The organism is Streptomyces sp. NPDC001020, assembly GCF_053599115.1.
This window is the reverse complement of record NZ_JBSFLQ010000014.1, coordinates 112,762-169,365: the sequence shown is the minus strand read 5'-3', so window position 1 is coordinate 169,365 and position 56,604 is coordinate 112,762. Positions and strand designations below refer to the sequence as shown.

48 protein-coding genes and 1 pseudogene (1 of these 49 only partly in view) are annotated in these 56,604 nt (G+C 70.8%); 36 read left to right on the top strand and 13 right to left on the bottom strand.

Going from position 1 to position 56,604, the window contains the following annotated elements; all coding sequences use genetic code 11:
- Positions 1–171: 171 nt before the first annotated feature.
- Complete coding sequence (gene coaA / locus ACWDEX_RS16300) at positions 172–1,140, bottom strand: type I pantothenate kinase (RefSeq protein WP_450464052.1); 969 nt, start codon at positions 1,138–1,140, stop codon at positions 172–174.
- A gap of 228 nt (positions 1,141–1,368) precedes the next feature.
- On the opposite strand from coaA, the gene ACWDEX_RS16295 reads away from it, so the two are divergent.
- The 11 genes and pseudogenes from ACWDEX_RS16295 to ACWDEX_RS16245 all read left to right on the top strand — a co-directional run bounded on the left by ACWDEX_RS16295 (position 1,369) and on the right by ACWDEX_RS16245 (position 11,759).
- A complete protein-coding gene (locus tag ACWDEX_RS16295; RefSeq protein WP_450464051.1) occupies positions 1,369–2,154 on the top strand; it encodes a hypothetical protein in 786 nt (261 codons plus the stop codon).
- 100 nt (positions 2,155–2,254) lie between these two features.
- Positions 2,255–4,102: a glutamine--fructose-6-phosphate transaminase (isomerizing) gene (glmS, locus tag ACWDEX_RS16290; protein WP_450464049.1), complete on the top strand. Its 1,848-nt coding sequence runs from the start codon at positions 2,255–2,257 to the stop codon at positions 4,100–4,102.
- Between the two features lie 234 nt (positions 4,103–4,336).
- Positions 4,337–4,549, top strand: a complete 213-nt coding sequence (locus tag ACWDEX_RS16285) for a DUF4287 domain-containing protein (protein ID WP_450464048.1) — start codon at positions 4,337–4,339, stop codon at positions 4,547–4,549.
- Between the two features lie 222 nt (positions 4,550–4,771).
- Positions 4,772–5,725 carry a hypothetical protein gene (locus ACWDEX_RS16280; protein ID WP_450464064.1) on the top strand — a complete coding sequence of 318 codons (954 nt, stop codon included), beginning with the start codon at positions 4,772–4,774 and terminating at the stop codon, positions 5,723–5,725.
- A 54-nt stretch (positions 5,726–5,779) separates the two neighbouring features.
- Positions 5,780–6,151 carry a holo-ACP synthase gene (locus ACWDEX_RS16275; protein WP_450464047.1) on the top strand — a complete coding sequence of 124 codons (372 nt, stop codon included), beginning with the start codon at positions 5,780–5,782 and terminating at the stop codon, positions 6,149–6,151.
- 43 nt (positions 6,152–6,194) lie between these two features.
- Positions 6,195–7,628, top strand: a complete 1,434-nt coding sequence (locus ACWDEX_RS16270) for an NAD(P)H-hydrate dehydratase (protein ID WP_450464046.1) — start codon at positions 6,195–6,197, stop codon at positions 7,626–7,628.
- A 234-nt stretch (positions 7,629–7,862) separates the two neighbouring features.
- Positions 7,863–8,255 (top strand): annotated as a pseudogene (locus ACWDEX_RS16265) (L,D-transpeptidase); the annotation flags it as partial.
- A gap of 59 nt (positions 8,256–8,314) precedes the next feature.
- Positions 8,315–9,478: an alanine racemase gene (alr, locus tag ACWDEX_RS16260; RefSeq protein ID WP_450464045.1), complete on the top strand. Its 1,164-nt coding sequence runs from the start codon at positions 8,315–8,317 to the stop codon at positions 9,476–9,478.
- 67 nt (positions 9,479–9,545) lie between these two features.
- Positions 9,546–10,763 carry an alpha/beta fold hydrolase gene (locus ACWDEX_RS16255; RefSeq protein ID WP_450464043.1) on the top strand — a complete coding sequence of 406 codons (1,218 nt, stop codon included), beginning with the start codon at positions 9,546–9,548 and terminating at the stop codon, positions 10,761–10,763.
- Between the two features lie 88 nt (positions 10,764–10,851).
- Positions 10,852–11,376, top strand: coding sequence for a tRNA (adenosine(37)-N6)-threonylcarbamoyltransferase complex ATPase subunit type 1 TsaE (tsaE, locus tag ACWDEX_RS16250; RefSeq protein WP_450464042.1), 525 nt, complete (start codon positions 10,852–10,854; stop codon positions 11,374–11,376).
- A gap of 200 nt (positions 11,377–11,576) precedes the next feature.
- Entirely contained in the window at positions 11,577–11,759 is a 183-nt protein-coding gene (locus ACWDEX_RS16245) for a hypothetical protein (RefSeq protein ID WP_450464041.1), read from the top strand.
- An 8-nt stretch (positions 11,760–11,767) separates the two neighbouring features.
- Here the strand turns inward: ACWDEX_RS16245 and ACWDEX_RS16240 are convergent, their stop codons facing one another.
- Positions 11,768–12,325 (bottom strand): hypothetical protein, encoded by a 558-nt coding sequence (locus ACWDEX_RS16240; protein ID WP_450464039.1) that lies wholly within the window; start codon positions 12,323–12,325, stop codon positions 11,768–11,770.
- A gap of 190 nt (positions 12,326–12,515) precedes the next feature.
- Between ACWDEX_RS16240 and tsaB the strand changes: the two genes are divergently transcribed.
- The 4 genes from tsaB to ACWDEX_RS16220 are packed head-to-tail and all read left to right on the top strand — an operon-like array spanning position 12,516 to position 15,040.
- Positions 12,516–13,169 carry a tRNA (adenosine(37)-N6)-threonylcarbamoyltransferase complex dimerization subunit type 1 TsaB gene (gene tsaB, locus ACWDEX_RS16235; RefSeq protein ID WP_450464037.1) on the top strand — a complete coding sequence of 218 codons (654 nt, stop codon included), beginning with the start codon at positions 12,516–12,518 and terminating at the stop codon, positions 13,167–13,169.
- Positions 13,166–13,696, top strand: a complete 531-nt coding sequence (rimI, locus tag ACWDEX_RS16230; protein ID WP_450464036.1) for a ribosomal protein S18-alanine N-acetyltransferase — start codon at positions 13,166–13,168, stop codon at positions 13,694–13,696. The genes tsaB and rimI overlap by 4 nt, the downstream gene beginning before the upstream one ends.
- On the top strand, positions 13,689–14,786 hold the full coding sequence (tsaD, locus tag ACWDEX_RS16225) for a tRNA (adenosine(37)-N6)-threonylcarbamoyltransferase complex transferase subunit TsaD (protein WP_450464035.1): 1,098 nt from the start codon (positions 13,689–13,691) through the stop codon (positions 14,784–14,786). Before rimI ends, tsaD begins: the two co-directional genes overlap by 8 nt.
- Positions 14,783–15,040 carry a hypothetical protein gene (locus tag ACWDEX_RS16220; RefSeq protein ID WP_450464034.1) on the top strand — a complete coding sequence of 86 codons (258 nt, stop codon included), beginning with the start codon at positions 14,783–14,785 and terminating at the stop codon, positions 15,038–15,040. Before tsaD ends, ACWDEX_RS16220 begins: the two co-directional genes overlap by 4 nt.
- 21 nt (positions 15,041–15,061) lie before the next feature.
- Here the strand turns inward: ACWDEX_RS16220 and ACWDEX_RS16215 are convergent, their stop codons facing one another.
- The gene (locus tag ACWDEX_RS16215; RefSeq protein WP_450464033.1) at positions 15,062–16,246 is read right to left on the bottom strand and encodes a THUMP-like domain-containing protein; all 1,185 of its coding nucleotides are present in this window, start codon (positions 16,244–16,246) and stop codon (positions 15,062–15,064) included.
- A 193-nt stretch (positions 16,247–16,439) separates the two neighbouring features.
- On the opposite strand from ACWDEX_RS16215, the gene ACWDEX_RS16210 reads away from it, so the two are divergent.
- The 4 genes from ACWDEX_RS16210 (at position 16,440) to groL (ending at position 20,499) form a co-directional block, all read left to right on the top strand.
- Positions 16,440–17,303, top strand: a complete 864-nt coding sequence (locus ACWDEX_RS16210; RefSeq protein ID WP_450464031.1) for a polysaccharide deacetylase family protein — start codon at positions 16,440–16,442, stop codon at positions 17,301–17,303.
- Positions 17,300–18,136 carry a polysaccharide deacetylase family protein gene (locus ACWDEX_RS16205; protein WP_450464029.1) on the top strand — a complete coding sequence of 279 codons (837 nt, stop codon included), beginning with the start codon at positions 17,300–17,302 and terminating at the stop codon, positions 18,134–18,136. Before ACWDEX_RS16210 ends, ACWDEX_RS16205 begins: the two co-directional genes overlap by 4 nt.
- A gap of 276 nt (positions 18,137–18,412) precedes the next feature.
- The gene (gene groES, locus ACWDEX_RS16200) at positions 18,413–18,721 is read left to right on the top strand and encodes a co-chaperone GroES (protein ID WP_009190181.1); all 309 of its coding nucleotides are present in this window, start codon (positions 18,413–18,415) and stop codon (positions 18,719–18,721) included.
- Between the two features lie 152 nt (positions 18,722–18,873).
- On the top strand, positions 18,874–20,499 hold the full coding sequence (gene groL / locus ACWDEX_RS16195; RefSeq protein WP_450464027.1) for a chaperonin GroEL: 1,626 nt from the start codon (positions 18,874–18,876) through the stop codon (positions 20,497–20,499).
- A 63-nt stretch (positions 20,500–20,562) separates the two neighbouring features.
- On the opposite strand, the gene ACWDEX_RS16190 is transcribed toward groL, so the two are convergent.
- The 3 genes from ACWDEX_RS16190 to ACWDEX_RS16180 form a co-directional block, all read right to left on the bottom strand.
- Positions 20,563–21,270 (bottom strand): ester cyclase, encoded by a 708-nt coding sequence (locus ACWDEX_RS16190; RefSeq protein ID WP_450464026.1) that lies wholly within the window; start codon positions 21,268–21,270, stop codon positions 20,563–20,565.
- A gap of 116 nt (positions 21,271–21,386) precedes the next feature.
- The gene (locus ACWDEX_RS16185) at positions 21,387–22,160 is read right to left on the bottom strand and encodes an SDR family NAD(P)-dependent oxidoreductase (protein ID WP_450464024.1); all 774 of its coding nucleotides are present in this window, start codon (positions 22,158–22,160) and stop codon (positions 21,387–21,389) included.
- 89 nt (positions 22,161–22,249) lie between these two features.
- Complete coding sequence (locus tag ACWDEX_RS16180; RefSeq protein ID WP_450464023.1) at positions 22,250–22,924, bottom strand: MOSC domain-containing protein; 675 nt, start codon at positions 22,922–22,924, stop codon at positions 22,250–22,252.
- 80 nt (positions 22,925–23,004) lie between these two features.
- Between ACWDEX_RS16180 and ACWDEX_RS16175 the strand changes: the two genes are divergently transcribed.
- Positions 23,005–23,901 (top strand): LysR family transcriptional regulator, encoded by an 897-nt coding sequence (locus tag ACWDEX_RS16175; protein ID WP_450464022.1) that lies wholly within the window; start codon positions 23,005–23,007, stop codon positions 23,899–23,901.
- Positions 23,902–24,081: 180 nt separating this feature from the next.
- On the opposite strand, the gene ACWDEX_RS16170 is transcribed toward ACWDEX_RS16175, so the two are convergent.
- A complete protein-coding gene (locus ACWDEX_RS16170) occupies positions 24,082–24,414 on the bottom strand; it encodes a WhiB family transcriptional regulator (RefSeq protein WP_450464021.1) in 333 nt (110 codons plus the stop codon).
- A 381-nt stretch (positions 24,415–24,795) separates the two neighbouring features.
- Between ACWDEX_RS16170 and ACWDEX_RS16165 the strand changes: the two genes are divergently transcribed.
- The 4 genes from ACWDEX_RS16165 to ACWDEX_RS16150 all read left to right on the top strand — a co-directional run bounded on the left by ACWDEX_RS16165 (position 24,796) and on the right by ACWDEX_RS16150 (position 29,447).
- The gene (locus ACWDEX_RS16165) at positions 24,796–25,407 is read left to right on the top strand and encodes a response regulator transcription factor (protein ID WP_003948568.1); all 612 of its coding nucleotides are present in this window, start codon (positions 24,796–24,798) and stop codon (positions 25,405–25,407) included.
- Positions 25,408–25,801: 394 nt separating this feature from the next.
- On the top strand, positions 25,802–26,377 hold the full coding sequence (locus ACWDEX_RS16160) for a sigma-70 family RNA polymerase sigma factor (RefSeq protein ID WP_450464020.1): 576 nt from the start codon (positions 25,802–25,804) through the stop codon (positions 26,375–26,377).
- A 278-nt stretch (positions 26,378–26,655) separates the two neighbouring features.
- Positions 26,656–28,161 (top strand): IMP dehydrogenase, encoded by a 1,506-nt coding sequence (gene guaB, locus ACWDEX_RS16155; protein WP_450464018.1) that lies wholly within the window; start codon positions 26,656–26,658, stop codon positions 28,159–28,161.
- A gap of 161 nt (positions 28,162–28,322) precedes the next feature.
- Positions 28,323–29,447: a GuaB3 family IMP dehydrogenase-related protein gene (locus ACWDEX_RS16150; protein ID WP_450464017.1), complete on the top strand. Its 1,125-nt coding sequence runs from the start codon at positions 28,323–28,325 to the stop codon at positions 29,445–29,447.
- Between the two features lie 558 nt (positions 29,448–30,005).
- Here the strand turns inward: ACWDEX_RS16150 and ACWDEX_RS16145 are convergent.
- Positions 30,006–31,214 carry a nucleotide sugar dehydrogenase gene (locus ACWDEX_RS16145; RefSeq protein WP_450464016.1) on the bottom strand — a complete coding sequence of 403 codons (1,209 nt, stop codon included), beginning with the start codon at positions 31,212–31,214 and terminating at the stop codon, positions 30,006–30,008.
- Between the two features lie 261 nt (positions 31,215–31,475).
- Here ACWDEX_RS16145 and ACWDEX_RS16140 point away from each other — a divergent pair, with 261 nt between their 5' ends.
- The 8 genes from ACWDEX_RS16140 to ACWDEX_RS16105 all read left to right on the top strand — a co-directional run bounded on the left by ACWDEX_RS16140 (position 31,476) and on the right by ACWDEX_RS16105 (position 47,334).
- The gene (locus tag ACWDEX_RS16140) at positions 31,476–33,182 is read left to right on the top strand and encodes a glycerol-3-phosphate dehydrogenase/oxidase (protein WP_450464014.1); all 1,707 of its coding nucleotides are present in this window, start codon (positions 31,476–31,478) and stop codon (positions 33,180–33,182) included.
- A 308-nt stretch (positions 33,183–33,490) separates the two neighbouring features.
- Positions 33,491–35,515, top strand: a complete 2,025-nt coding sequence (locus ACWDEX_RS16135) for a serine/threonine-protein kinase (RefSeq protein ID WP_450464063.1) — start codon at positions 33,491–33,493, stop codon at positions 35,513–35,515.
- 170 nt (positions 35,516–35,685) lie between these two features.
- Positions 35,686–38,280, top strand: a complete 2,595-nt coding sequence (locus ACWDEX_RS16130; RefSeq protein WP_450464013.1) for a protein kinase — start codon at positions 35,686–35,688, stop codon at positions 38,278–38,280.
- Between the two features lie 185 nt (positions 38,281–38,465).
- Entirely contained in the window at positions 38,466–40,106 is a 1,641-nt protein-coding gene (locus tag ACWDEX_RS16125; protein WP_450464012.1) for a serine/threonine-protein kinase, read from the top strand.
- 150 nt (positions 40,107–40,256) lie between these two features.
- Positions 40,257–41,906: a serine/threonine-protein kinase gene (locus ACWDEX_RS16120; protein WP_450464011.1), complete on the top strand. Its 1,650-nt coding sequence runs from the start codon at positions 40,257–40,259 to the stop codon at positions 41,904–41,906.
- A 92-nt stretch (positions 41,907–41,998) separates the two neighbouring features.
- Positions 41,999–43,672 carry a serine/threonine-protein kinase gene (locus ACWDEX_RS16115; RefSeq protein ID WP_450464009.1) on the top strand — a complete coding sequence of 558 codons (1,674 nt, stop codon included), beginning with the start codon at positions 41,999–42,001 and terminating at the stop codon, positions 43,670–43,672.
- 153 nt (positions 43,673–43,825) lie between these two features.
- Positions 43,826–45,466: a succinic semialdehyde dehydrogenase gene (locus ACWDEX_RS16110; RefSeq protein ID WP_450464008.1), complete on the top strand. Its 1,641-nt coding sequence runs from the start codon at positions 43,826–43,828 to the stop codon at positions 45,464–45,466.
- A gap of 62 nt (positions 45,467–45,528) precedes the next feature.
- Positions 45,529–47,334 (top strand): GMC family oxidoreductase N-terminal domain-containing protein, encoded by a 1,806-nt coding sequence (locus ACWDEX_RS16105; protein WP_450464006.1) that lies wholly within the window; start codon positions 45,529–45,531, stop codon positions 47,332–47,334.
- A gap of 113 nt (positions 47,335–47,447) precedes the next feature.
- On the opposite strand, the gene ACWDEX_RS16100 is transcribed toward ACWDEX_RS16105, so the two are convergent.
- Complete coding sequence (locus ACWDEX_RS16100; RefSeq protein WP_450464004.1) at positions 47,448–48,581, bottom strand: LAETG motif-containing sortase-dependent surface protein; 1,134 nt, start codon at positions 48,579–48,581, stop codon at positions 47,448–47,450.
- Positions 48,582–49,043: 462 nt separating this feature from the next.
- Positions 49,044–49,403 carry a chorismate mutase gene (locus ACWDEX_RS16095; RefSeq protein ID WP_450464061.1) on the bottom strand — a complete coding sequence of 120 codons (360 nt, stop codon included), beginning with the start codon at positions 49,401–49,403 and terminating at the stop codon, positions 49,044–49,046.
- A 303-nt stretch (positions 49,404–49,706) separates the two neighbouring features.
- Here ACWDEX_RS16095 and guaA point away from each other — a divergent pair, with 303 nt between their 5' ends.
- Positions 49,707–51,299 (top strand): glutamine-hydrolyzing GMP synthase, encoded by a 1,593-nt coding sequence (gene guaA / locus ACWDEX_RS16090; protein WP_450464003.1) that lies wholly within the window; start codon positions 49,707–49,709, stop codon positions 51,297–51,299.
- A gap of 17 nt (positions 51,300–51,316) precedes the next feature.
- On the opposite strand, the gene ACWDEX_RS16085 is transcribed toward guaA, so the two are convergent.
- Complete coding sequence (locus tag ACWDEX_RS16085) at positions 51,317–51,790, bottom strand: pyridoxamine 5'-phosphate oxidase family protein (protein ID WP_450464002.1); 474 nt, start codon at positions 51,788–51,790, stop codon at positions 51,317–51,319.
- A 268-nt stretch (positions 51,791–52,058) separates the two neighbouring features.
- Between ACWDEX_RS16085 and ACWDEX_RS16080 the strand changes: the two genes are divergently transcribed.
- A complete protein-coding gene (locus ACWDEX_RS16080; protein WP_450464001.1) occupies positions 52,059–53,348 on the top strand; it encodes a hypothetical protein in 1,290 nt (429 codons plus the stop codon).
- A gap of 364 nt (positions 53,349–53,712) precedes the next feature.
- Entirely contained in the window at positions 53,713–54,240 is a 528-nt protein-coding gene (locus ACWDEX_RS16075; RefSeq protein WP_450463999.1) for a DoxX family protein, read from the top strand.
- A 24-nt stretch (positions 54,241–54,264) separates the two neighbouring features.
- On the opposite strand, the gene ACWDEX_RS16070 is transcribed toward ACWDEX_RS16075, so the two are convergent.
- Both ACWDEX_RS16070 and ACWDEX_RS16065 read right to left on the bottom strand, forming a co-directional pair.
- Positions 54,265–54,507, bottom strand: coding sequence for a hypothetical protein (locus ACWDEX_RS16070; RefSeq protein ID WP_450463998.1), 243 nt, complete (start codon positions 54,505–54,507; stop codon positions 54,265–54,267).
- Entirely contained in the window at positions 54,494–55,900 is a 1,407-nt protein-coding gene (locus ACWDEX_RS16065; RefSeq protein WP_450463997.1) for a PspC domain-containing protein, read from the bottom strand. The genes ACWDEX_RS16070 and ACWDEX_RS16065 overlap by 14 nt, the downstream gene beginning before the upstream one ends.
- 178 nt (positions 55,901–56,078) lie before the next feature.
- On the opposite strand from ACWDEX_RS16065, the gene ACWDEX_RS16060 reads away from it, so the two are divergent.
- Positions 56,079–56,604 carry the 5' portion of an ATP-binding protein gene (locus ACWDEX_RS16060; protein ID WP_450463996.1) on the top strand. 767 nt of this gene lie beyond the right edge of the window, so only the first 526 of its 1,293 coding nucleotides appear in the window; its start codon is at positions 56,079–56,081; its stop codon lies beyond the right edge, outside the window.

Genomic DNA, 56,604 nt, shown 5'->3' with positions numbered 1-56,604 from the left:
GTACGCGGGCGACCCTCCGCCTTGCGAGGCACCGCACCAGACGCCGCGGGGCCCGCCCTTCGGGCGGACGACGGGACTTTCGAAACACGCCCTAGGTCCGTTCCGTTCCACTCTTCACTCTTCGGCACGCTCACCTCGCGGGGGTGAGCGTGCCGAGTGGTTCGGGTTGCCCTACAGCTTGCGCAGTCTCAGCCGCTGGACCTTGTGGTCCGGACCCTTGCGCAGCACCAGGGTGGCGCGGCCGCGTGTCGGGGCCACGTTCTCCAGCAGATTGGGCTTGTTGATGGTCCGCCAGGTCGTACGGGCGTAGTCGAGCGCCTCCTCCTCGGAGACCTGGGTGTACTTGCGGAAGTACGACGACGGGTCCTGGAAGGCGGTCTGACGGAGCTTCCTGAACCGGTTGAGGTACCAGCGTTCGATGTCCTCGGGGCGGGCATCGACGTACACGCTGAAGTCGAAGTAGTCCGCGAGGGCGACGCGGGTGCGGCCGTCCTTGCCGGGGAGGGCGGGCTGAAGCACGTTCAGGCCCTCGACGATGAGGATGTCCGGGCGGCGGACCGTGAGCCTGTGCCCGGGGACGATGTCGTAGATCAGGTGCGAGTAGACGGGGGCCGTCACCTCGTCCTTGCCGGCCTTGATGTCGGCGACGAAGCGGGTCAGGGCGCGGCGGTCGTAGGACTCGGGGAAACCCTTGCGGGACATCAGGCCGCGGGACTGCAGTTCCTCGGTGGGCAGCAGGAAGCCGTCCGTGGTGACCAGTTCCACGTGCGGGTGTTCCGGCCAGCGGGACAGGAGGGCCTGGAGGAGGCGGGCGACGGTCGATTTACCGACCGCCACCGAGCCCGCCACGCCTATGACGAACGGCGTGCCGGACTGGGAACCCTTCTCGCCGAGGAAGGTGTTCAGGGCACCCCTGAGGCCGTCCGTGGCCTTCACGTACAGGTTGAGCAGCCGGGACAGCGGCAGATAGATGTCCCGTACCTCGTCGAGGTCGATGACATCACCCAGACCGCGCAGCTTCTCGACCTCCTCGGCGGTCAGCGGCAGCGGCGTCTTGTCGCGCAGCGCGCTCCACTCGGCACGGGTGAGGTCGACGTAGGGAGTCGCCTCCGGCCGGGACCGGTGGGCGCTCCGGGGCATCGAGGAGACCGGAGAGATCACAGTCCATTGTTAACGGAGTTCGAGCGGGACGTTGCGTGGGCTGCGTCACGCACGGCTTCGGCGGGCGGCGTCCGGAGGGAGATCACGTGGCCGTCACGGTCGGATACCGGGTGGTGAATCCATGATCGTCCGTATGTCGGGTTGTGCGTAAAGTGCGTGCAAAGCGTGCGGGGGGACCGCAGGCAAGAGTAGAGAGAGCCTCGTTTCATGAGATCCACCGCCGTTCGCCGTGCCGCTTTCGCCGCCTCCGCCGCCGCCCTCGCACTGCTCGCCACGGCCTGTGGCGGATCCTCCGATGGCAAGAGCAAGGGCGACGACGGGAAGACCGCCAAGCCGGACAAGACCGTCTCCGCCGCTCCCGCCAAGGCGCTGAGCGCCGCGGAGCTGGAGAAGGCCGCGCTCACCCAGGCGGACGTCAAGAGCGGCAAGGTGCTCAGCAAGGTCCCGGCGCAGGACGAGATCACACAGGACAAGGTGAAGGCGGACGACGCGGCCTGCGCGCCGCTCGCGTACCTCCAGGCCGGCAGCTATGTCGGCAAGCCCGCGGCCACGGTGAAGCGTGTCTGGCTGGGCGATGCCGAGAAGACCGCGGCCGGTGCCAGTGCCGAGGAGAAGCTGGTGGCGGGCATCAACCGGGCGAAGGCCGTCGAGACGCTCGCCACCTACGCGGACGGCGGCGCCGAGCAGGCGATGAAGGACCTGAAGACGGCCGCTCAGAAGTGCGCCGGCGGTTACTCCTCCACCGCGGACGGTACGAAGACGAAGGTCGTGAAGGTGGCGACGACCCAGGAGCCCGGCGGTGCCGACGAGGCGCTGGCCCTGACCCTGACGGTGGATGCCGAGGGCACGAAGGCGCCGATGAAGGCCGTCGTGGTCCGCAAGGGTGCCACCGTCGCCTACATCCCCGTCGCCAACCTCGCCTCCGTCGCCACCGGCAAGGACTTCCCCTTCCCGACGGAGATCGTCGACGCCCAGCTCGCCAAGCTCGGCTGATCCGGACGGCTTCTTCGGCCCCTCGTACCCCGGTGGGAATTTCCGATTTCGGGCACGTTCCGGGAGGTCGGGGCGTCGCGCTGACCGTAGGCTGCGGCACATGTGCGGAATCGTGGGATACGTGGGGCCGCAGTCGGCGCTCGACGTGGTCGTGGCGGGACTGAAGCGGCTGGAGTACCGGGGTTATGACTCCGCGGGCGTGGCCGTGCTCGCGGACGGGGGCCTGGCCGCGGCCAAGAAGGCCGGGAAGCTGGTCAACCTGGAGAAGGAACTGGCGGACCGGCCGCTGCCCACCGGCACCACAGGCATCGGACACACCCGGTGGGCGACCCACGGCGCTCCGACCGACGCCAACGCGCATCCGCACCTGGACAACGCGGGCCGTGTCGCCGTTGTCCACAACGGGATCATCGAGAACTTCGCGGTCCTGCGGGCCGAGCTGGAGGAGCGGGGCCATACCCTCGGCTCCGAGACGGACACCGAGGTGGTCGCGCACCTGCTTGCCGAGGAGTTCTCCGTGACCGCGGACCTCGCGGAGGCGATGCGGCTGGTGTGCGGGCGGCTGGAGGGCGCGTTCACGCTGGTCGCGGTGCACTCGGATGCGCCGGACGTGGTCGTCGGCGCGCGCCGGAACTCGCCGCTCGTGGTCGGGGTCGGGGAGGGTGAGGCGTTCCTCGCCTCGGACGTGGCGGCGTTCATCGCCCACACGCGTTCCGCGATCGAACTGGGCCAGGACCAGGTGGTGGAGCTGCGCCGGGACGGGGTGACGGTCACCGGCTTCGACGGACGGCCCGCCGACGTACGCACATTCCACGTCGACTGGGACGTCTCGGCCGCCGAGAAGGGCGGCTACGACTACTTCATGCTCAAGGAGATCGCCGAGCAGCCCAAGGCGGTCGCCGACACCCTCCTCGGCCGGATCGACGCGGCCGGTTCGCTGTGCCTGGACGAGCTGAGGATCTCCGCCGCCGAACTGCGCGAGGTCGACAAGGTGGTGATCGTGGCGTGCGGAACCGCCTTCCACGCCGGGCTCATCGCCAAGTACGCCATCGAGCACTGGACGCGGATCCCGTGCGAGGTCGAGCTGGCCAGCGAGTTTCGCTACCGCGATCCGATCCTCGACCCGCGCACGCTGGTCGTCGCCATCTCCCAGTCCGGCGAGACCATGGACACGCTGATGGCGCTTCGGCACGCCCGTGAGCAGGGCTCCAAGGTGCTGGCGATCTGCAACACCAACGGTTCCACGATCCCCCGCGAGTCGGACGCCGTGCTCTACACGCACGCCGGCCCGGAGGTCGCGGTCGCCTCGACGAAGGCGTTTCTGACGCAGCTCGTCGCCTGCTACCTGGTGGCCCTTTACCTGGGGCAGGTGCGCGGCACGAAGTGGGGTGACGAGATCGGGGCCGTCATCCGCGACCTGTCGAAGATCTCCCACGAGGTCGAGCGGGTCCTCGAGACCATGGAGCCGGTACGGGAACTGGCGCGCTCGCTCGCCGGCAAGAACACGGTGCTGTTCCTTGGCCGGCACGTGGGCTACCCGGTGGCGCTGGAAGGCGCCTTGAAGCTCAAGGAACTGGCGTACATGCACGCCGAGGGCTTCGCGGCGGGCGAGCTGAAGCACGGGCCGATCGCGCTGATCGAGGAGGACCTGCCGGTCGTGGTCGTGGTGCCTTCGCCACGCGGACGCTCGGTCCTGCACGACAAGATCGTCTCGAACATCCAGGAGATCCGGGCGCGCGGCGCCCGCACGATCGTGATCGCGGAGGAGGACGACGAGGCGGTGGTCCCCTACGCCGACCACCTGATCCGCATCCCGGCGACCCCGACCCTGCTCCAGCCGCTGGTGGCGACGGTGCCGCTGCAGGTCTTCGCCTGCGAACTGGCGACGGCCCGGGGCAACGAGGTCGATCAGCCGCGGAACTTGGCCAAGTCCGTGACGGTGGAGTAGGGCGTACTCGGGCGTGGGGCCGCGCCGGACCCGGGAGCCGGGGCAGCCGCCGGGTCATCTGCGGGCGGCAGCCGCCGGCGCGGCAGCCGCCGGCGCGGGAGGGCGACCGGGGCAAGGTCGTGCGACCTGAACTCGTCGCCGCCCGACCGATGAATTTCCGTACCCGCGCTGGTCTTGTCACCGTACGCCGTACCGACGACGGCATAGACGCAGACGCAGGAAGGGCCATCCACCATGACCGCACCCGCCAAGGGCCCCGCCAGCTACTTCCCCTCCATCGAGAAGAAGTACGGCCGTCCGATCGCCGAGTGGAAGGACCTCATCCGCTCCTCGCCGCTGACCAAGCACATGGAGCTGGTCACCTGGCTCAAGTCCGAGCACGGCCTGGGGCACGGCCACGCCAATGCCCTGGTGGCGCACACCCTTGCTGAGGGCAGCGGCAAGTGAGATTGGCGGCCGTATGCCAGCGGGCCGCGAGAGAAGGGGCGTTGGGGCACGGCAGCCATGGCACAGAACTGCCTACCTTGCACATCACGTGTGGTGCGAGCCGACCGCAGCGGCCTGAACGTTTTTTCGCCGCTCGAAGGGGTGAACGCATCGCGATCACCCGGACAGCGCACCCCTTGATCTCCCAAGGTTGCGCACATGGTCACATCGGCCCACGAGGGCATGCATCGCATCTTCCAGGAGCGACCCGAGATCCTGGCCCCTGTGTTCGAGGTGCTGGGCGTCCCGTTATCCGGGAAGGCGACCGTGGACGCCGTCACCACGGACGTGACGGAAACCCGGCCGCTGGAGCGCCGCGTGGACACTGTGCTGCGTATCGGCCCGTCCGACGGCGAGGACTTCCTGCTCGCCATTGAGTCACAGTCGGGCAAGAATCCTGCCAAGGCGTCGAGTTGGGCGTACTATGTCGCCTACCTCCAGGCGAGGTTTGGCCTGCCCGTCCTGCTGCTCGTCGTCTGCCAGGACGGGGCCACGGCCAAATGGGCGGCCGGCCCTTTCGACTGCGGCACGCGCGGATGGACGGCTCAGCGGACGTATCCGCTGGTGGCCGGGCCGGACAACCTGCCGGTGATCATCGACGTCAGAACCGCGGCGAAGAACCTCGCGCTGGCGGTGCTCTCCGCCCTGGCACATGCCCGCAGCGCAGAGTCCGGCGCCATAATTGAGGCAATCACAGCCGCTCTTGTGGAGCTTCGGGGAACGGACCCCGAGACCGCCGACTACTTCATCGACTTTCTCGAAATCAGCCTGGGGGACACCCCGGCCGGACAGAAATTGAGGGAAATCATGTCGTTCGTCAGCTACTTCCCTGGTCGGGGGACGGTCCGCGAAACTGCCTACCTGGAAGGCAAGGCAGAAGGCAAGGCAGAGGGCAGGGCAGAGGGCAGGGCAGAGGGCAGGGCAGAGGGTAAGGCCGAAGACCGTGCCTCCCTGACCTTGCGTGTCCTGGAGAACCGCGGCATCCCCGTCGCTGAGGCCACACGGGAGCGCATCACCTCGTGCACCGACCTCGACATCCTCGCCCTCTGGTTCGACCGCTCCCTGACGGTCACGACGGCCGAGGATCTGTTCACCGAGGGGGCCGAGGCTCCGGCGGCCAGTGCCGAAGACGCCTGAGCGTTGGCTGACGAGTCGAGCCCCCGGTCGCCGGGCGGATCGTAGAGTGCCCTGATGAGCATCATCGGAGTCGGTATCGACGTGGCCGAAATCGACCGGTTCCGGGCCGCGCTGGAGCGCACCCCCGGGCTTGTCGAACGGCTCTTCCTGGAGCGTGAGTTGCTGCTGCCGAGCGGGGAGCGGCGTGGTATCGCCTCGCTGGCCGCGCGGTTCGCGGCCAAGGAAGCGGTGGCCAAGGCGCTGGGCGCGCCGTCGGGGCTGCACTGGACGGACGCCGAGGTGTACGTCGAGGACAGCGGGCAGCCGCGGCTGCGCGTGACGGGCACGGTCGCGGCCCGCGCCGCCGAACTCGGCGTACAGTCCTGGCACGTGTCACTCAGTCATGACGCGGGTGTGGCGTCGGCGGTGGTCGTCGCAGAGGGGTAGCGCCTCCGCCACCTCCCGACGCCGGTGCGGGAGACTCGACGGTATGCGTACTGCGTACAGCGTGGAGACGGTGAGGGCGGCCGAGCGTGCGCTCATGGCACGACTTCCGGAGGGGGCGCTGATGCAGCGCGCCGCCGCCGGACTGGCCGCGGCCTGCGCCCAGTTGCTGGGCCGGGTGTACGGCAGCCGCGTCGTGCTGCTGGTAGGCAGCGGGGACAACGGTGGTGACGCCCTGTACGCCGGGGTGCGACTGGCCCGGCGCGGAGCCGGGGTGACGGCGGTGCTGCTCACACCCGAGCGGACCCACAAGGGCGGGCTCGCGGCCCTGCGGAGGGCCGGGGGCACGGTCGTGGAGCCCGCGGGTGCCGCCGACGCGGTGATCCGGCGGGCCGACCTGGTCGTCGACGGAATCGTAGGGATCGGCGGCAAGGGCGGGCTGCGGCCGGACGCCGCACGGCTCGCCCTGCTCGCCGCGCGGTCGCGTGCGGCCGTCGTCGCCGTGGACCTGCCGAGCGGCGTGGAGGCCGACAGCGGGGAGGTACGGGGGGATGCCGTACGGGCGGACCTCACTGTGACCTTCGGTACGCACAAGCCGGCACTGCTCGTCGATCCGGCACGCGAGTACGCCGGGACCGTACGCCTCGTCGACATCGGGCTCGACCTGCCCGAGGATGCCGAGCTGGAGGCGCTGCAGCACGCGGACGTGGCGGCGATGCTGCCGCTGCCGGCCGCGGAGAGCGACAAGTACCGGCGCGGGGTGGTCGGGATCGCCGCCGGGTCCGCGCGCTATCCCGGGGCAGCCGTGCTCGCCGTGGCGGGGGCGCTGCGGGGCGGGGCCGGGGCCGTGCGATACGTGGGACCCGCCGGGAGCGCGGTGATCGCCCGTTTCCCGGAGACCCTCGTCTCCGACCGGGGGCCCAGGAAGGCCGGGCGCGTGCAGGCCTGGGTCGTGGGGCCGGGCGCCGGGGACGACGCACAGGCCGTGGCGGAGGTGCTGCGGGCCGACGTGCCCGTGCTCGTCGACGCGGACGGGCTGCGACTGGCCGACCAGGACGCCGTGCGCGGCCGCTCGGCGCCCACACTGATGACCCCGCACGCCGGGGAGGCCGCCGCCCTGCTCGGTGTGTCGCGTGAAGAGGTCGAGGGCGCCCGGCTCACGGCGGTACGGGAACTGGCGGCCCGGTACGGCGCGACCGTGCTGCTCAAGGGCTCGACCACACTGGTGGCGGACCCTGGGGGCGGGCCGGTGCGGGTGAACGCGACGGGCACACCGTGGCTGGCGACCGCCGGGAGCGGGGACGTGCTGTCCGGGCTGTCCGGCTCGCTGCTCGCGGCCGGCCTGTCGGCACAGGACGCCGGGAGCGCGGCGGCGTACCTGCACGGGCTCGCGGGCCGGTACGCGGCGGACGGCGCGCCCGCGGGGGCGCACGACGTGGCGAACGCGATTCCCGAGGCCTGGCGGGACGTACGCGGCTGAACGGCAGTCGGGGCGGCGGCCGCGGGGTGCGACCTCCGGCGGCCGTGGGGGCGACGGCTGCGTACGGGTGACCTGCGAGCGCGGCGTCCCTGCCCCACCGCCCCATCACGTTTATCTGATCACATGGTCAGTACACGCATGGCGCGCCGCGGTGCAGCGGTCCTCCTCGCCATTGTCACCGCCCTGCCCGCAGCCACCGCCGCCGCAGCTTCCCCGGACCCGCTTCCGGCCGCCGACCCCAATGCCGCGAAGAAGTGTCCCGTGCGGTCCTACCGTGTCGCGTGCATCGACCTGACGCGCCAGCTCACCTGGGTGCAGAAGGGGAAGAAGGTGATCTACGGGCCGGTGCCGGCCCGTACCGGAGCGGCGGGGTACCGGACCCGCGTCGGGTGGCACAAGATCTTCTGGAAGCACAAGGACCACTGGTCGTCGATCTACGACACCCCTATGCCGTACAGCCAGTTCTTCAGCGGCGGCCAGGCCTTCCACGCCGTGGACGACGACATTCTCAGCGGGGAGGGTTCCTGGGGCTGTGTGAACCTGCGCCCCGACGACGCCCGCAAGCTGTGGGACGTGCTGAAAGTGGGCGACCGCGTGTACGTGTGGGGGCGCAGGCCCGGCACCTGAACCATGAGCGGGCCCCGGCGCCGGAGCGCCGCCTGGGCCCTTTGAGACACTGGGGTGCCATGACAAGTTCTGAGACAGCACCCCTCCGTGTCCGCGCCGAGATCGATCTGGCGGCCCTTCGAGCGAACGTACGGGCCCTGCGCGCCCGCACGCCGGGCGCGGCCCTGATGGCCGTCGTCAAGGCGGACGCGTACGGCCATGGCGCGGTGCCGTGCGCCCGTGCCGCCCTCGAAGCCGGTGCGCAGTGGCTCGGCACGGCCACGCCCGAGGAGGCCCTGGCCCTGCGCGCGGCCGGTCTTCCGGGGCGCGTCATGTGCTGGCTCTGGACGCCCGGCGGCCCCTGGCAACAGGCGATCGAGGCCGATGTCGACGTGTCCGTGAGCGGGCTGTGGGCTCTGGAGGAGGTGCGCGAGGCGGCGGCCGCCGCCGGTGCGCCCGCCCGCGTCCACCTCAAGGCCGACACCGGCCTGGGACGCAGTGGATGCCAGCCCGGGGACTGGCCCGAACTCGTCGCCGAGGCCCTGCGGGCCCAGGCGGACGGCCTGGTCGACATCGTCGGCCTGTGGTCGCACTTCGCCTGCGCCGACGAGCCCGGCCATCCCTCCATCGAGGCCCAGCTCACCTGCTTCCGCGAGATGGTGGCGTACGCCGAGGGGCAGGGCGTACGACCGGAGGTGCGCCACATCGCCAACTCGCCCGCCACGCTCACCCTGCCCGAGGCCCATTTCGATCTCGTCCGCACGGGCATCGCGATGTACGGCATCTCGCCGAGCCCCGAACTCGGCACCTCGGCCGATCTCGGACTGCGCCCGGTGATGACGCTGAAGGCCTCGCTGGCCCTGGTGAAGCAGGTCCCCGGCGGCCACGGCGTCAGCTACGGGCACCTGTACACCACCCCCGGCAGCACCACCCTCGGCCTGGTCCCCGTCGGCTATGGCGACGGCATCCCGCGCCACGCCTCGGGCGCCGGCCCGGTCCTGGTGGGCGGCAAGCCACGCACGGTCGCGGGCCGGATCGCCATGGACCAGTTCGTGGTGGACCTGGGCGGCGACGAGCTTCAGCCGGGCACGGAGGCGATCCTCTTCGGTTCCGGCGATCGCGGCGAGCCCACCGCCGAGGACTGGGCGCAGGCCGCCGGGACCATTGCATACGAAATCGTGACCCGGATCAGTGCCCGCGTCCCGCGCGTCTACGTGAAGGTGGATGCGGGATCAGAGGGCTAAGCCGTACGAGTGAATCTGGGCAGGTCGACGGCGGAGCGAGCAGGCCCTCGGCAAGGAGGAGCGGGACGTGAGCGAGAGCAGCGCGGAGGCCGTGGAGGCCGTCGCGGGCGCAGCCGCATCCGCCGCCGGGAACTGGCGCGTCGCCGGTGTCGCCGGCGCGGCGATAGGCGTGGTCGCGGCGGGCGCCGCGGCCGGTGTCGCCCTCGAGCGGCTGACCGTCGGCCGCGGCATGCGCAGGAGGGCGCGGCTCGCCCTCGACTCGGCGGGTCCGTACGGGGCGGTGCGCGGCACCCCGGGCAAGGCGTACGCGGACGACGGGACCGAGTTGTACTACGAGGTGGACGAGGTCGAGCCGGAAGGCGGGTCCGCACCGCGCCGCCGCCGGCTCTTCGGCCGTAAGGACCCGGCACCGGTCACCGTCGTCTTCAGCCACGGCTACTGCCTCAACCAGGACTCCTGGCACTTCCAGCGGGCCGCGCTGCGCGGCGTCGTCCGGACGGTGCACTGGGACCAGCGCAGCCACGGCCGCTCCGGTCGCGGGATGGCGCAGGCCGAGGGCACGCCCGTCTCCATCGACCAGCTCGGGCGCGACCTCAAGGCCGTGATCGACGCGGCCGCGCCCGAGGGGCCGATCGTGCTCGTCGGGCACTCCATGGGCGGCATGACGGTCATGGCGCTGGCCGACCAGTTCCCCGACCTGATCCGCGAGCGGGTCGTCGGCGTCGCCCTCGTCGGTACCTCCTCCGGGCGGCTCGGCGAGGTCAATTTCGGGCTGCCCATGGCAGGTGTCAACGCCGTGCGGCGCATCCTGCCCGGAGTGCTGAAGGCGCTGGGACAGCAGGTCGCACTGGTGGAGAAGGGGCGCCGGGCCACCGCGGACCTGTTCGCGGGGCTCATCAAGCGGTACTCGTTCGCGTTGCGGGACATCGATCCGGCCGTCGTCCGGTTCGCCGAGCGGATGATCGAGGGCACACCGATCGACGTGGTCGCCGAGTTCTACCCGGCGTTCAACGACCACGACAAGACGACCGCGCTCGCCCGCTTCGCCGACCTGCCGGTTCTCGTGCTGGCCGGGGTCCAGGACCTGGTCACGCCGAGCGAGCACAGCGAGGCGATCGCCGGTCTGCTGCCCGATGCCGAACTGGTGCTCGTGCCCGATGCGGGGCATCTCGTCATGCTGGAACACCCGGAGGTCGTGATAGACCGCCTCGCCGATCTGCTCGCCCGTACGGGGGCGGTGCCGACCACGGCTACCGTGGGTGGTTGTGACTCCGCCTTCTCCTGAGGGAGACGGCTTCCAGCCTTTGGCTGCGGTCCAGTCCGAACCGGCCCCTCGCGGGGCGTGACAAGCGTACGACTCCGAGTGAGTGACGATGGAAGAACTCGCAACACCGCACACCCCGGCGCCCGACGGCGTCACCGTCCGGCTCACCATCACCTCCCCCGAACAGATGCAGGAGCTGGGACGCCGACTCGCCAAGCTGCTGCGTGCCGGCGACCTCGTGATGCTGAACGGCGAACTGGGCGCCGGTAAGACCACACTGACCCGCGGGCTCGGCGAAGGGCTCGGGGTGCGGGGTGCGGTCACCTCGCCGACCTTCGTGATCGCCCGTGTGCACCCGTCCCTGGGGGACGGCCCGCCGCTGGTCCACGTGGACGCCTACCGCCTGGGCGGCGGGCTCGACGAGATGGAGGACCTCGACCTCGACGTCTCGCTGCCGGAGTCCGTGGTCGTCGTGGAGTGGGGCGAAGGCAAGGTCGAGGACCTGACGGACGACCGGCTCCACGTGATCATCCACCGGGCGGTCGGAGACACGACGGACGAGGTGCGCCACGTCACGTTCACGGGCTTCGGACCGCGCTGGGCGACGGTGGACCTGGGCGTGCTGTCGGCCTGAGCGCCGAGCCGCGTCCTGCTCGATGCCCCCTGGGCGTACCGCCAGGTTCCTGCTGGTGGGGGCTTCGTATCTTCGGCCGAACGTTCCGACAACTCGTCGGCAAGATGTTGCGTCGCAGGTGCCGGGCGTGGTCACATGGATGTCAGTCCGTGGTTAGGTGTACCTAACTGCGCCGGCCCCCGCGACTCCAGGAGGCGTCCATGCCGGCTTCAGAGCGAGACGAGGCGCGCCCTCGCGTGGCGGCCGGAGCGGCCGGAGTGCCGATGCGGGAGCTGCTGGCGGCGTGTGCCGCGGCCAAGGTGATCTCGACACCGCCGAAGGACCCCGCACCCGTGGCACCCCGGACCGCCGCCGCGACCGAGGAGCACCGCAGGGCCGCATGACCGCGGGGCTACCGGACGACGACGACCTTCTGCTCGGACGTGGCGAACTCCCACATCGCCGCGCCGTCCGCCCGTGACTCGCGGATCCCGCCCAGCTTCTTCGAGGCGTCGGGCGCCGCCGTCGAGCCGTCGACCGCCGCGCTGAAGCCGAACACGACACCCGGCTGTGTCGTGAACACCACGATGTGCTCGATCTGCACACCGTCCGAGCCGGCCCGGGGCCCAGGGTTCCGGGAGGTCACCCCGTATGTGCCCGGCTGCGGATCCACCGTCCCCGGCGTGACCTTGAACGTGCGCCGGACCTTGTTGTCCGCGTCCACCAGCCACACCCGGTCGTCGTCGAGCGAGTACACGACCCGCTCGCCCGTGCCCGAGCCGCCGGGCAGCGCCGCCGGGTTCTTCTTGTCCGTGGGCGGCTTCGGGGCGGTGGCCTTCGGCGACGTTTTCACCTGTGGTTCGTCCAGCGAGTCGGGCACGTGCGCCGACGCCTGGTAGGCGAGGAATCCGACCGCGGCGACGGCCGCCGCGGTGAGCCCGGCCACGATTCCCGAGCTGCTCCTTGCCACCTGTGCCCCACCTCTCGGCCCGGGCGGACGGACTCGTCGCCGCACGCGGACGTACTCGTAGCTGTATGCGTCTCGTACGACGTACCGATTCACCTACGGATCGCCGTACATCTTCGCTGTGACGGTAGCAGCAGGTGCCTACCAGACCGGGGCGGCCGTATGCCGGGCGCGGGCGCCGTAGGCTGTTTGCGTGCTCTTGCTCGCTCTGGATACCGCCACCCCCGCCGTCACCGTCGCCCTGCACGACGGCGCCTCCGTCGTCACCTCGTCGAGCCAGGTGGACGCGCGCCGGCACGGGGAACTCCTGTTGCCCGCCGTCGACCGGGTCCTCGCCGAGGCGGGAACACGGCTCGACGCCGTCACGGCCGTTGTCGTGGGCGTGGGCCCCGGCCCGTACACCGGGCTGCGTGTCGGCCTGATGACCGCCGACACCTTCGGGCTCGCCCTCGGCGTGCCCGTGTACGGACTGTGCACCCTTGACGCCCTCGCGTACGCCTCCGGACTCGACGAGCCCTTCGTCGTGGCCACGGACGCGCGCCGCAAGGAGGTCTACTGGGCGCGGTACGACGACGCCCGCACCCGGGTCACCGAGCCCGCGGTCGACCGGCCCGCTGAGATTGCGGAGACGGTCGCGGGCCTGCCCGCCGTGGGTGCCGGCGCGCTCCTGTACCCGGATACCTTCCCGCAGCCACGGGAGCCCGAGCACGTCTCGGCGGCCGCGCTCGCGTCCCTGGCGGCGGAGAGACTGGCGGCCGGCGAGGAACTGCCCGCGCCCCGGCCGCTGTACCTGCGTCGCCCCGACGCGCAGGTGCCCAAGAACTACAAGGTGGTCACCCCCAAGTGACCGCGCCCGTGACGCCCGTACTGCGCGAGATGCGCTGGTGGGACATCGACCCCGTACTGGCGCTGGAGAAGGACCTCTTCCCCGAGGACGCCTGGTCGCGGGGCATGTTCTGGTCCGAGCTGGCGCACTCCCGTGGCCCGGAGGCGACCCGGCGGTACGTCCTGGCTGTCGACGGCGAGCGGGTCGTCGGCTACGCGGGCCTGGCCGTCCAGGGCGACCTGGGTGACATCCAGACCATCGCCGTCGCCCGCGACCAGTGGGGCACGGGGCTCGGCAGGCGGCTGCTGACCGAACTGCTGCAGGCGGCGACGGCGTTCGAGTGCGCCGAGGTGATGCTCGAGGTCCGGGTCGACAACGAGCGCGCTCAGAAGCTGTACGAGCGCTTCGGCTTCGAGCCCATCGGGTTCAGGCGCGGCTACTACCAGCCGGGGAACGTGGATGCCCTGGTGATGCGCCTGACCACAGCATCCGACAGCGGCTCCGCCGCGGAATCGACATCAGTACAAGGAACCGAGAGCAATGGCTGACGAACCCCTGGTCCTGGGGATCGAGACCTCCTGTGACGAGACCGGAGTCGGCATCGTCCGCGGCACCACCCTCCTCGCGGACGCCGTCGCGTCCAGCGTCGACGAGCATGCGCGCTTCGGCGGTGTGGTGCCCGAGGTCGCCTCCCGGGCGCACCTCGAGGCCATGGTGCCGACCATCGACCGGGCGCTGAAGGAAGCGGGGGTGAGCGCGAGGGATCTGGACGGCATCGCGGTCACCGCCGGGCCCGGTCTGGCCGGCGCCCTGCTGGTCGGCGTCTCGGCGGCGAAGGCGTACGCGTACGCGCTGGGCAAGCCGCTGTACGGCGTCAACCACCTCGCGTCCCACATCTGCGTGGACCAACTGGAGCACGGCGCGCTGCCGGAACCCACGATGGCGCTGCTGGTGAGTGGCGGGCACTCCTCCCTGCTGCTGTCCACCGACATCACCTCCGACGTACGTCCGATGGGCGCGACCATCGACGACGCGGCGGGCGAGGCCTTCGACAAGATTGCGCGCGTGCTGAACCTCGGCTTCCCGGGCGGCCCGGTCATCGACAGGTACGCGAAGGAGGGAGACCCGGACGCGATCGCCTTCCCGCGCGGTCTGACCGGGCCGCGCGATGCGGCGTACGACTTCTCCTTCTCCGGTCTGAAGACGGCCGTGGCCCGTTGGATCGAGGCGAAGCGTGCGGCGGGGGAGGAGGTGCCGGTACGTGACGTGGCGGCCTCCTTCCAGGAGGCGGTGGTCGACGTGCTGACCCGCAAGGCCGTACGGGCCTGCAAGGACGAGGGTGTCGACCATCTGATGATCGGCGGTGGCGTCGCGGCCAACTCCCGGCTGCGGGTGCTCGCCCAGGAGCGCTGCGAGGCGGCCGGCATCCGGCTGCGGGTGCCGCGGCCCAAGCTGTGCACGGACAACGGCGCGATGGTCGCGGCACTGGGCGCCGAGATGGTGGCCCGCAATCGGGCCGCGTCGGACTGGGACCTGTCGGCGGACTCGTCGCTGCCGGTGACGGACCCGCACGTGCCCGGGAACGGGCACTCCCACGACCACGTCCACGAGGTCAGCAAGGAGAACCTGTACTCGTGACGGTCGCACTGATGTGGGAGGCGCGAGCGGCCGCCGGACGGGGCGAGGAACTACTGGCCTGGGCGCGGGCCCAGGAACTGTCGTCGCGGCCCCTGCGCCGCGAGACCTTCCGGGCGCCACAGGACCGCGTTCTCGTCATCACCTGGTGGGACGCGGACTACGCCGCCGACCTCCCCGAACTCTCCGACCCACCAGGGGAGTTGGTGACCCGGGCGGTACACCGGTGGCGGTTCGAGTCGGTGTCGGGCGACTGATCTCCCCGCCGGGGCCGGGCGTCAGGCACCGGCAACGGCGGGCCGGCCCAGCAGCATCGTCGGCGCCCCGGCCACCCGCGTCAGGAACACGGTCACCGCGTTCGGGCCCTGCGGCTTGGGCAGGGCCTTCTTGCGCAGTTCCTCCGGCTCCACCGCCGACCCGCGCTTCTTCACGGTCAGGATCCCGACTTCCCGCTCCCGCAGCAGCGCCTTCAACTTCTTGACGTTGAAGGGGAGTTGATCGGTGATCTCGTAGGCGGTGGCGTACGGGCAGGCGCGCAGCTCGTCCGCCGTCACGTACGCGATCGTCCCGTCGATCAGTCCGCCGTCCAGTTCCTCGGCCACCTCCGCCACCAGATGCGCGCGGATCGCGGCGCCGTCGGGTTCGTAGAGATAGCGGCCGAGCGGACGCACCGGCGGATCCGGCAGGCCGCGACCCCGCAGCACGCGCGGACCGGGCAGCAGGGTGGCGCGGACGAGCCCCGGTTCCGTGCCGAACCACAGCACCGCTTCCTTCACGTCCCCGCCGTCCGAGATCCACTCGGCCTCCGCCTCGGCGGGCACCGCCTCGTGCGGGATGCCCGGCGCGACCTTCAGGGCCGCGTACGGGGCCTTCAGAGCCGTGGCCACGGCCCAGGACAGCGGGGGCGAGTACGCCTCCGGATCAAAAACACGGCCGCGCCCGCCCCGCCGCGCCGGATCGACGAAGACGGCGTCGGACGTGGACACGTCCACGTCCGTGACATCGGCCTCGCGTACCTCGATCAGCGCGGACAGGCCCAGTGCCTCGGCGTTCGCGCGTGCCGCCGCCGCGGTCAGCGGGTCGCGGTCCACGGCCAGGACCCGGATCCCGGCCCGGGCGAGCGCGATCGCGTCACCGCCGATGCCGCAGCACAGGTCGGCGACGCGGGACACGCCGAGGGCCCGCAGCCGCTGTGCCCGGTAGGTGGCGACCGTGGTCCTGGTGGACTGCTCGACGCCGTTCGGCGTGAAGAACATCCGTCCCGCGTCCTCGGCCCCGAACTTCGCAGCCGCCCGCTCGCGCAGCCGCGCCTGTGCGAGAGCTGCCGAGACCAGCTCGGCGGGGTGCTCGCGGCGCAGCCGGGTCGCGACGGCCAGCTCCTGGGCCGGAGCGGTGCCGCGCACCTCGTCGAGGAGGGCACGGCCCTCGGGGGTGAGCAAGGAAGCGAAGGAGAGGTCGTTCACGAGGCCATTGTCGGCCAGTCGGTGGATGGCGTGCGCCCGGTCCGCGGTGTCGGCCCGCCGCGGCCGCAGGCGGCTGGAAAGATCCGACACCATGCGGCTCGTACGACAAAATTATGAAAAGCGTGCGAAGCGCCCACCGGGGCGTGTGCGGGGTTCAACGGGCGCAGAGAAGCTTGCACCGCGCATCGGCGCGATGTCCGTGGCGCGTGCGACCCTCATCGTCCTGGCGCTCGCCGCCCTCGCGACCGGCTGCTCCGACGACGGCGCACAGGGCGCGTACGGCCCGCTGAAGGTGACGCCGGACCATGGCCTCGACGGATACGCCGGCAGGCTCCGCTCCTCGTATCCCGATCGCGCGGCGGCTGCCACGCACTGGGGGCTGGCGAAGGTGCCACGGGTCGCGTCGCCCCCGGCGAAGAAGCCGGCCATCACCTTCCGCAAGGGTTTCGAGGTTCATGACGGCGGCGGCCTGCCCCCGGTCTTCACCACCGTCCCCACCAAGGACAAGGTCGTCTTCCTCACCGTCGACGACAGTGCCGACAAGGACCCGGATTTCCTGCGGATGATGAGCGACCTGAAGGTCCCGTACACGGCGTTCCTCAACGACGACCGGATCGACGACGAGTACGACTACTTCCGAACGATGCGCGACCTCGGCGTCACGCTGAACAACCAGACACTGCACCACCCCTACCTTCCCGGGCTTTCCTACGAGGAACAGAGGAACGAGATCTGCGGCATGCAGGACCTGATGAAGGAGCAGTTCGGCAGGCGCCCGACGGCCTTCCGGCCGCCGTACGGCAACTACAACAGGGACACCCTGCGTGCCGCCAAGTCCTGCGGCATCAAGTACGTCCCGATCTGGAACGAGGAGGTCTACCCCGACCACTGGGAGTACCGGGACTGGGACCGCAGCCTGCACCCCGGCGACATCGTCCTGACCCACTTCCGCGGCACGTCGGACTGGAACAGTTCGATGCCCGACCTGATCCGCCGGTTCCTGAAGAAGGTCACCGACGACGGGTACGCGGTGGCGCGACTGGAGGACTACCTGTGAGGGCGCGGCGGCAGGTGCGGGCACTGCTCGCCGGGGCGCTCGCCGTGGCGGTCCTGTCCGGCTGCGCCCAGTCCGTCGACCCGTTCGAACGGCTGGGCAAGAAGGCCGCCCAGAAGGTGGGCAGGTCGCACGGGCCGTACGAGGGGACGTACCGCCGCTGGGGGCTCGCCGCCCCGCTTGCGCCCGCGCCCCGGCCGGTCCGCTCCCCGGAGCGCGGCGAGGACCTGGCCGGAGCGGGCCTGCCGCCCGTCCTCGACCGTGTGCCGACTCGCGACAAGGTCGTCTTCCTGACGTACGGCGCGGATGCCGAGAAGGACCCCGGGTTCATCGACATGGTCCGTGAACTGCGGCTGCCGGTCAGTGTGTTCCTCGCGGACAGTGCCGTCGGGCCGGGGTACGCGAGCGCCGCACGGCTGCGGGCGGCCGGTGCGGGCATCGAGAACCTCACCCTGAACCACGCCGAGCTGCGCGGGCTGTCCTACGGGGAGCAGCGCACCGAGATCTGCGGCCAGCAGGAGCGGCTCAGGGCCCGTCTGGGCCTGCATTCCCGGCTGCTGCGCCCGCCGTACGGCTCATACGACCGCACGACGTTCCAGGCGGCGGCGGACTGCGGCATCACGGCCCTGATCCTGTGGCGCCGGATGCCGGGCAGAGACCCCGAGCCGTACGAGGGGGGCGCGCCCCTCCACCCTGGCGACATCCTCCGGCCCCATGTCCGGCCCCATGAGGAGGAGAGCCGTCCCCCCGCGTCCTTGACCACGGAGACGGCCCGCCTCCTGCGTCGCATCCAGGCGAGCGGGTTCTCGGTGGGGCGCTTGGAGGACTACCTCTAGAACGTCCTTGAACTTGGCGGGCTCATGCCGGCTTGAGGACGAGGCCTTTTGGGCCGATAGAGCGGGACAGGAGGCGCAAGCTCCGGCGCCGCACCGCACGCAATTGGCACTCCGCTTGACCGAGTGCTAATCGCGGTCATAGTCTCGGCTCTGGCACTCGCCACTGGTGAGTGCCAACACAGCGACGGGCAGGTCCGGCACCCGCGACGACGGATCGACCTGGTCGCCACCTCAGACAGTTAACCCCGCGAGATCTCCGAAGGGGGAGGTCGGATCGTGACGACCGCCAGCTCCAAGGTTGCCATCAAGCCGCTCGAGGACCGCATCGTGGTCCAGCCGCTGGACGCCGAGCAGACCACGGCCTCTGGCCTGGTCATCCCGGACACTGCGAAGGAGAAGCCCCAGGAGGGCGTCGTCCTCGCCGTGGGCCCGGGCCGCTTCGAGGACGGCAACCGCCTTCCGCTCGACGTCAAGGTCGGCGATGTCGTGCTCTACAGCAAGTACGGCGGCACCGAGGTGAAGTACAACAACGAGGAGTACCTCGTTCTCTCGGCTCGCGACGTCCTCGCGATCATCGAGAAGTAATTCACCCCGAAGCACTCCTGCTTTGAGCTGCGCCCCCGGCCCCCGCGACCGTTGAAAAGCCGGGCGCCAGGGGCGCAGTTCGTTTTTCACCGCGATCGGCGGCTGCTCCGGGAGGGCAGCCGAGGATCGCAACGAGAGGACTGAAACGCTCCATGGCGAAGATCCTGAAGTTCGACGAGGACGCCCGTCGCGCCCTCGAGCGCGGCGTCAACAAGCTTGCCGACACGGTCAAGGTGACGATCGGCCCGAAGGGCCGCAACGTCGTCATCGACAAGAAGTTCGGCGCTCCGACCATCACCAACGACGGCGTCACCATCGCCCGTGAGGTCGAGGTCGAGGACCCGTACGAGAACCTCGGCGCCCAGCTGGTGAAGGAGGTGGCGACCAAGACCAACGACATCGCGGGTGACGGTACGACCACCGCCACCGTGCTCGCCCAGGCGCTGGTGCGCGAGGGCCTGAGGAACGTCGCCGCGGGTGCCTCCCCGGCCGCCCTGAAGAAGGGCATCGACGCCGCCGTCAAGGCCGTCTCCGACGACCTGCTGGCCACCGCCCGCCCGATCGACGAGAAGTCCGACATCGCCGCCGTCGCCGCGCTGTCCGCCCAGGACCAGCAGGTCGGCGAGCTGATCGCCGAGGCGATGGACAAGGTCGGCAAGGACGGTGTCATCACCGTCGAGGAGTCCAACACCTTCGGTCTGGAGCTGGACTTCACCGAGGGCATGGCCTTCGACAAGGGCTACCTGTCGCCGTACTTCGTGACGGACCAGGAGCGCATGGAGGCCGTCCTCGACGACCCGTACATCCTGATCAACCAGGGCAAGGTCTCCTCCATCCAGGACCTGCTCCCGCTGCTGGAGAAGGTCATCCAGGCGGGCTCCTCCAAGCCGCTGCTGATCATCGCCGAGGACGTCGAGGGCGAGGCTCTCTCCACCCTCGTCGTGAACAAGATCCGCGGCACCTTCAACGCCGTCGCCGTCAAGGCCCCCGGCTTCGGCGACCGCCGTAAGGCGATGCTGCAGGACATGGCGGTCCTCACCGGCGCCACGGTCATCTCCGAGGAGGTCGGCCTCAAGCTCGACCAGGTCGGCCTGGAGGTCCTGGGCAGCGCCCGCCGCGTGACGGTCACCAAGGACGACACCACCATCGTCGACGGTGGCGGCAAGTCCGAGGACGTCGTCGGCCGCGTCGCCCAGATCAAGGCCGAGATCGAGGCCACCGACTCCGACTGGGACCGCGAGAAGCTCCAGGAGCGCCTCGCGAAGCTGGCCGGCGGCGTGTGCGTGATCAAGGTCGGCGCCGCCACCGAGGTGGAGCTGAAGGAGAAGAAGCACCGTCTGGAGGACGCCATCTCCGCGACCCGCGCCGCGGTCGAGGAGGGCATCGTCTCCGGTGGTGGCTCCGCGCTGGTCCACGCCTCCAAGGTGCTGGCGGACGGCCTCGGCAAGCAGGGCGACGAGGCCACCGGTGTCGCCATCGTCCGCCGCGCGGTCGTCGAGCCGCTGCGCTGGATCGCCGAGAACGCGGGCCTGGAGGGCTACGTCATCGCCTCCAAGGTCGCCGAGCTGGACAAGGGCAACGGCTACAACGCCGCCACCGGCGAGTACGGCGACCTGGTCAAGGCCGGCGTCATCGACCCGGTCAAGGTCACCCGCTCCGCCCTGGAGAACGCCGCCTCCATCGCCTCCCTGCTGCTGACGACCGAGACCCTGGTCGTCGAGAAGAAGGAAGAAGAGGAGCCGGCCACCGCCGGTCACGGCCACGGTCACGCTCACTGACGTAAGCCGTAAGCAGTACTGAGGTCCGGCACCCCCGCGTGGGGTGCCGGACCTTCGCGTTGTTCACCTCTCCAGAGCGTCGAGCGCGCCCAGCTGCTCCATCAGCCCCAGTTGGTCGTGCTGCCACCACATCTCGGCGATCTTCCCGTCCTCGCTGAACCGGAACAGGGTCATCCCGCTCATCGTGACGTCCCTGCCGGTGGGCTCGATCCCCAGGAACTCGCCTTTGTGGGTGGCGTTCCAGGTCCACAGCGCGCAGACCCGGTCGCCCTCGGCGATCACGTCGTCGAGCGTGAACGTGGAGTCGAAGGCGCTGCGCCACACGTCGTACTCGCGCCGGAGCGCGTCCAGCCCGATGGTGTCCTGGGCGTTGACGGGATCGTGGCTGTGGCAGTCCTCCGTGAGGAGGTCGTTGAGCGGCGGGAGTTCACCCCCGCTCGTCAGCGTCCCGAAGAACCGCCGGACGTTCGCCGTGTAGAGCTGCTCGTCGCGCACCACGTCCAGATCCGTGAACGTGGGCATCTCGTCGCACAGGGCGACCATCTCCCGGAAGATCTTCTCGGTCTCGGGAAGGTGCGCGTTGCGCATCGCCTCCTCGTACGAGGGGAACTCCACGATCTCGACGAAGTGCGAGGCATCGGAGCGGTCCTTGCCGACCACGCTGTGCGTCGCGGTCCGTCTGCCCCTGGTCTGCTCGACCCATGCGTCCATGATCCGGTTCATCTCGTCGAACCGTCTGGTCTTGCAGTCGATGAGCCGCACAAATGTCATGACGCCGCCTCCGGCCCCCCTTGATCCGGGTGGATACGGTCATTTTCCCACCCGAGGGGCGGCGTCACCCGTTCTGCCGAAGCCCGTACGCGTGCTGTCGAAGGCCGTGATCGTTCCTACTGCGGCCCGTACTTGCGCCCCGTCCGTGAGGTGACCCCGCCCAGCAACCGGCGCGGCGTCACCTTCACGACGCCCATCAGCGCCTTGTACCGCGGGTCGGGAATGGACAGTGACTTGCCGCGGGCCAGGTCTGCCAGCGCCGCGGCGACCAGCTTGTCCGCATCCAGCCACATCCAGTTCGGGATGTTGCTCGTTCCCATCCCGGCCCGCTCGTGGAACTCCGTACGGACGAATCCCGGGCACAGCGCCATCAGCCGCACGCCGGACCCGGCCAGATCCTTCGCCGCGCCCTGCGTGAACTGCACGACCCACGCCTTGGACGCGCCGTACGTGCCGCGCGGCACGAACGCCGCGACCGAGGCCACGTTGACGACGCCGCCACGCCCGCGCGAGCGCATCGTCTGCGCCGCCGCGCTCGTCAGCCGCAGGACGGCCTCGCAGTGCACCTTGAGCATCCGCAGCTCATCGGCCATCGGTACGTCGAGATAGCGGCCCTTGTTGCCGAAGCCCGCGTTGTTGACGAGCAGGTCGACCGGGTGCTTGAGATCGGACAGACGTGCGACCACCGCCTCGATGCCCTCGTCGGTCGCCAGGTCCGCCGTCAGCACCTCCGCCTCGATGCCGTGCCGGTCGTGCAACTCCGTCGCCTGCTCCCGCAGCCGCTTCGTGTCGCGCGCCACCAGGACGAGGTCATGGCCGTCGGCGGCGAGCCGTCGTGCGAACGCGGCGCCGATGCCCGCGGTCGATCCCGTAATCAGAGCCGTTGTCATGGGCCAAAGATAGTGACCCGGAGGAAACGAGTCCGCCTACCGGATGGGCACGTTCACCGGCATTGCCGCCAACGCCCTTACGCCGCCCGCTAGTTCTTCGTCGCGTACTTACGCGTGTACTCCCGGGCCGCGGCGGCGCCCTCCGGGTGCAGCGCGTCGCCCGCCGCCAACAGACGTGGCAGCAGGTGCCGTTCCGTCGTCGTCGCCCGGAACTCGAGAGCGACCGTCACGTCGTGGTCGGGCCGGTGCACGATCTCGATGGGGTCGCCGGCCCGGACCTCGCCCGGCTCGATCACCCGCAGATACGCGCCGGGCGCCCCCTGCTGCGTGAACCGCTTGACCCAGCCGGTCTCGCCGAGGTGCCCCTGGAAGGTGCGGCACGGGATCCGCCCGGAGGTGACCTCCAGCACCAGCTCGGGCCCGATGCGCCAGCGTTCGCCGATCAGCGCACCGGACACATCGAGCCCCTCCGTGGTGAGGTTCTCGCCGAACGAGCCGCTCGGCAGCGGCCGCCCCAGCTCCCGCTCCCAGCCGTCCAGGTCCTCGCGGGCGAACGCGTAGACCGCCTGGTCATCGCCGCCGTGGTGCCGCAGGTCGCACACGGCGTCCCCGGCCACCCCGCTGGCGCCCGTCCCCTTGGGTCCGGGCGCGCTCACCCGGACCGGTCCGTCCACCGGCCGCTTGTCGATGCCGGTCACGCCCTCCGCCTGGTCGGTGTAGTCCACGGCCTTGGGCCGGCCCAGGTTCAGTGACAGAAGCTTCATGCCCGCACGGTAGGCGATGGGTGATCAAAGAGTCGATGCAATATCTGCCGCTGATCCCAAGATTCGCTTATGCTTGCAGGGTGATCGAGGCCCGACATCTCCGTGTGTTGCGTGCGGTGGCCGTCAGTGGCTCCTTCTCTGCGGCGGCACGCGAACTGGGGTGCACCCAGCCCGCCGTCAGTCAGCAGATGAAGGCGCTGGAGACGTCCGTCGGCACGCCCCTGCTGATCCGCAGCGGCCGCGAGATGCGTCTGACACAGGCCGGCGAGGCGCTGGTGCGGCATGCGACGGGCATCCTCGCCGGGCTGACCGCCGCCGAGGAGGAGGTCGCCGCCATCGCCGGCCTCCGGGCCGGCCGCGTCCGGCTCGTCTCCTTCCCGAGCGGCAGTTCCACGCTCGTTCCCACCGCGCTCGCCGCCCTGCGCGCCGCGCATCCCGGCACCCGGGTCTCCCTCGAGGAGGCCGAACCGCCCGAGTCCGTCGAGAAGCTGCGCGCCGGCGACTGCGACGTCGCGCTCGCCTTCCGCTATGAGGGCGCGGCCGGCGCCGAGGAGTGGGACGACCTGGTCGTCCGCCCCCTGCTCACCGACCGGCTCGTCGCCCTCGTCCCCGAGCGCCACCGGCTGGCGCGCGCGAAGTCGGTCGCCATCGGTGATCTCGCCGCGGAGCCGTGGATCGCGGGCTGCTCACGCTGCCGGGGGCAGTTGGTGCAAGTGTGCGAGAGTGCGGGCTTCTCGCCCCGCATCGACTTCGCCACCGACGACTACCCGGCGGTGGCCGGCCTGGTCGCCGCCGGTCTCGGCGTGGCCGTCCTGCCGCAGCTCGCCATCGAGTCCGTCCGTCCGAGAGGTGCGCGCCCGGTCGCGCTGGAACCCGCGGTACGGCGGGAGATCGTCGCACTCACCCTGCCCGACCTGTCCCATGTGCCGGCGGTGGCGGCGACCCTCGGGGAACTGGCGCGGGCGGCCGAGCGCTAGTCGTCGACCCACTTCGCGGCACAGTCGGGCGTTTCCCCGCACAACCCCCTTTGGTGGCGCCTCGCGTCTGGACGCAGACCCCTGGGCGGTACCTCGCCCCCCTGCGTAACCCCTTTGGGCTCTACCTCAGCCCACAAGTATGGGCACGCCTGTGCGCGCCCGTGCTTCAGAAACGTTCCTTCAGCTGTTCGGGGAGGCAGCGCCCCTGTTGGTCGTCGACGCCGGCACCAGCCGGTTTCGCGCCCGTCCCATGAGCTCTTCGCGCTCGTCCTCGGTCAGCCCGCCCCATACGCCGTACGGCTCGCGCACCGCCAGTGCGTGGGCCGCGCACTCGGCGCGCACGGGGCATCTCATGCAGACCTCTTTGGCCGAGTTCTCGCGCGCGCTCCGGGCCGCGCCGCGCTCACCCTCCGGATGGAAGAAGAGCGAGCTGTCGACCCCACGGCAGGCCGCATGGAGCTGCCAGTCCCACAGATCCGCGTTCGGACCGGGAAGGCGGGAGAAATCTGCCATTGCGTGTCCCCTTGTTGCCGTTCTGGGCGGATATGTGTGCTTCCGACCGTACAACGACGATCTTAGGAGATGAAAATATGACTCATTGCGAATCTAGCTCCAGACACCAGCTAACCGGAAGAAAAGCGGCTAAATGGGGCATGGTTGTGGTGAAAGTTCAGAGGTCCGCCGCGCATGTCTGCACCGTGTCCGGGCCCTCACGTACAGTGCCGAAGATGGCTTGCTGCACCGTAACTCTTTCGAGTGACCATCGTTGGAGAGTGCGGAGGCGGTTGAAAGAACAAGCGCTCGGGCAGGCGTCCGAGGGCGTCGACCGCTGAGGTGACGATTCGTACCAGCCTGGAGGCTCAAGGTGACGCGCATCAGCTGCGGAGGGCGGTCATGACATCCGTCCTCGTCTGCGACGACTCCCCGCTTGCCCGAGAGGCGCTCCGCCGTGCGGTGGCGACCGTGCCCGGCGTCGAGCGCGTGACGACGGCGGCCAACGGCGAGGAAGTCCTCCGCCGCTGGGGTGCCGACCGTTCGGACCTGATTCTGATGGACGTACGCATGCCTGGTCTGGGCGGCGTCGAGACCGTGCGACGGCTGCTGTCCGCCGACCCAGGTGCGCGCATCATCATGCTCACCGTCGCAGAGGACCTGGACGGGGTGGCGCTCGCGGTCGCCGCGGGCGCACGCGGCTATCTGCACAAGGACGCCTCGCGCGCGGAACTACGGGCGACCGTGACACAGGCCCTCGCCGACCCGACGTGGCGGCTCGCCCCACGGCGACTGCGCTCCGCCGAGATGGGCGCCGCGCCGACGCTCACCGCGCGCGAGATCCAGGTCCTGGAGGGCATGAGTCACGGCCGCTCCAACGCGGAGATCGGCCGCGAGCTGTTCCTCTCCGAGGACACCGTGAAGACGCACGCCCGGCGCCTGTTCAAGAAGCTCGGCGCCTCGGACCGCGCGCACGCGGTGGCGCTTGGCTTCCGGTGGGGTCTGGTCCGTTAAGTGGACCACCGCGGGGGTGCGCGGATCCCCGCCTGCCGCAGGGTGGGCGGGGCGCGGCGGCCCCAGGAAAGACCAGGCGCGCCCGCATGGCGCCGGGCCGCGTGGGAACCTCCGTCGAGGGCCGGTGTCCGGCGAGCCGAGAGCACGCGCCGAACGACGCGGGACCGCGCCCGCACCTCCCTGGATCCGCTCGGCGAAGGGGCTCGTCGGGCGCCCGCTGCTCGTTTCGCCGCGGATGCCGCATCCTTGAGGTGTGGAGTTCCTCGGGGACGAGTCGGTCGAGCGGGAGGGGAGGGCGCAGGAGATGGGTTCCAGCGCACCTGCTCATAACGCTTCGGTGCACAACTACGGACGCGGTGCCACGGATCGGACGACACCAAGGCACCATGGACCGATGCGCGACGACGAGACAACGGTGATCGGTGCCCTCGTCCATCGTGCCGTCGAAGGCGACGAGCAGGCGACCCATGACCTGCTCGCCCGCGTTCACCCCCTGGCCTTGCGCTACTGCCGTACGCGTCTGTCCCGCCTGCCCGGCGACGCCCGGCACTTCGTCGAGGACCTGGCCCAGGAAGTCTGCGTCGCGGTGCTCCTCGCGCTGCCGCGCTACAAGGACACCGGGCGCCCCTTCGAGGCGTTCGTCTTCGCGATCGCCGCGCACAAGGTCGCGGACCTCCAGCGCGCGGCGATGCGCCACCCCGGCTCGACGGCGGTCCCGTCGGACGAGATGCCGGAACGCCCGGACGATTCGCTGGGCCCCGAGGAGCGGGCGCTGCTGAGCAGTGACGCCGAGTGGGCCAAGAAGCTCCTGGCCAACCTCCCCGAGAACCAGCGCGAGCTGCTCCTGCTGCGCATCGCGGTGGGCTTGACCGCGGAGGAAACGGGACAGATGTTGGGAATGTCACCAGGGGCGGTGCGGGTGGCGCAGCACAGGGCGCTGAGCCGGCTCAGGGCGCTGGCGGAGCAGTAGCGACCACTGCCTGCTCCTCTTCCCCGGCGGTCACCCGGCCGCGTTTTTCTTTCCCGTCACGGCGACGACCAGCCGCGACGGCCTTAGTTCGCAGGTGCCGCGAGTTCTGCTCGGCTCCGCGCGGCACACGGCCTTCTGGCCACCAGCAGGAACCGGCGGGTCACCGGATCCGTACGAATGTACGAATTCGCACCCCGCCCTCGATCGTGGAATGAGAGACCCATGCTTCCCGTTAGCATGGACATCCGCACCGTTCAAGGCCATTTGGGGAAGGTGTCATGACTGCCAACGTCGACGGAGTGCCCGAGAAGTTCGCGACACTCGGGTTGACCTACGACGACGTGCTGCTGCTGCCGGGCGCGTCGGACATGGCGCCCGACGAGATCGACACCACCTCGCACGTCTCCAAGAACGTCCGAGTCAACATTCCGCTCCTGTCCGCCGCCATGGACAAGGTCACCGAGTCGCGGATGGCGATCGCGATGGCCCGCCAGGGCGGCGTCGGGGTACTCCACCGCAATCTCTCCATCGAGGACCAGGCCAACCAGGTCGACCTGGTCAAGCGCTCCGAGTCCGGCATGGTGGCCAACCCGATCACCATCCACCCGGACGCCACCCTCGCCGAGGCCGACGCGCTGTGCGCCAAGTTCCGCATCAGCGGCGTCCCGGTCACCGACGGGTCCGGGAAGCTGCTGGGCATCGTCACCAACCGTGACATGGCCTTCGAGAGCGACCGCTCCCGGCGGGTGCACGAGGTCATGACCCCCATGCCCCTGATCACCGGCACGGTCGGCATCTCCCGCGGCGACGCCATGGAGCTGTTGCGCCGCCACAAGATCGAGAAGCTTCCGCTGGTCGACGACGAGGGCCTCATCAAGGGTCTGATCACGGTCAAGGACTTCGTTAAGGCGGAGCAGTACCCGAACGCCGCGAAGGACGCCAAGGGCCGCCTTCTCGTGGGTGCCGCGGTGGGCGTGGCAGGTGACGCCTTCGAGCGTGCCCAGGCCCTCATCGAGGCGGGCGTCGACTTCATCGTCGTCGACACCGCGCACGGGCACTCCCGGCTGGTCGGCGACATGGTCGCCAAGATCAAGTCGAACTCGTCGGGCGTGGACGTCATCGGCGGCAACATCGCCACACGCGACGCCGCCCAGGCGCTGATCGACGCCGGCGTGGACGGTATCAAGGTCGGTGTCGGCCCCGGCTCCATCTGCACCACCCGTGTCGTCGCCGGCATCGGCGTCCCGCAGGTCACGGCCATCTACGAGGCCTCGCTGGCGGCCAAGGCGGCGGGTGTCCCGGTCATCGGTGACGGCGGTCTGCAGTACTCCGGCGACATCGCCAAGGCCCTGGTCGCGGGCGCCGACACGGTGATGCTGGGCTCGCTGCTCGCGGGCTGCGAGGAGTCGCCGGGCGAGCTGCTGTTCATCAACGGCAAGCAGTTCAAGTCGTACCGCGGCATGGGCTCCCTGGGGGCCATGCAGACCCGCGGTGACCGCAGGTCGTTCTCCAAGGACCGCTACTTCCAGGAGGGCGTCGCCTCCGACGAGCAGCTCATCCCGGAGGGCATCGAGGGCCAGGTTCCCTACCGCGGCCCGCTGTCCTCGGTCGTCCACCAGCTGGTCGGCGGTCTGCGCCAGTCGATGTTCTACGTCGGCGGCAGCACGGTCCCGGAGCTCCAGGACAAGGGCCGCTTCGTCCGGATCACCTCGGCGGGCCTGAAGGAGAGCCACCCGCACGACATCCAGATGACGGTCGAGGCGCCGAACTACAGCAGGAAGTGACGCGGGCGTCCGAGACGCGCGCTACACGTCCGAGGGCGGCCCCGGAACCTCCGGGGCCGCCCTTGTCGTGTCGTACTCGCCGCCGTACCCGCGGGGCGGCCGTTGTCGCACCCGTCGGCGATACTGGAAGACGCTGAAACGCAGAGGGAAAGGCCACAGACGTGACTGAGATCGAGATCGGGCGCGGCAAGCGCGGCCGCCGGGCGTACGCCTTCGACGACATCGCCGTCGTCCCCAGCCGCCGTACGCGGGACCCGAAGGAGGTCTCGATCGCCTGGCAGATCGACGCCTACCGCTTCGAGCTGCCGTTCCTGGCCGCCCCCATGGACTCGGTCGTCTCCCCGGCCACCGCGATCCGTATCGGCGAGCTGGGCGGGCTCGGCGTGCTGAACCTCGAAGGTCTGTGGACCCGGTACGAGGACCCGCAGCCGCTGCTCGACGAGATCGTGGGCCTGCCCGCGGACGTCGTGACCCGCCGCCTCCAGGAGATCTACGCCGCGCCCATCAAGGAGGAGCTGATCGGGCAGCGCATCAAGGAGGTGCGCGACTCGGGTGTGGTCACCGCGGCCGCGCTCTCCCCGCAGCGCACGGCCCAGTTCTCCAAGGCGGTCGTCGACGCGGGCGTGGACATCTTCGTCATCCGCGGTACGACGGTGTCGGCGGAGCACGTCTCCCACTCGCACGAGCCGCTGAACCTGAAGCAGTTCATCTACGAACTGGACGTCCCGGTGATCGTCGGCGGCTGCGCCACCTACACCGCGGCCCTGCACCTGATGCGCTCCGGCGCGGCCGGCGTGCTGGTCGGCTTCGGCGGCGGTGCCGCGCACACCACGCGCAACGTGCTCGGCATCCAGGTCCCGATGGCGACGGCGGTCGCGGACGTGGCGGCCGCCCGCCGCGACTACATGGACGAGTCCGGCGGCCGGTACGTCCACGTGCTCGCGGACGGCGGCGTCGGCTGGTCCGGCGACCTTCCCAAGGCGATCGCCTGCGGCGCCGACGCCGTCATGATGGGCTCCCCGCTGGCCCGTGCCACGGACGCGCCGGGCAAGGGCCACCACTGGGGCATGGAGGCCGTCAACGAGGAACTGCCGCGGGGCAAGAAGGTCGACCTGGGCACGGTCGGCACGATCGAGGAGGTCCTCACGGGCCCGTCGCACACCCCGGACGGCTCGATGAACTTCTTCGGCGCCCTGCGCCGCGCCATGGCCACCACCGGCTACAGCGAGCTGAAGGAGTTCCAGCGCGTCGAGGTGACGGTGGCGGACTCGCAGCACCGGCGATGACGTGACGCCGCGCTCGGCTTGAGCGATGAAGGGGCCCGGTCCACCCGTGGAGGTGGACCGGGCCCCTTCGTATGTCCAAGTGCCCAGGTGGGGGCGCGTTGTGCGGTTGGGGGGGCGCGCGGTTGCCTTCGGGATGAATGCGCGGGGGAGGGCGGTGCCGAGGCGGTAACGTCCGTGTCCGGCGACCCCGTTCTCTGGGGCGCCCCCTTCCAAGGACACGGACCGGACCCCGCCCTCGGGGCCCGGCCCGAATTCCGACGGACCGCCTACCGGGTCAATGGGCGGCATCGTGGAAGGGGGCGCGCCCATGGGGCGTCACCGCAGGCCCACCCGCTGGGATCGGATCCGTCTGTGGACGGTGAAGTGCCGGGGGAGGTGGATCTTGCGGATTTACGGAAAGTGAGCGGCCACCCCCACGAGAGCTAGGGGTGGACACTCCGTTCACTTTTCTGGAGTCCGCCGCAGTGACCTCTGCGGTGGGCTCCGCCTTTTGTACCGTACCGGATTCGCCGTCTGGCGGCCCGGTCCCGGAGGCGCCCCCACTCCCGCGCGCCCTCTTCACAACCGATGCGCCGCCCCCGTAGGCGTAGCCCCTCGCGTGTCCAGCAGCAGCTGAGCCTTCACCGACAACCCCTGCAGGTCGTATGTGCGGTGCTGCTGGAGCAGGATCGTCAGGTCGGCGCCGGCGGCGGCCTCGTAGAGCGAGTCCGCGCGCGGGATCGGGCGGTCGAGAACGCTCCAAGCGGGCACGTGCGGGTCGTGGTAGCTGACGGACGCGCCGAGCTCCAACAGGCGCAGCGCGATCTCCCGCGCGGGGGAGGCCTGCAGATCGGCGAGGTCCGGCTTGTAGGTCACGCCGAGCAGCAGGACGCGCGCGCCGCGGGCCGACTTGCCGTGCTCGTTCAGGAGCGTGGCCGCGCGCTGGACGACGTACTGCGGCATGCGGCTGTTGACCTGCTGCGCCAGTTCGACCATGCGCAGGGTGCGCCCGGTCGGGCCCGTCAGGTCCTGGGGGGCGGCATGGCCGCCGACGCCGGGGCCGGGGCGGAAGGCCTGGAAGCCGAAGGGCTTGGTCTCCGCGCAGCGGATGACGTCCCACAGATCGACGCCCAGGTCGTGGCACAGGACGGCCATTTCGTTGACCAGGGCGATGTTGACCTGACGGTAGTTCGTCTCCAGAACCTGCACGGTCTCCGCCTCGCGCGGGCCACGCGCGCGTACCACCTTGTCGGTGAGGCGCCCGTAGAAGGCGGCGGCGGACTCGGTGCAGGCGGGGGTCAGGCCGCCGATCACCTTCGGGGTGTTGGCGGCCCCGAAGTCGCGGTTTCCGGGGTCGACACGGCTCGGCGAGTACGCGAGGTGGAAGTCGCGGCCGGCACGCAGCCCCGAGCCCTCTTCGAGGAGCGGGCGCAGGAACTGCTCGGTGCTGCCCGGGGGTACCGGTGACTCAAGGATCACCGTGGTGTACGGGCGCAGCCGCTCGGCGAGGGCACGGGCGGCCGTCTCCACCTGGCCGAGGTCGAGCCCGCCGCCCGCGCCGCGCGGGGCCGGGGCGCAGATGACGGCGGTGCGGACGCGGCCGAGTTCGGCGGCGTTGGTGGTCGGCCGGAAGCCCCTGGAGAGCATCCGACGCAGTTCGGCGGCGGTGAGGGAGCCTGCCTCGGGCCCTGTCCGGTATCCGATGGTGGGGATGCCGGCGGCGACGGCGGCCTGGGCCAGGGGCAGGCCGAGATGACCGAGTCCGATGACGGCGAGATCTGCGGGCATGGGTGGGCCGTCCTTCGCTATAGCCGAGGCGGGGCGAGTGCGCAAGCCATGTGGACAGAATGAGCGAGTGCAATGTCAGACTAGGAGTAAATATGACCGATTTGCGTGATTGACGCGGCGTGTTTCCTTGTGTGTTGTCCACAGGCGGTGAGTGCGTGGTGGCCGAAGCCGGGCATCCCGGTCAGACTTTGGGGATGGGGGGATGTGGGCCGTGCCTCGCCTGACGGGTGGGACCGGCGTGACGGACGGCGGGAGGCAGCGGTGAGGGCAGCGGCACTGGGACCGGCGCAGCGCGCCGAGTCACTGGCGGGAATGGCCGAGCGAGAGCTGGACGTGCTGGTCGTGGGCGGAGGCGTGGTCGGCGCGGGCACCGCGCTGGACGCCGCCACGCGCGGTCTGTCCACGGGCCTGGTCGAGGCACGGGACTGGGCGTCGGGCACCTCCAGCAGGTCCAGCAAACTGATACACGGCGGGCTGCGCTATCTGGAGATGCTCGACTTCGCCCTCGTGCGCGAGGCGCTGAAGGAGCGCGGACTGCTGCTGGAGCGGCTCGCGCCCCACCTCGTGAAGCCTGTTCCGTTCCTGTATCCGCTGCAGCACAAGGGCTGGGAGCGGCTGTACGCGGGCTCGGGCGTCGCGCTCTACGACGCCATGTCGATGGCGCGCGACCACGGCCGCGGACTGCCGATGCACCGTCACCTGAGTCAACGTCAAGCACTTCGCGTGGCTCCCTGCTTGAAGAAGGGTGCGCTGGTCGGCGCGCTCCAGTACTACGACGCGCAGATGGACGACGCCCGCTATGTCGCGACGCTGGTGCGTACGGCCGCTTCGTACGGTGCGAAGGTCGCCAACCGCGCGCGCGTCACCGGATTTCTGCGCGAGGGCGAGCGGGTCGTCGGCGCCACGGTGCAGGATATGGAGGGGGGTGGGCAGTACGAGGTCCGCGCCCAGCAGATCGTCAACGCGACGGGTGTGTGGACCGACGACACCCAGGCGATGGTGGGCGAACGGGGCCAGTTCCACGTACGGGCGTCCAAGGGCATCCATCTGGTCGTACCGAAGGACCGGATCCACTCCACGACGGGGCTGATATTGAGGACCGAGAAGTCCGTCCTCTTTGTTATCCCGTGGGGCCGACACTGGATCGTCGGGACGACCGACACCGACTGGGACCTCGACAAGGCCCACCCGGCGGCCTCCAGCGCGGACATCGACTACCTGCTGGAGCATGTGAACTCCGTCCTGGCGGTACCGCTCACTCGGGACGACGTGGAGGGCGTGTACGCGGGCCTCAGACCGCTGCTCGCGGGGGAGTCCGATGCCACCAGCAAGCTGTCCCGCGAGCACACCGTGGCGCATCCGGTGCCCGGTCTCGTGGTCGTGGCGGGCGGTAAGTACACGACGTACCGGGTGATGGCCAAGGACGCCGTCGACGAGGCGGTGCACGGCCTCGACCAGCGGGTCGCCGACTGCGTCACCGAGGACACCCCGCTGCTGGGCGCCGAGGGGTACCGCGCGCTGTGGAACGCGCGGGCACGCATAGCGGCGCGCACCGGGCTGCACGTGGTCCGCGTGGAACACCTGCTCAACCGGTACGGCTCGATGGCGGAGGAAGTCCTCGACCTGATCGCGGCCGAGCCTTCGCTGGCCGAACCGCTCCGGGCGGCCGACGACTATCTACGGGCGGAGGTGGTGTACGCGGCATCCCATGAGGGCGCGCGACACCTGGACGATGTGCTGACCCGGCGGACGCGCATCTCGATCGAGACGTTCGACCGCGGCACGCTCAGTGCCCGGGAGGCAGCCGAGTTGATGGCTCCGGTGCTCGGATGGGGCAAGGGTCATATCGAGCGCGAGGTCGAGCACTACGAGAAGCGGGTGGAGGCGGAGCGTGAGTCGCAGCGTCAGCCCGACGATCTGACGGCGGACGCGGCGCGGCTGGGGGCGCCGGACATCGTGCCGCTGTAGGCGGCCCGGTGGAGTAAGGCCCACACGGTCCGGGGTGTACGGCGCGGCGGCGTCGGAATCCTCCCCCGTCGCGGCCCATCATGGAGGACGACTCGACGAGGGGCCGGGCGGGACCGGATCCCGGCCGGTTCGGCGGTGCACACCGGGGTGCCGTGTACGTCATGGGCCCGGACACCGCCGCGTTCACCACGTCGAGGCACCATCCGGTGCGGAACCGGACGCCGAATCAGGGGCACCCCTGGGCGTCGGGCGATCCGTACGTGAGGGACAATGAAGGCTCTGTCAGGGCGGGTTGCATGAGGGGACGCATGTCGGAGGCGGAGCGGGCGGGGACATCCCGTCAGGACAAGAGCGAACGTCTCCTCGCCGGGCGCTACCGGCTGGGGGACGTACTCGGCCGCGGCGGCATGGGCACGGTGTGGCGGGCCAAGGACGAGACCCTGGGCCGTACCGTCGCCGTCAAGGAGCTGCGGTTCCCTTCGAGTATCGACGAGGAGGAGAAGCGCCGACTCATCACCCGCACCCTGCGGGAGGCCAAGGCGATCGCCCGGATCCGCAACAACGGTGCCGTGACCGTCTTCGACGTGGTCCAGGAGGACGACCGGCCCTGGATCGTGATGGAGTTGATCGAGGGCAAGTCGCTCGCCGAGGCCATCCGTGAGGACGGGGTGCTCGAACCGAAGCGCGCCGCCGAGGTCGGTCTTTCGATCCTCGACGTGCTGCGCGCCGCGCACCGCGAGGGCATCCTGCACCGCGACGTGAAGCCGTCGAACGTGCTGATCTCCGAGGACGGCCGGGTCGTGCTCACCGACTTCGGTATCGCTCAGGTGGAGGGCGACCCGTCCATCACCTCCACCGGCATGCTCGTCGGCGCCCCCTCGTACATCTCGCCCGAGCGGGCGCGCGGGCACAAGCCCGGCCGGGCGGCCGACCTCTGGTCCCTCGGCGGACTGCTCTACGCGGCGGTCGAGGGTGTGCCGCCGTACGACAAGGGGTCGGCGATCGCCACGCTGACCGCGGTGATGACCGAGCCGCTGGAGGAGCCGAAGAACGCGGGCCCGCTGAAGGGCGTCATCTACGGACTGCTCGCCAAGGATCCGCAGCAGCGGCTGGACGACGAGGGCGCGCGGGCGATGCTCAAGGAGATCGTCCACGCACCCGAGCCCAAGGAGGCGGCGCCGGCGGACGCGACGCGGGTCCTGGAACTGCCGCCGGTGCCGAAGCAACGTCCGGACAACGGGAGCGCGAGTTCCGGAGGCAAGCGGGGCGAGGAGGCCGCCGAGCGGCTGCGCGGTGCGCTGCGGTCCGTGCGCAAGGCCGGGGCGTCGGCGGCCCAGGCCGCCTCTGCGACGGCAGCGGGATCCCCTTCGTCCGCCGCCGCGGAGAAGCCCGGCGGCGAAGACGCGCCCGCCGCCGGAACGCCCGACCCGGGGGCCGCGTCGACCGCCGCGCCGGACAAGAGCGCTGCCGACGGGCCGAACTCCGGTTCCGGCAAGCCGAGGTCGGGGTGGCCCATCGTGCCGGACCCGGACCGTCCGCCGCGGTCGGCTACCGCGGCGCCGGCCTCCGCCGCGCCGCCCCGGGCGCCGCTCACGGACGTGGTGCCGAAGCGGACGCTGGTGATCATCGCCGTGGTCGTGGTCCTCGCCGTGCTCGGCATTGTGCTCGCGTTGGCCCTCCCTGACGGCGACAGTGGTTCGCGGAGCGACAAGAAGGGCAGTTCCAAGGCGGCCGCGTCCGCCGGCACTACCGCGGGGAGCGAGAGCAAGGGCGGCAACGACGCCACCCACACGGACAACGGAAGCACGAGCGACACCGCGACGGACGGTTCGGGCAAGCGGGAGGCCTCGCCGACCGCCGGTACGAGTGCCGACGCGTCCCCCGGCACGTCGGACGGCGACGGCGCGGCGTCGACGCACAAGAGCGGTCAGGGGTACTCGATCGGCCTTCCGAAGGGCTGGAAGTTCCGGTCGTCGGACTCGGCGGGGGACCGCTACACCGGGCCTCACGGGCAGCGGCTGCTCGTCGGCTGGACCTCCACGCCCAAGGGCGATCCGGTGGCCGACTGGAACAACCAGGAGCACTACATGGTGCGTCCCCAGTACAAGCGGATCGACATCGCGAAGGTGGACTACCGCGACTGGAACACGGCCGACTGGGAGTTCACCTATGTCGACGGGGGCACCACCTACCGTGTGATCGACCGCGGATTCGTCGTCAGCCCGCACCAGGGGTACGGGCTGATGTACACGGCGAAGGCGGACGACTGGGACAGCAAGCTGCGCAAGGACACCTGGAAGACACTGACCCGGACCTTCCAGCCGAAGTCGTGACGTACCACGCCGCGAACTGACGTTCCGTACGACCGTGTAGTGGGGAGATATCACATCCCCGGGTTGCGGGTTGCCTCCGGCACGTATCGTGAGGAACTGCGGACCGTACGCAGCCGGAACGGGACGTCAGCCGAGCGGAATTGACCCATGGGGCGGCCGGGGGAGGCAGCGTGGACGACTATGCGGGACGAGTGCTCGCCGACCGCTACCGCCTGCCACTGCCGCCCTCCGACGAGTACGAACTCGCCGAGACCCGCGCCTTCGACACGTACAGCGGACAGGAAGTCCTCGTACGCCAGGTGCCGTTGCCCGAGATCGTCGAGGCAGAGGTGCTCGACGCGGACGGGCTACCCGAAGGGTTCGTGGCGCGGGACGGCGGAGCCCGTGGCGCCGCCGCCCGGACGGCGGCCACCCGTCGACCCACCGAACCGGCTGTACGGCGCGCGATCGAGGCCGCTCAAGCCGCCGCGCAGATACCCGACCACCCCCGGCTCGACCAGGTCTTCGACGTGTTCGCCGAGGCCGGTTCGCTGTGGATCGTGAGCGAGCTGGTGGCGGCGAGGCCGCTGGCGGCCATGCTCGCGGACCAGCCGCTGACGCCTTACCGCGCGGCGGAGGTCGCCTCCGACGTCCTCATGGCGCTGTGCGTACTGCACGCGCACGGCTGGGTGCACCGCAACATCACCGCACGCACGGTGCTCGTCTGCGATGACGGCCGGGTGGTGCTGACCGGCCTGGCGGCCGGGGCCGCGGAGGAAGCGCTGTGCGGGTACGACCCGGTGCCGATACAGGAGTTGGACGCCGGATCACCCGACCAGGACGGGATCATGCCGGGGACCGGGACCGGGACCGGGACCGGGACCGGGACCGGGACCGGCGCGCCCCGTGGTCTCTCCGGAGGTGCGCCGGACACCGGCTTCGGCGGACCAGCGGGATCGGCCGGCGGCTCGTCCGGGGCCCACGGCGGAGGCGCGCGGGGCGTCGATCCCGAGGCCGCGCGGCGGGCGGCGATCGAGGCCCGGGGGAGTGGCACACCGCCGACCGGAGCCACGTCCGGCGGCGGTGTGCCCGTCGTGGGCGCTCGGGCGCCGGAGTCGGCCGGAGACGTGCGGGCGGCGCGGGCCGGGGCGATCGCCGCGTACCGTGCCGGGGCGCGGGCCGCGGCACGGGTACAGGAGGAGCAGCGCGGGGGCCGGGTGGCCCTGCCGCCGCCCCGCACCGCCCACACCGGTGCGGCGGTACCGGCGCAGGCGTCCGGACAGGGGCTGGAACACCGCCCCGAGACACCACCCGGACAGATCATCGACCCGTACGGAGTGGGCGGTAAGTCCGCCTGGCCGGGCGCGGTACCACGCCCGGCGGAGCCCCTCGGGGAGAACGCCGCCGACGGCCCCGGAGCGGGCACAGGGCCGTACGAGAGCCCTGGCCATGACGCAGCCTCCGGCGCACACCACGACGGCCCGCAAGGCTCGGGCGCGGGCCCCGCAGCCGCGCAGTGGAGCCACCGAGGACCCACCACCGCGCTCGCCGCCGAGCGTGCGCGGCAGGCACGGATGACCGTCGTCGGACCCGTCACCGAGCGGTGGGCGCCCGAGCAGGCCGGCCCCGTACACGAGAACTGGCGGCTGGCCCCGCCGATCGGACCCGCGACCGACCTGTGGGCACTGGGCGCGCTGCTGTTCCGGGCAGTCCAGGGCCACGCACCGTACCCGGAGGAGAGCACCAACGAACTGGTGCAGATCGTCTGCGCCGAACCCCCCGCCTTCGCCGAGGAGTGCGGGCCACTGCGCCCGGTCGTGGAGTCCTTGCTGCGTCAGGACCCGACCGAACGGCCAGACGTCGAGGAGCTGCGCGGCTGGCTGCGCTCACTCGTACGGTCCGCGCCCGAGCCCGAGGCGGGCGCGCACGTCATCGCGGCGCCACCCGCCGATCCCACCCGGCTGCCGATCGTACGGCGCCGCGGCGAGCTGGTCCGCCGCCGCCGCTCCAGGAAGCCGGAGAACGGCCACGCCCGCCACAGGCGCGGCAGGGACGACCGACCGCAAAGGCCCCGTCGGCTCGGCCGCACCCTGGTCCTGCTGGTCCTGCTCGTGCTGGCCACGGCGATCGCCTACGCCATGGTGTACATGCCGAAGGCCGAACCCAGCAGCGGCAGCCGTACGACGGGGGAGCGCACCGGTGCCGCGGGTGACATCGGTCCCGCGCCACGGCAGTCGGACACGGGCGGCGCCCGGAAGCCGAGCCCGGAAAGCTCCAAGAGCCCCACCACGTCGGACGATTCGACGCAGACGCAGACCAGCGGCATCCAGGTCGCCCAGGGCTTCACCCTGCGCAAGGACCCCGAGGGCTTCCGCGTCGCCGTCGCGAACGGCTGGCAGCGTACGCCGAAGAACGGGCGCGGCCAGATCGTCTACTCCCAGGGCGACTTCCGGCTCATCGTGGTACCCGGACGCGACAGCACGAGCCGGTACGGCAGCGATCCGCTGAGCTACCAGCGGGAGTCGGAGCCGGAACTGCAGCCGTTCCGCAGCTCGAGCTGGGCCGTCTCCAGCGGGATGCGACGCGTCGACGTCGGCGGACGGACCCAGGCCGAGGGGCAGTTCACCTGGACGGACGCAGACGGCCGTGCGCTGTTCGTGCGCAACCTCGCCGTTCTCGTAGGCGGCCGCTACCACGTGGTGCAGATCCGGGGCCCCGAGGCGGAACGCGACGAGGTGACAAGGCTGTACGAGCAGGCGCAGCAGACATACCAGGCGACCGGCTGAAAGGCCGTCACCACCGGGCGGGGCGATGCGAAAGCCGATCACGCCGAGTGTGCGGCAGTTGCGTCTCGCGCCGGGAAGGGAGAACTGTCACAGTGCGGTCTTCGATCGGCCCCGCCGGTTTCGTGGGTGAGGCCCGCTCTCTAGTCTGACCCTCGTCAAGACCATTGCGGGGGAACGTGAATCAGATGCAGGGCCTGCTCCTTGCGGACCGCTACCGGCTCGTCGACACCATCGGCAGCGGAGGCATGGGCCGGGTGTGGCGCGCCCACGACGAGGTGCTGCACCGTCCGGTGGCCATCAAGGAACTGACCGCCGCGTTGTACGTCGCGGAGAGCGACCGGTCGGTGCTGCTCGCCCGGACGCATGCCGAGGCGCGGGCCGCCGCGCGCATCAACCACTCGGCCGTGGTCACGGTCCACGACGTCCTGGAGTACGACAACCGGCCGTGGATCGTGATGGAACTGGTCGAGGGCGGCTCACTGGCCGACGCGGTCAAGGAACGCGGCCGCATCGAGCCCGCCGAGGCCGCGCGCATCGGGCTGTGGGTGCTGCGCGCGTTGCGCGCCGCGCACTCCGCGGGAGTACTGCACCGTGATGTGAAACCCGGCAACGTCCTGCTCGCCGATGACGGACGGGTGTTGCTCACCGACTTCGGGATCGCGCAGGTCGATGGCGACACAACCATCACGCGCACCGGGGAGATCGTCGGCTCCGTCGACTACATCGCGCCCGAGCGCGTACGGGGTCACGACCCGGGTCCGGCCTCGGACTTGTGGTCGCTCGGCGCCACGCTGTACACGGCGGTGGAGGGCACGTCGCCGTTTCGTCGGACTTCTCCGTTGACCACCATGCAGGCCGTGGTCGACGAGCAGGCCCCGCCGCCGCGGTTCGCGGGTGCTCTGGAGCCGGTGATGGCGGCACTCCTGTGCAAGGACCCCGACCAACGGCCCGACGCCGCGCAGGCCGAGCAGATGCTCGCCGAGGCGGCGGAGGGACGGCGGCCGAAGGCGGCACAGGAGTACGTGGCGACGCGGCACGTGGGCCTGCCGCACCGTGAGGACACGACCGCGAAAGCACCGGGGCGGTGGGCGGCGCGCGAGGCCCAGGCGACCGGGCACACCCGGCTCCAGCCCGCTCCGCCGACCGCGCCCCGCAGGCGCCGCCGCGGCCGTACGGTCGCGCTGGTCCTCGCGATGGCCGCGGTCGTCGGCGCGGCGGGCGCGGTGGCCGTGAACCGGTTCGTGAACCGGGACGACGGCACCGGCAACCCCGGCGGCTCCGCTTCTGCATCGTCGACTCCGAGTGCCAGTGCCAGTGCCACGCCGAGTGACGAGGGCGGTCAGGGGGCGGTCCCCGCCGGCTGGGAGCGGCGCAACGACCCGGTGGGTTTCAGCATCTCCCTGCCCAAGGGGTGGAAGCGGTCCGTCTCCATCGACCAGGACGGCATCCGGCAGGTCGACTACTCGCCCGACCAGGGCAAGCACCTCGTGCGGGTCGCCGTCGACACCGCGCCGGACTTCCGCACCTCGTACGAGCACATGAGCTACCTGGACCAGCGGATCTCCCGACGGCTGCAGGACTACAAGCAGCTGAGCCTCAAGGAGGAGCTTTTCCGCGACCTACCGGGCGTCCGCTGGGAGTACACGTGGAACGCGCTGGCCAAGGACCCGCCGCACTATTTCCCGGGGCCCTACCGTGCGATCGACGTCGGGTACATGGAGAGTGACGGCACCGAGTACGCCATCTACGCGGCATCGCCGGCCGACGACTGGGCCACCACCAGAAAGCAGTTCGACTGGATCCTGCGGGGCTTCCAGGAGGGCTGATCCGAGTGGAACAGAAGGTTCTGCTGTCACTGTCGGTCCGCGCCGAGGCCCGAGTTCCCTGGAGTATGCCACCGGCTGTCTTGAGGCGGCGGCACACTTGGCCGATCGCCGTCCCGGAAGGCGTCCGTCCGGTGCGGCATGATGGGGCGCATGACGACCGAGGGGGAGAACGTCCGTGTTCTGGCGGGGCGTTACCGTCTGGAGGAACGGATCGGCCGAGGCGGCATGGGTGTCGTCTGGCGGGCCGCCGACCAACTGCTCGGCCGGCAGGTGGCTGTCAAGGAACTCGTCCTCGACACCTCGCTCACCGACGAGGAGGCCCGGCTGCAGCGCGAGCGCACACTGCGCGAGGCGCGTGCGGTCGCGCAATTGCGGCACCCGCACATCATCGTCGTCCATGACGTCGTCGAGGACGACGAACGCCCCTACATCGTCATGGAGTTGATCGACGGCGGTTCGTTGGCCGAGCGGATCGCCACGCGTGGCCCCGTCGACGCCCGTGAGGCGGCCCGGATCGGCGTCGCCCTGCTGGGCGCGCTGCGCCGCGCACACGGCGCGGGCGTGCTGCACCGCGACCTCAAGCCCGCCAACGTCCTCATGGAAGCGGGCACCGACCGTGTCGTCCTCACCGACTTCGGCATCGCGCAGGTAGCGGGCGCCACGACGCTCACGGAGAGCGGCTCGTTCGTCGGTTCGCCGGAGTACACCGCCCCCGAGCGGATGTCCGGTGAGCGGACCGGCCCCGAGTCCGACCTGTGGTCGCTGGGTGCCCTGCTGTGCACCGCCCTGAGCGGCGCATCCCCTTTCCGTCGTGACTCGTTGGGCGGGATCCTGCACGCGGTGGTCGTCGACGAGATCCGACCGCCCGCGCAGGCGCAGCCGATCCTGCCCGTCGTACTGGGGCTGCTGGAGCGTGATCCGGGGCGGCGTCTGGACGCGGCTCAGGCGCAGCGGCTGCTGGAGGAGTTCCTGAAGACAGGACGTACGCCGCGGGCGGCCGGGGCGTACACAGCGACGCAACGGGACGTGCCTCGGCCAGCGGTGCCGTCTGCCCCGACGGGGGAGTCCGGGGCCGTGACGCCGCCGTCGGCCGCCGTGCCGACCGCGAAGCGCCCCGCGCGGGGCGGACTTGTCGCGGCGGCCCTCGTCGCGGCGGTGGTGGGCGCGGGTGTCTCGGCGGCGGTACTGCTGTTGCACGACGGCGGTAACGGCGCTGATCCCTCGACGAGTTCGACACCGCCGCGCTCGTCGGTGAGCGCGGGCACGTCTCGGCCGTCGGTCTCGGTGTCCCCGGCCGCTCCCGCTCCCGCGCCGACGGTGACAGCGACACGCCCGCCGTCGTCGCCCGCCGCCCACAAGGTTCCCTCGGGATACCAACTGTCGCAGGACACGGGCGGGTTCTCGCTCGCCGTGCCGAACGGCTTCACGCGCAGTCCGCAGGGCGAGCGGGTCTTCTACGTGTCGCCGGGACAGACCTTCCGCATCGGTATCAAGGTGACGGATCCCGAGCCGGGCGGCCCGATGGGGGTGATGCGGCGCGCCGACGCCCACGGGGAGTCCACGAACCCGGGGTACCGCGACGCCTGGGTCTCCACCGCATCGCACCGCGGAAACCCGGCAGCGCTCTGGGAGTTCACCTGGGAAGGGTTCACCGCGGCGGAGGGCCCCCGACACACCTACGACCTGTGCTGGGAGGAAGGCGGCCGGATGTACGACGTGTGGGTGTCGGCGCCGGTCGGGAAGGTGCGGGAGGCGAAGGAGTACTTCGACGTGGCAATTGACACGTTCGTACCGGAGTGAAGAGGAAATGGGCGGCATGGTGCGTCACGGCTCTGTGACCGCTGGGGAGCAGAGGTGGCTGAGGGAGCACGGAGTGCGATAAGCATGAACGTATGAGTCATCAGGGCGGATTCCCTCGCCAGTCCGACGAGCCGACCAGCTTCGGTCTGCAGCCGCCGCAGCCGAGCGTGCCGCTCCAGGGAAACCCGTACGCTCAGCCGCAGCCGGAGCAGACGGCTCCGCATCCTCATGCCGCCCCCACCCTCAGCGTGTCCGAGGCGCCGCAGGACCCGGGGGCCGGACGGCTCATCGCCGGGCGCTACCGCCTGCTCGCCAAGCTCGGCCACGGGGGCATGGGCACGGTGTGGCGGGCGAAGGACGAGACGGTGGACCGGGAGGTCGCCGTCAAGGAACCCCGGGTTCCCGACCACCTGCCCGAGCGTGAACAGGCCAACGCCTACGAGCGGATGCGCCGCGAGGCACGGGCCGCCGCCCGCCTCGACCACCCCGGGGTCGTGAACGTGCACGACGTGGCGGTCGTGGACGGTCGGCCGTGGATCGTGATGGAGCTGGTGCGGGGCCGGTCGCTGGGCGACGCGCTCCAGGAGGGAACTCTCGGGGTGCGGGAGGCCGCGAGGACGGGCCTGGAGGTGCTCGGCGCGCTGGAAGCAGCGCACGAGGCGGGCATCCTGCACCGGGACGTGAAACCCGACAACGTCCTGCTCGGCAACCATGGCCGCGTCGTCCTCACCGACTTCGGCATCGCGCAGATCGAGGGCGAGACGAGCCTGACGGACGTGGGCGGCTTCGTCGGCTCGCCCGAGTACATCGCGCCGGAACGGGTGTTGGGGCGACGCCCCGGCCCCGAGTCGGACCTGTGGTCGCTGGGCGTGGTGCTGTACACGGCGACGGAGGGCGTCTCGCCGTTCCGCCGGACCAACACGCCCGCCACGCTCCAGTCGGTCCTCCACGCCACCCCCGCGCCCCCGGCCTCCGCCCGAGGCCCGCTCGCCGACGTCATCAACGGGCTGCTGGACAAGGACCCGGCGCGCCGCCCGAAGGCGGCCGAGGTCCGCCGCCTGCTGGAGGAAGCCGCCAGACCGCCGCAGCCGGCCCTGCCGACGCAGCCCGCGCGGCTCGCCGTCCCCGGCGCGGCCGATGGCAGCGGCATCCGGTTGGGCCGACGGGCGCTGCTCGGGATCGGCGCCGGGGTCGTCGCGGCTGCGGTGGCGGCGTACCTGGTCATCGCGGACCCGTTCGCGGGCCCGCTGCCCGACGGCTGGAAGAAGCGCCCGGAGAACGCGCTGGGCGCCACCCTTGCGGTGCCCGAGAAGTACCAGGAGAGCAGGCCCAAGGAGACCGACAGCGACAAGAACTGGGTGACGTACAGCGACTGGAGCGGCAGCATCTGGATCGGCCTGCACCTGGCGAAGAAGGCCGAGGACTCCTCGAACAAGATCAAGGACTCGTCGGCGGCCGAGATGTACGCCGACAACGGCGATTTCAAGGACAACGGGGCCTACGCGCTCGACATGCCCAAGGGTCCGAGAACAGCCCCGAAGTTGAGCACGTACCACGGCAAGCAGTCCGCCGAGAACACGGTCAGATACACGACCGATGACAGCCAGAACCCACGCCCCCGCGAGCTGAAGATCTTCTACTACAAGAACTCCAAGGGCGACATGTACAAGCTCACGATCAGCTACCCGGGCGACGGCGACTTCACGGACCGCGGGCGCGAGGTGGCGAAGGCGGCGATCGCGAACCTGGACATCGACCGCCTCTGAGGTTGCCGGGCGCCGGACCCCGGCAGATCACCGTCGATCAATGCCCTGATCAGGGTATTTGTTGCCAGTGATCACTGGCGTCGTGTGAGCGCCCGGTGAATCCTCGTTACCCACGGGTACCCAAAGCCTCCCGTCCGGCATACCCTGCGGCTCATGACGGACTCGCATGCCCCGGAGAAGGCCACAGACAGGACCGGTACGGGTACGGCCGGCACCAACCCCCTCGCACCCGCTCCCGCCGGCGCCCGCACCGCCGTCGACGTGGTCACGCCGGAACTGGTCGCCCAGCTCACCAAGGGCGTGGTCGGCTCCGGCCGTACCGCCAACCACACGCCGTTCACCGGCGAGAAGCTGGCCGACCTGCCCGAGTCCACCCCCGAGGACGTGGCGGAGGCCTTCGAGCGGGCCCGCGCCGCGCAGCGCGCCTGGGAGGCGACGCCCGTACGGCAGCGCGCCGCCGTCCTGCTCCGCTTCCACGACCTGGTGCTCGCCCGCCAGGCGGAGGTGCTCGACCTCATCCAGTTGGAGACCGGCAAGGCCCGCCTGCACGCCCACGAGGAGGTGCTGGCCGTCGCCATCGCGGCCCGGCACTACGGCCGCAAGGCGCCCTCGTATCTGAGGCCGAAGCGGCACACGGGCGCCGTACCGACGCTCACGCGCGTCACCGAACTGCGGCATCCGCGCGGTGTCGTCGGCCAGATCGCCCCCTGGAACTACCCCCTGGAGCTTTCGGTCGGCGACGCGCTCCCCGCGTTCGTCGCGGGCAACGCCGTGGTGATGAAGCCCGACACGGAGACCTGTCTGACCGCGCTGTGGGCGCGCGACCTGCTGATCGAGGCCGGACTGCCCGCGGGTGTCTTCCAGGTCGTCATCGGTGACGGGCCGGTCGTCGGCCCGGAGGTCGTCCGGCACGCCGACTACGTCTCCTTCACCGGCTCCACCCGTACCGGCCGCGAGGTCGCCCAGGGCGCCGCCGCCCGCCTCGTCGGTGTCTCGCTGGAACTCGGCGGCAAGAACGCCATGTTGGTCCTCCAGGACGCCGACGTCGAGAAGGCGGCCGCCGGCGCCGTGCGCGCCTGCTTCTCCTCGGCGGGACAACTCTGCATCTCCGTCGAGCGGTTGTACGTCCATGAGTCGATCGCGGACGCCTTCGTGGAACGGTTCGTCGCCCGCACCAGGGCGATGCGGCTCGGTACGTCCCTGGCGTACGGCGCCGACATGGGGTCCCTGGTCGGCGAGCGCCAGCTCGAGACCGTGACGCGGCATGTCGAGGAGGCCGTCGCCAAGGGCGCGAAGGTACTGGCCGGCGGGGTCGCCCGTCCGGACGTCGGCCCGTACTTCTTCGAGCCCACCGTCCTCGACGGTGTCGAGGCACCGATGGCGGTGTGTGCGGAGGAGACCTTCGGCCCGGTCGTGTCGATCTACCGTTTCAGGACCGAGGAGGAGGCGATCGAGCGCGCCAACTCCACCCCGTACGGCCTGAACTCCTCTGTCTGGACGAAGGACGGCCGGCGGGGCAGGGCGGTCGCGGCCCGGCTGCGTACCGGCACGGTCAACGTCAACGAGGGCTACGCGCCCGCGTACGGCAGCGCCCAGTCGCCGATGGGCGGCATGAAGGACTCCGGCCTCGGCCGCCGCCACGGCTCCGAGGGCATCCTCAAGTACACCGAGGCCCAGACCGTCGCCCACCAGCGACTGCTCCCGATGGCGCCGTCACTCGGCATGGACGACGAGCAGTACGCGACGTTCATGAGCCGCAGCCTGAGGGTGATGAAGGCGCTCAGGCTCCGCTAGGGCCAGGCCCGACGGCGAGCAACCACCAAGAACCCGCAGTGCACACTCGACGAGGAGAGCACGTGCCACAGGAGACCGCCGCCCAGTCGCAGGCAGACACTTCGTACGACTACGACGTCATCGTCGTCGGCTCCGGCTTCGGTGGGTCGGCCACCGCCCTGCGCCTGACGGAGAAGGGCTACCGCGTCGGAGTGCTGGAAGCCGGCCGCCGCTTCACCCGCGACAGTCTGCCCAAGAACTCCTGGGACCTGAAGAACTACCTGTGGGCGCCCGCCCTCGGCATGTACGGCATCCAGCGCATCCATCTGCTGGGCAACGTGATGGTGCTGGCGGGCGCCGGGGTCGGCGGCGGCTCCCTCAACTACGCCAACACCCTCTATGTACCGCCGAAGGCCTTCTTCGACGACCCGCAGTGGAAGGACATCACCGACTGGCAGGAGGAGTTGAAGCCGTACTACGACCAGGCGCGGCGCATGCTGGGCGTACGGATCAACCCGACCATGACGCCCTCGGACGTCCACCTCAAGGCGGCCGCACAGCGGATGGGCGTGGGTGACACCTTCCACCTGGCACCGGTCGGTGTCTTCTTCGGCGACGGCGACGACGCCGACGGAAAGACCAGGGCCAGGCCCGGCGAAGAGGTCGCGGACCCGTACTTCGGCGGCGCCGGGCCGACCCGCCGGGCGTGCACGGAGTGCGGCGAGTGCATGACGGGCTGCCGCCACGGCGCGAAGAACACGCTCAACGAGAACTACCTCCACCTCGCCGAGAAGGCGGGTGCGGTGGTGCACCCCATGACGACGGTGGTGTCGGTCACCGACGACTCGCAGGGCGGGTACGCCGTCGCGACCCTGCCGACGGACCGCAAGCGCAAGGGGCAGGGGCGAATCCTCACCGCGCGAAGAGTCGTCCTCGCGGCGGGCACGTACGGTACGCAGACGCTACTGCACCGTATGAAGGCCAACGGGCAACTGCCGTACGTCTCCGACAGGCTGGGGGACCTGACCCGGACCAACTCCGAGGCGCTGGTGGGCGCTCAGACGGACGACCGCCGCTACCGCAGGGCGCACGGATCGGCGAAGGCCGACTTCACACAGGGCGTGGCGATCACGTCCTCGGTGCACCCGGACGAGAACACACACATCGAGCCGGTCCGCTACGGCAAGGGCTCTAACGCGATGGGCAGCCTTTCGATCCTTCAGGTGCCCTACGCGGAGGGCACCTCGCGCGCCCTGGGCTGGCTCGCGAACGCGGCGCGGCACCCGTTGCTGGTGATGCGCTCACTGTCCAACCGCCGGTGGTCGGAACGGACCATCATCGGCCTGGTGATGCAGTCGCTGGACAACTCGCTGACGACGTACCTGAAGACGAAGGGTGTGGGTAAGGGACTGTTGACGGCCCGCCAGGGGCATGGCGCGCCCAATCCGAAGCAGATCAGGGCGGCTTCCGAGGCGGCGACCGCGATCGCGGAAGAGATCAACGGCTTCGCGGGCAGCAACGTCGGAGAGCTGATGGGTACACCGCTGACCGCGCACTTCCTCGGTGGCTGCCCGATCGGCGCCTCGCGCGAGACGGGCGTGATCGACCCGTACCACCGGCTGTACGGCCACCCCGGCATCTCCGTGGTCGACGGGGCGGCCGTGTCGGCGAACCTGGGCGTCAACCCCTCCCTGACGATCACGGCACAGGCCGAGCGCGCGATGTCGTACTGGCCGAACAAGGGGGAGGCGGACCCGCGCCCGGCGCAGGGGGCGGCGTACGCACGTGTCGAGCCGGTGCAGCCGCGGCACCCGGCGGTGCCGAAGGAGGCGTTCGGGGCGCTGCGGCTACCGCTCCTGGGGATACCGGCGGTGCCGCCGAAGAAGTAGCGCCCGACAGGCGCCGCCGCACACAGAAGAAGGACCTGTGCCCCCCTCCGAGCCCAGGTCCTTCTCCTTGTTGCGCGGCGCGCGGGGCACGCCTGACGCAGTCCCTCTACGGGTCAGGCGATCTGGCCACCCGTCTTGCGGCGACGGACGGCGAACACGACACCGCCACCGGCGACGACCGCGACACCGCCGACGAGGCCGATGGTCGGCAGCATCGACGAGGAACCGGTCTCGGCCAGGTTGCCGGCGACCCGCTTGGCGGCCCCGCCCTGCGGCTTCACGTCCTCCTTGACGCCCGAGGGCTTCTTTCCGTTCGGCTTGGAGTCGCCGACGCCGCCCGGCAGCTTGCTGCCGGCCGCGAGAACCTCGAAGTCGTAGAAGTCACCGTTGCCGTAGCACGCGCCGCCCTTGCCTGCGTACACGGCCTGGCTCATCGAGAACGAGGAGCCCGCCGGGGCCGACGCCTTGATGCTCACCCGGAGGTCGAGCGTGGCCGTGGTGTGCGCCTCGAGGTTGCCGAAGACCGCCGCGAAGGTGCCGGTGAGGGTCGTGTTACCGAAGGACTCGTGGTACGTGCTGTCCCACTTGCCGTTCTGCTTCACCTGGATGTTGGCCAGGTCCAGCGCCAGCGAGTCGTCGGTGTTGGTGTCGTCGTTGTACTCCGTGAACGCGTTGACCCACACGTTCTTGAGGTCCTTGTCGGAGTTGTTCGTGACGACGAACTTGAAGTTGTGCCATCCCGAACCAGCGACGATCTTGCTCGGCAGCCCGGAGATCGAGGCCGTGAGGTTGTCGTCCAGTTCCAGCGACTTGCAGTCGTTGTACGGGTCGAAATCGTCGCCGTTGCCGACGGTCGGGCTCGGGGAGGGCGTCGTGGAAGCGCTCGGCGAGTCGGAGGGGCTCGGGGTTTCCTCGCCACCGGCCGGCGGGGTGGTGTCCTCAGCCGGCGGGGTGGTGTCTTCGGCCGGCGGGGTGGTGTCTTCGGCGGGCGGGGTGGTGTCCTCAGCCGGCGGGGTGGTGTCTTCGGCGGGCGGGGTGGTGTCTTCGGCCGGCGGGGTGGTGTCTTCGGCGGGGGGAGTGGTGTCCTCGGCCGCCGGGCTGCTGGACGACGTGCCCGGCTCGTCGTCCGTCGCGAACGCGGCCGGAGCCGAGAGCATGGCGAGCGGGGCTATGACTGCCGTCGCGGCCGCGGTGACCATGGCGCGGCGAAGCTTCATGAAGACCTCGAAACGTTCGGTGCGCAGCACAACCCGCGCATCTAGGGGGGAGGCCTCCGCGTGTGGGGCGCGGGGGTGGCCCATGATTCACACAATGCGACCTGTGAAGCACGGGAAAGGTTGCGCGCGCCTTGACGTGAATTTTATGTGACCTGGATCACGGGCCTGCGGTGGCGCTTCGAGCGTCCGCCCCCCGGACAGACCCGCGGCCGGCCCCGGGCGTCCCCGGGACCGGCCGTTTTACTGGTGACCGGGCTGCTGTCCCCTGCCGTCCGGTCACAACCCTGGAGCGAGGTCCCACGACGCACAGCATGATCCGTACGTCTCATCGCTCCAGCGGAGCCACGCGTGGTTCTCTCGGGCCCGCCCCTGGCTGGCACGGACATCGGGACCAACGAACCCCTCGCGGCCCCGGTCACGCGCCGTACGGGTGAGAGGGCATACGAACGTGGGTGCGCCGGGCGCACGTGGTACGCGGGTCCGCGCCGGTCCTCAGACCCGGCCCCGGGACAGTTCGAGCAGGGTCATCGCGAGAGCCGTGCCGGGCTTGCCGAGGGCCTCCCGGTAGCGGCCGAGGATCTCCATCTCGCGGGAGAGGTTCACCCGGCGGCCGCCGGAGGTGATGCGTGCCTCCTGGATGACGGCGGAGACCGCCATGCGCTCCTGCACAAGGCCGATGATGCGGTCGTCGAGCGTGTCGATGCGCTCGCGTGCGTTGGAGATCACACCGGCGGCCTCGGGGGTACGGGCGCCGGTCTGTTCGGTGGTCGCGGTCATGCGGGGCTCCTCGGGGGTGGGGTGAGGCGGCCCCGGACCGGCACGGTCCGCACAACGCAAGGCGCCCCGGACCATGTCGGCCCGGGGCGCCTGGGAAGTCGCTTGGCAGTGGCTCAAGCAGCACGACCATGGCAGCCGGCGGGCCGGTTGCCATAGGTAAAGAGGAAGGTCGAGTGCGTGAGCATGAGGTCCAGTATGCCCTCGTCGCCGACGGTGTCCAACCAGGTTCGGATGGTGAGACGTGGTGCGGCCCGTACGGTGCGGCGGAGGCCGGAACCGCCTGCCGGGCGTGGGTCCCCGCTCAGCGCGGAAAGGATCTCGTGGGCACCCCGTTAGACTTGACATCTGAAGACCCGCCCAACCGCCGGAAGGCACCCCGTGTCAACAGCGACTCCCGCTGCCGCCGCCGCCCCCGACACCGTCCTGGTCGTCGACTTCGGCGCGCAGTACGCCCAGCTCATCGCCCGTCGCGTCCGTGAGGCCCGGGTCTACAGCGAGATCGTGCCGAGCAGCATGCCGGTCCAGGAAATGCTCGCCAAGAACCCGGCGGCGATCATCCTCTCGGGTGGTCCCTCGTCGGTCTACGAGGAGGGCGCCCCGACCGTCGACCGCTCCCTCTTCGAAGCCGGCGTCCCCGTCTTCGGCATGTGCTACGGCTTCCAGCTGATGGCCCAGGCCCTCAACGGCACCGTGGACAACAGTGGCGCGCGCGAGTACGGCCGCACGGAGCTGTCCGTCTCCAAGCCGTCCTCCACCCTCTTCGAGGGCACCCCCGCCGAGCAGTCCGTCTGGATGTCTCACGGTGACGCCTGCTCCGCCGCCCCCGAGGGCTTCACCGTCACGGCGTCCACCGACGTCGTCCCGGTCGCCGCCTTCGAGAACGACGAGAAGCAGCTCTACGGCGTCCAGTACCACCCCGAGGTCATGCACTCCACGCACGGCCAGCAGGTGCTGGAGCACTTCCTGTACCGCGGCGCGGGCCTGACTCCGAGCTGGACCACGGGCAACGTGATCGAGGAGCAGGTCGAGGAGATCCGCAAGCAGGTCGGCACCAAGCGTGCCATCTGCGGCCTGTCCGGTGGCGTGGACTCCGCCGTCGCCGCCGCCCTCGTCCAGAAGGCCATCGGCTCCCAGCTGACCTGCGTCTACGTCGACCACGGTCTGATGCGCAAGGGCGAGACCGAGCAGGTCGAGAAGGACTTCGTCGCGGCCACCGGCGTCCAGCTGAAGGTGGTCGACGCGGAGGAGCGGTTCCTCACCGCGCTCCAGGGCGTCTCCGACCCCGAGGAGAAGCGGAAGATCATCGGTCGCGAGTTCATCCGCGTCTTCGAGCAGGCCCAGGCGGAGATCATCGCCGAGGCCGGGGAGAGCGGCGAGCCCGTCGAGTTCCTCGTCCAGGGCACGCTCTACCCGGACGTCGTCGAGTCCGGCGGTGGCACCGGCACGGCCAACATCAAGTCCCACCACAACGTGGGCGGCCTCCCCGAGGACCTGGAGTTCCAGCTCATCGAGCCGCTCCGCAAGCTCTTCAAGGACGAGGTCCGCATGGTCGGCCAGGAGCTGGGCCTGCCGGAGGAGATCGTCCAGCGCCAGCCCTTCCCGGGCCCCGGTCTCGGTATCCGTATCGTCGGCGAGGTCACCAAGGAGCGGCTCGACCTGCTGCGCGAGGCCGACGCCATCGCCCGCGAGGAGCTGACCGCGGCCGGCCTCGACCGCGAGATCTGGCAGTGCCCGGTGGTGCTGCTCGCCGACGTCCGCAGCGTCGGTGTCCAGGGTGACGGCCGGACCTACGGCCACCCGATCGTGCTGCGCCCGGTCTCGTCCGAGGACGCCATGACCGCCGACTGGTCCCGGCTGCCGTACGACGTGCTCGCGAAGATCTCGACCCGGATCACCAACGAGGTCCGCGACGTCAACCGCGTCGTCGTCGACGTGACCTCGAAGCCGCCGGGCACGATCGAGTGGGAGTGAGCCTCGGGTCCTGAGGCTCAGCTCCGCCTGAGAGTGCGCACCGGCTCTCCGGGCTTCCAGATCTCGACGACCAGATACGTGTCGTCCTCGACGTAGGTCCGTACGACCTCCGTCAGTTCGGTGCCGAAGAGGTGGAACGGCCGCGGCGGTTCCACCTCTTTCACATACGCGTCCTTGGTCCGCGGATCGTCGACCCCGACCGCCCGCCCGCCGATCCGGACGTCCCCGCCGCTCATCCCGGTGCCCGACCCCGGGTTCGCCTGGAGTGCGAAGCGTGGGTCGCGGCGCAGGTCCAGTGCCTTGAGCGAGTTCGGCATCATGCCGAGCCACAACTCGCCGTGCAGGAAGCGGACCTCGAGGCCGGTGGTGCGCGGCGAGCCGTCCCTGCGGACGGTCGCGAGCACGTGGTGGGTGAACGCGCCGAACCGTTGCTCGACGATCTTCGCCAGGTCGGGTTCCGCGGTAGTGAAAGCTGCCCAGTTCGATGCCATACGGCGAGCCTGGCGACGGTATCCGACACCTTCTGTCGGATATCGGTTGCTCAACTGCCGGACGTCGCGGGGGCTCCAGCCGCGGCGAGCGGATCCGCGCTGAGCTGACCGGGCTTTTTCGACGACGGTCAATCAGGGGTTCGCTCTTTCACCCGTCCAGACCGGACCTGGCGAACGCGCGGCGTGTCCCGTACGGCACAATTCGCTGTCATCGCAGGGTAGTTGCGACGTGGCTTGGTGAACTGGCGCGGGGAAGGCGGCAGCGGGCGTGGCAGTGCAGGAGGCGAGGCAGGGTGCGGGGCACGGAGGCGGTCCGGACGCGCACGAGGGCGGCTGTACCTGCGGGGACTGCCCGCACGGTGCGCGCGAGGGGCACCGACGTGCCGTCGCCGAATTCCTTGCGAAACGGGAGGAGTTCGCCTCCGGGCGAGGGCTGCCCGCCGCGGTCGCGTACTCCGCATCCGCGTCCCGGCAGTGGGTGTCGGACGAGCTGACCCAGTCCGCTGACCTCGTCGCCGAGCGGAGCCGGGCCGACGGCGAGGCCTGGCTGGGCCGGCTGTGGCGGCGTACGGCGATTGCGGTGTGGTCCGTGGCGAGCGTACTGCTGCTGGCGCAGGCACTGACGGCGATCGGCGCGGGGTGGACCGTGGCGCGGACGGCCGGGCTGGTCGCGGCGGTGCTGGTGGGCGCCGCGCTGACCACCGCGGGGTATCTGCACCGGTCGCGCGGCGGTGTGCTCGCACCCGTCATCGGGGAGGACAACCGGCTCTCGACCTCCCGAGCGGTGGCCGCCGGCTGGGTGCTGTTCGTGGTGTACGCGGTGGCGGTGCTGGTCGGTGAGCTGGCCGCGGCCTCCGCGCACGGGCGGCGTGACGAACTGATCGCCGGGCTCGACCTCGCCCGTGCGGTGGGCGTTGTAACCGTGGTCGCGATGGTGTGTGCCGTCGCGGTGCTGGTGCGGCGCGTGGTCGGACTGCGCGTCCTTGGCCAGCGTCTGCAGAAGGTGCGCGCCGACCGGCCGCGCGCGGCGGACCTGCTGACGGACGACTCCGGGCGGGGCAGCTTCGCGGACACGCAGTACGTGGTGATCAGCGCCGCGGCCCTGGTCTTCGCCGTGGTACGGCTGGCCCGCCGCCCCGACCAGTTGCCTGATCTGCCCTGGGGGCTGGCGCTGCTGGTGCTGGTATCGGCGGCCACCTACCTTGCCGGGAAGTACGCCGAGGGCGGCCGCCCGGTGGTTCTCTCGGTGGTTCGGGCACGGGAGGCGGGTGATCTGGACGCGCCGATCCGCACGGGCGACGACATCGAGATCCGCGGTGCCGGATTCGTGCCCCCGGGCGCGCAGACGGCGGACCGCCTGTCCCGGATGGTGGTCCGCATCGGCGCCGTTCATGTCCATGTCCCCCTGGTCCCGGTACCCGGCGGCTTCAGCAACCCCACGGACACACTGCTGACGGTCCCGGTGCCGGTGGACGTGGAGCCCGGACGGGTGGAGGTCCAGGTGGTGACCGCGGCAGGGGTGGAGACGAACCGGGTGGCGATCGACGTGACCGACTGAGCTCGGTGCTCCGCGTGGGAGCGGCCTCGCCCTCGGACGGGTGAGCCGGGTTCGTGCCGGTCCGCCCGACCGCAGCGGGTGAACGCCGGCCCGTCGGCCGGAGCGTGATGGGCCAAGGGGAGCCGCGGCCGCTGATGTACCCGTACGGCCCCTTCGGTCGTCGCGCCGTTGGGGCGCGTGCGGGCCGGGCCCATGCGAGTCCACGGGGGCCGAAGGTGCCTGCTCCGCCGGGTCGATCGAGGACCGGACCGCCGGAGTCCCGGGGTGGGAACCGGTGAAAGCGGTCGCGCCGCGGTTGAGCGCACACTCTCGGTCCTACGTATGGTCATAAGACAAAGACCGGCGGCGAGAGGCGGCGGACACGATGGCTCATGGCATGCGCACGGACACCACTCCCCAACTCGAGGTGAGCCGCGACCGGCGGGTCACGACCATTCAGTACGCCCTGCTGCCCCTCCGCATCTTTCTGGGCGTCACCTTCGTCTACGCCGGCCTGGACAAGCTCACCGACAGCGCGTTCATGCACGACTCCGGCTCCGGTTCGATCGGCGACCTGATGCGCAGCGTGCGTGGCTCGTCGGCGATCCCGGCCCTGGTCGACCTCGCGCTGAAAAGCCCCGTCAGCTTCGGCTATGCCATCGCCCTCGGTGAACTGGCCGTGGGCATCGGCACGCTGCTCGGCCTGCTGTCCCGCCTGGCCGCGCTCGGCGGCGCGCTGATCTCGCTGAGCCTGTGGCTCACCGTGAGCTGGGCCTCCAGCCCCTACTACTACGGCAACGACCTCGCTTATCTCATGGCCTGGACCCCGCTGGTCCTGGCCGGCGCCCCGGTCTTCTCCCTGGACGCCGCCCTTCGCGCCCGACGGCGGCATCGCGCGGGCGGGTACTGGTAGACGTGCGGCCCGGCGCCCGGTGGGCTACGGCATCGGCGTTCCCTCCCGCGCACCGCGCGCTTCCCTACGGGCCGTCAGTCCCCTGCGTATCGCGCCGGTCACCATCCCCGTCACGGCCGCGAGACAGAGCCCGCCCATGACCATGGGGATGATCGCGAACCACGGAGTCTCCCAGGCCCCGCTCGCATCACCCAGGTAGGCGACGCCCGCGGCGGTCAGGAAGACGCCGGCCGTCAGCCGGCCGGGCCGGAACTCATGACGTAGCACGGGTCACCTCCACCTGGCCCACGCCGACCTCGAGGAAGAGGTCGAGTGTGGGCGCGTTCTTCGTACCGGAGGCCGGAGGAAGCGTCAGATGCTTGTTCTGGCCCAGCTTCACGTCCACGTTCTTCTTCTTGGCAGCGCTCGGCAACTGGATGTCGCCGACCCCTGCTTGGATCCTCAGATCCACTGTCGCGTCTCGAGGGACCACCACCTTGAGCCGTCCCATGCCCGCCTCCACCCGGGTCGTCACCTTCTGGCCGTGGGCGAGCTCCAGATGGGTGAGGTCCAGTGTGCCGACGCCGGCGCCCAGTTGGTAGCTGTCCTGGACGGCCGCCGCGTACGCCGGTGCCCAGGTCGTGTGGGGCCAGTGCAGGTCCTTCGGCAGGGACGCCGTCGTGGCGAGCAGGGCCGCCGTGAGCACCGCGAGGATGACCGAGCCCGCGCCGGTACGTCCCAGGAACGAACTGACCGCGATACCCGCGCCGAACACGATCAGCGCCGCCGCCAGACCCGTTTGCAGGCTTGTGCCGGGCGCCTGGTCGTCCCAGGTCAGGCCGCTGCCGAGACCGCCCGCGAGCAGGGCGAGCAGAAACACCCAGCCGCCGATCCAGCGCGGACCGCGCGGTCTCGGGCGGTACTCGGCCCGTATCAGCCGGCCGTCCGAGCCGTCACGGGCGATGTTGACCGCCGCTGCGACGTCACGGCTGCGGGCGTCGCTGGGACCCCACAGATAGCCCGTGCCGCCCACGTGCGTGCCGTCCTTGACGATGGGGTCGCGCCACCAGGAGAAGGAGGATGCGGGGACGGGCGGTGCCGTCGCCTCCGGCGGGGCGTCGGCGGCGGCCTGCGCGGCGAGCGGGTCGTGGTCGGGGGCACCGCGCTGCCGCGACCAGTACGCCGCGCCCGCCAGGAGCACCGACAGGACAGCGGCGAAGGTCAGCAGCCCGCCGTTCCTGAGCATCGACATGAAGACCCCGCAGCCCACCAGGGCGAAGAGGACCGCGGCCAGGGCCTGGCCGTCGACACGGCCTGTCAGCAGCTTGCGGACCTCGTTCTCCTCCTCGTCGTCGTACGGGACGAGGAGCCAGACGAAGCCGTAGAAGATGAGTCCGACGCCGCCCGTCGCGGAGAGCACCGCGAGCACGATGCGGAAGATCACCGGGTCCATGTCGCACTGCCGGGCCAGGCCCGAGCAGACGCCCGCCAGCATCTTGTACCGCCGGTCGCGCCGGAAGTGGCCGGGCTCCTCGGCGACGGCCGCGTCTTCGGGCGAGGGGGTGCCTTCGCGTCCGGAGGCGTCGGTCCAGGTGCCGCCGGACCCGGGTGCCGCCGCTTCCGCGTGCGCGCCCGCACCTCCGACGGCATGCCCGGCTCCAGCGTGCTGCTGATCTGTCATGCGTCCATGGTCCCCGCCCGGGAAGCGCGGCGGCAGTCGGGATGACCCTGGCCGAACCCTGATATCTGTCCTGACGGCCCACCGGGGGAGTGTTCGATCCCCGCGACCGTGAAGATCAGGGGTGTCTCGGGGGTCCACCCTGATGTCCGGGTGGGCCGGTCGTGTGACCATCTATGGCATGCCGGACGCCGCAACACTGCCTCACGCCGACCCGCGGCCGCCGCGCAAGCTCTACCGCAGCAGTGACGGACGCTGGCTGGGGGGCGTGGCGCGGGGGCTCGCAGGGCATCTCGGCCTGCCCGTGATCTGGGTACGCCTCGTCTTCATCGGCCTGATCATGGCCGAGGGCCTCGGCGCGCTGGTGTACGCGGCTTTCTGGTTCTTCGTCCCGCTCGGCGTCGGCGGCATCGACGACCGGCGCCCCCCGTCCCCGGTCAGCACCGAGACCTCGCCCGACGGCCGCCGCAAACGAGTGGCCCGCAAACCCGACCGGGGTCAGATCCTCGCCCTGCTCCTCATGGTCATCGTGTCGCTGACCTTCGTGGGCAGCGTGAACGTCGACAACGGGACCAAGGCCTACCTCATCCCGAGCGTCCTGGTCGCCGCGGGCGTCGCCCTGGTCTGGCGCCAGGCGGACAACGCACGGCGGGCCCGCTGGGTGGAGGTAGGCAGCCGCCGGCGCACCCTCACCCTGCTGCGCGCCG

Coding starts and splice junctions, on each gene's coding strand:
- guaB (WP_450464018.1), top strand. CDS start 26,656: ATGACTGCCAACGTCGACGGAGTGCCCGAGAAGTTCGCGACACTCGGG.
- ACWDEX_RS16110 (WP_450464008.1), top strand. CDS start 43,826: ATGACGGACTCGCATGCCCCGGAGAAGGCCACAGACAGGACCGGTACG.
- ACWDEX_RS16065 (WP_450463997.1), bottom strand. CDS start 55,900: ATGACAGATCAGCAGCACGCTGGAGCCGGGCATGCCGTCGGAGGTGCG.
- ACWDEX_RS16270 (WP_450464046.1), top strand. CDS start 6,195: ATGCGTACTGCGTACAGCGTGGAGACGGTGAGGGCGGCCGAGCGTGCG.
- ACWDEX_RS16275 (WP_450464047.1), top strand. CDS start 5,780: ATGAGCATCATCGGAGTCGGTATCGACGTGGCCGAAATCGACCGGTTC.
- ACWDEX_RS16285 (WP_450464048.1), top strand. CDS start 4,337: ATGACCGCACCCGCCAAGGGCCCCGCCAGCTACTTCCCCTCCATCGAG.
- ACWDEX_RS16180 (WP_450464023.1), bottom strand. CDS start 22,924: ATGAAGCTTCTGTCACTGAACCTGGGCCGGCCCAAGGCCGTGGACTAC.
- ACWDEX_RS16245 (WP_450464041.1), top strand. CDS start 11,577: ATGCCGGCTTCAGAGCGAGACGAGGCGCGCCCTCGCGTGGCGGCCGGA.
- ACWDEX_RS16165 (WP_003948568.1), top strand. CDS start 24,796: ATGACATCCGTCCTCGTCTGCGACGACTCCCCGCTTGCCCGAGAGGCG.
- alr (WP_450464045.1), top strand. CDS start 8,315: ATGACAAGTTCTGAGACAGCACCCCTCCGTGTCCGCGCCGAGATCGAT.
- tsaD (WP_450464035.1), top strand. CDS start 13,689: ATGGCTGACGAACCCCTGGTCCTGGGGATCGAGACCTCCTGTGACGAG.
- ACWDEX_RS16210 (WP_450464031.1), top strand. CDS start 16,440: ATGTCCGTGGCGCGTGCGACCCTCATCGTCCTGGCGCTCGCCGCCCTC.
- ACWDEX_RS16075 (WP_450463999.1), top strand. CDS start 53,713: ATGGCTCATGGCATGCGCACGGACACCACTCCCCAACTCGAGGTGAGC.
- ACWDEX_RS16115 (WP_450464009.1), top strand. CDS start 41,999: ATGAGTCATCAGGGCGGATTCCCTCGCCAGTCCGACGAGCCGACCAGC.
- glmS (WP_450464049.1), top strand. CDS start 2,255: ATGTGCGGAATCGTGGGATACGTGGGGCCGCAGTCGGCGCTCGACGTG.
- coaA (WP_450464052.1), bottom strand. CDS start 1,140: ATGCCCCGGAGCGCCCACCGGTCCCGGCCGGAGGCGACTCCCTACGTC.
- ACWDEX_RS16085 (WP_450464002.1), bottom strand. CDS start 51,790: ATGGCATCGAACTGGGCAGCTTTCACTACCGCGGAACCCGACCTGGCG.
- ACWDEX_RS16145 (WP_450464016.1), bottom strand. CDS start 31,214: ATGCCCGCAGATCTCGCCGTCATCGGACTCGGTCATCTCGGCCTGCCC.
- ACWDEX_RS16125 (WP_450464012.1), top strand. CDS start 38,466: ATGCAGGGCCTGCTCCTTGCGGACCGCTACCGGCTCGTCGACACCATC.
- groL (WP_450464027.1), top strand. CDS start 18,874: ATGGCGAAGATCCTGAAGTTCGACGAGGACGCCCGTCGCGCCCTCGAG.
- ACWDEX_RS16280 (WP_450464064.1), top strand. CDS start 4,772: ATGCATCGCATCTTCCAGGAGCGACCCGAGATCCTGGCCCCTGTGTTC.
- ACWDEX_RS16190 (WP_450464026.1), bottom strand. CDS start 21,270: ATGACATTTGTGCGGCTCATCGACTGCAAGACCAGACGGTTCGACGAG.
- ACWDEX_RS16120 (WP_450464011.1), top strand. CDS start 40,257: ATGACGACCGAGGGGGAGAACGTCCGTGTTCTGGCGGGGCGTTACCGT.
- ACWDEX_RS16295 (WP_450464051.1), top strand. CDS start 1,369: ATGAGATCCACCGCCGTTCGCCGTGCCGCTTTCGCCGCCTCCGCCGCC.
- ACWDEX_RS16170 (WP_450464021.1), bottom strand. CDS start 24,414: ATGGCAGATTTCTCCCGCCTTCCCGGTCCGAACGCGGATCTGTGGGAC.
- ACWDEX_RS16160 (WP_450464020.1), top strand. CDS start 25,802: ATGCGCGACGACGAGACAACGGTGATCGGTGCCCTCGTCCATCGTGCC.
- ACWDEX_RS16095 (WP_450464061.1), bottom strand. CDS start 49,403: ATGGTCCGGGGCGCCTTGCGTTGTGCGGACCGTGCCGGTCCGGGGCCG.
- ACWDEX_RS16185 (WP_450464024.1), bottom strand. CDS start 22,160: ATGACAACGGCTCTGATTACGGGATCGACCGCGGGCATCGGCGCCGCG.
- ACWDEX_RS16135 (WP_450464063.1), top strand. CDS start 33,491: ATGTCGGAGGCGGAGCGGGCGGGGACATCCCGTCAGGACAAGAGCGAA.
- tsaE (WP_450464042.1), top strand. CDS start 10,852: ATGGAAGAACTCGCAACACCGCACACCCCGGCGCCCGACGGCGTCACC.